This window comes from Paenarthrobacter sp. Z7-10, from assembly GCF_026932795.1.
Taxonomy (GTDB): domain Bacteria; phylum Actinomycetota; class Actinomycetes; order Actinomycetales; family Micrococcaceae; genus Arthrobacter_M.
The window spans coordinates 1-57,087 of the sequence record NZ_JADPVH010000003.1; the positions used below are offsets into that span (position 1 = coordinate 1).

Annotated in this window: 52 protein-coding genes and 2 pseudogenes (1 of these 54 only partly in view); 24 read left to right on the forward strand and 30 right to left on the reverse strand. The window is 64.0% G+C overall.

Translation table 11 applies throughout. The features are described from left to right. Window positions 1–149: 149 nt before the first annotated feature. Window positions 150–1,073: pseudogene (locus IV498_RS01435) on the reverse strand (alpha-amylase family glycosyl hydrolase); the annotation flags it as partial. A 408-nt stretch (window positions 1,074–1,481) separates the two neighbouring features. Beyond that, window positions 1,482–1,724 (reverse strand): hypothetical protein, encoded by a 243-nt coding sequence (locus IV498_RS01440; RefSeq protein ID WP_269044779.1) that lies wholly within the window; start codon window positions 1,722–1,724, stop codon window positions 1,482–1,484. Between IV498_RS01440 and IV498_RS01445 the strand changes: the two genes are divergently transcribed. Beyond that, window positions 1,723–2,277, forward strand: coding sequence for a hypothetical protein (locus tag IV498_RS01445; protein WP_269044780.1), 555 nt, complete (start codon window positions 1,723–1,725; stop codon window positions 2,275–2,277). The genes IV498_RS01440 and IV498_RS01445 overlap by 2 nt on opposite strands. Window positions 2,278–2,712: 435 nt before the next feature. Here the strand turns inward: IV498_RS01445 and IV498_RS01450 are convergent, their stop codons facing one another. From IV498_RS01450 to IV498_RS01460, 3 genes are all read right to left on the reverse strand, one after another. Beyond that, the gene (locus tag IV498_RS01450) at window positions 2,713–3,441 is read right to left on the reverse strand and encodes a hypothetical protein (RefSeq protein ID WP_269044781.1); all 729 of its coding nucleotides are present in this window, start codon (window positions 3,439–3,441) and stop codon (window positions 2,713–2,715) included. After that, on the reverse strand, window positions 3,438–4,172 hold the full coding sequence (locus IV498_RS01455) for a hypothetical protein (RefSeq protein WP_269044782.1): 735 nt from the start codon (window positions 4,170–4,172) through the stop codon (window positions 3,438–3,440). Before IV498_RS01455 ends, IV498_RS01450 begins: the two co-directional genes overlap by 4 nt. Before the next feature lie 143 nt (window positions 4,173–4,315). Further along, on the reverse strand, window positions 4,316–5,041 hold the full coding sequence (locus IV498_RS01460; RefSeq protein WP_269044783.1) for a YoaK family protein: 726 nt from the start codon (window positions 5,039–5,041) through the stop codon (window positions 4,316–4,318). Window positions 5,042–5,158: 117 nt separating this feature from the next. Here IV498_RS01460 and IV498_RS01465 point away from each other — a divergent pair, with 117 nt between their 5' ends. The 6 genes from IV498_RS01465 to IV498_RS01490 all read left to right on the forward strand — a co-directional run bounded on the left by IV498_RS01465 (window position 5,159) and on the right by IV498_RS01490 (window position 13,164). Then, a complete protein-coding gene (locus IV498_RS01465; protein ID WP_269044784.1) occupies window positions 5,159–6,829 on the forward strand; it encodes an ABC transporter substrate-binding protein in 1,671 nt (556 codons plus the stop codon). A gap of 8 nt (window positions 6,830–6,837) precedes the next feature. Continuing rightward, window positions 6,838–7,791 (forward strand): ABC transporter permease, encoded by a 954-nt coding sequence (locus tag IV498_RS01470; RefSeq protein WP_269044785.1) that lies wholly within the window; start codon window positions 6,838–6,840, stop codon window positions 7,789–7,791. Then, window positions 7,791–8,687 (forward strand): ABC transporter permease, encoded by an 897-nt coding sequence (locus tag IV498_RS01475; protein ID WP_269044786.1) that lies wholly within the window; start codon window positions 7,791–7,793, stop codon window positions 8,685–8,687. Before IV498_RS01470 ends, IV498_RS01475 begins: the two co-directional genes overlap by 1 nt. A 65-nt stretch (window positions 8,688–8,752) precedes the next feature. Beyond that, entirely contained in the window at window positions 8,753–10,621 is a 1,869-nt protein-coding gene (locus IV498_RS01480; protein ID WP_442951258.1) for a gamma-glutamyltransferase family protein, read from the forward strand. 43 nt (window positions 10,622–10,664) lie between these two features. Continuing rightward, window positions 10,665–12,494 (forward strand): dipeptide ABC transporter ATP-binding protein, encoded by a 1,830-nt coding sequence (locus IV498_RS01485; protein ID WP_269044788.1) that lies wholly within the window; start codon window positions 10,665–10,667, stop codon window positions 12,492–12,494. Beyond that, window positions 12,475–13,164 carry a GntR family transcriptional regulator gene (locus IV498_RS01490; protein ID WP_269044789.1) on the forward strand — a complete coding sequence of 230 codons (690 nt, stop codon included), beginning with the start codon at window positions 12,475–12,477 and terminating at the stop codon, window positions 13,162–13,164. The genes IV498_RS01485 and IV498_RS01490 overlap by 20 nt, the downstream gene beginning before the upstream one ends. Before the next feature lie 340 nt (window positions 13,165–13,504). On the opposite strand, the gene IV498_RS01495 is transcribed toward IV498_RS01490, so the two are convergent. Beyond that, a complete protein-coding gene (locus IV498_RS01495) occupies window positions 13,505–14,764 on the reverse strand; it encodes a GmrSD restriction endonuclease domain-containing protein (protein WP_269044790.1) in 1,260 nt (419 codons plus the stop codon). Window positions 14,765–15,112: 348 nt separating this feature from the next. On the opposite strand from IV498_RS01495, the gene IV498_RS01500 reads away from it, so the two are divergent. Continuing rightward, window positions 15,113–15,511: a TraR/DksA family transcriptional regulator gene (locus IV498_RS01500; protein ID WP_269044791.1), complete on the forward strand. Its 399-nt coding sequence runs from the start codon at window positions 15,113–15,115 to the stop codon at window positions 15,509–15,511. Between the two features lie 39 nt (window positions 15,512–15,550). Here the strand turns inward: IV498_RS01500 and IV498_RS01505 are convergent, their stop codons facing one another. Next, window positions 15,551–15,862 carry a hypothetical protein gene (locus IV498_RS01505; RefSeq protein ID WP_269044792.1) on the reverse strand — a complete coding sequence of 104 codons (312 nt, stop codon included), beginning with the start codon at window positions 15,860–15,862 and terminating at the stop codon, window positions 15,551–15,553. 427 nt (window positions 15,863–16,289) lie between these two features. Between IV498_RS01505 and IV498_RS01510 the strand changes: the two genes are divergently transcribed. From IV498_RS01510 to IV498_RS01555, 10 genes are all read left to right on the forward strand, one after another. Then, entirely contained in the window at window positions 16,290–17,309 is a 1,020-nt protein-coding gene (locus tag IV498_RS01510; protein ID WP_269044793.1) for an NAD(P)-dependent oxidoreductase, read from the forward strand. 195 nt (window positions 17,310–17,504) lie between these two features. Continuing rightward, complete coding sequence (locus IV498_RS01515; protein WP_269044794.1) at window positions 17,505–19,070, forward strand: Na+/H+ antiporter; 1,566 nt, start codon at window positions 17,505–17,507, stop codon at window positions 19,068–19,070. A gap of 388 nt (window positions 19,071–19,458) precedes the next feature. Then, window positions 19,459–20,316: an ABC transporter ATP-binding protein gene (locus tag IV498_RS01520; protein WP_269044795.1), complete on the forward strand. Its 858-nt coding sequence runs from the start codon at window positions 19,459–19,461 to the stop codon at window positions 20,314–20,316. Further along, entirely contained in the window at window positions 20,313–21,191 is an 879-nt protein-coding gene (locus IV498_RS01525; protein ID WP_269044796.1) for an ABC transporter permease, read from the forward strand. Before IV498_RS01520 ends, IV498_RS01525 begins: the two co-directional genes overlap by 4 nt. Before the next feature lie 70 nt (window positions 21,192–21,261). Beyond that, window positions 21,262–22,347: an ABC transporter substrate-binding protein gene (locus IV498_RS01530; RefSeq protein ID WP_269044797.1), complete on the forward strand. Its 1,086-nt coding sequence runs from the start codon at window positions 21,262–21,264 to the stop codon at window positions 22,345–22,347. A 72-nt stretch (window positions 22,348–22,419) separates the two neighbouring features. Further along, complete coding sequence (locus tag IV498_RS01535) at window positions 22,420–23,295, forward strand: IclR family transcriptional regulator (protein WP_269044798.1); 876 nt, start codon at window positions 22,420–22,422, stop codon at window positions 23,293–23,295. Between the two features lie 93 nt (window positions 23,296–23,388). Continuing rightward, a complete protein-coding gene (locus tag IV498_RS01540; protein WP_269044799.1) occupies window positions 23,389–24,642 on the forward strand; it encodes a CaiB/BaiF CoA transferase family protein in 1,254 nt (417 codons plus the stop codon). Next, window positions 24,639–25,589: a hydroxymethylglutaryl-CoA lyase gene (locus IV498_RS01545; protein ID WP_269044800.1), complete on the forward strand. Its 951-nt coding sequence runs from the start codon at window positions 24,639–24,641 to the stop codon at window positions 25,587–25,589. The genes IV498_RS01540 and IV498_RS01545 overlap by 4 nt, the downstream gene beginning before the upstream one ends. A gap of 49 nt (window positions 25,590–25,638) precedes the next feature. Beyond that, window positions 25,639–27,009 carry an MFS transporter gene (locus IV498_RS01550; protein WP_269044801.1) on the forward strand — a complete coding sequence of 457 codons (1,371 nt, stop codon included), beginning with the start codon at window positions 25,639–25,641 and terminating at the stop codon, window positions 27,007–27,009. A 222-nt stretch (window positions 27,010–27,231) separates the two neighbouring features. Continuing rightward, window positions 27,232–28,173 carry a phosphodiesterase gene (locus IV498_RS01555; RefSeq protein WP_269044802.1) on the forward strand — a complete coding sequence of 314 codons (942 nt, stop codon included), beginning with the start codon at window positions 27,232–27,234 and terminating at the stop codon, window positions 28,171–28,173. A 26-nt stretch (window positions 28,174–28,199) separates the two neighbouring features. Here the strand turns inward: IV498_RS01555 and IV498_RS01560 are convergent, their stop codons facing one another. Together IV498_RS01560 and IV498_RS01565 are read right to left on the reverse strand one after the other, a co-directional pair. Further along, window positions 28,200–29,054: an MSMEG_6728 family protein gene (locus tag IV498_RS01560; RefSeq protein WP_269044803.1), complete on the reverse strand. Its 855-nt coding sequence runs from the start codon at window positions 29,052–29,054 to the stop codon at window positions 28,200–28,202. Continuing rightward, entirely contained in the window at window positions 29,055–30,656 is a 1,602-nt protein-coding gene (locus IV498_RS01565; protein WP_269044888.1) for a stealth family protein, read from the reverse strand. It abuts the gene before it with no gap. Between the two features lie 117 nt (window positions 30,657–30,773). Here IV498_RS01565 and IV498_RS01570 point away from each other — a divergent pair, with 117 nt between their 5' ends. Next, window positions 30,774–31,295: a mycothiol transferase gene (locus IV498_RS01570; RefSeq protein ID WP_330059137.1), complete on the forward strand. Its 522-nt coding sequence runs from the start codon at window positions 30,774–30,776 to the stop codon at window positions 31,293–31,295. On the opposite strand, the gene IV498_RS01575 is transcribed toward IV498_RS01570, so the two are convergent. From IV498_RS01575 to IV498_RS01640, 14 genes are all read right to left on the reverse strand, one after another. After that, window positions 31,262–32,743: a DUF2254 domain-containing protein gene (locus tag IV498_RS01575; protein ID WP_269044804.1), complete on the reverse strand. Its 1,482-nt coding sequence runs from the start codon at window positions 32,741–32,743 to the stop codon at window positions 31,262–31,264. The genes IV498_RS01570 and IV498_RS01575 overlap by 34 nt on opposite strands. Further along, a complete protein-coding gene (locus IV498_RS01580) occupies window positions 32,740–33,174 on the reverse strand; it encodes a hypothetical protein (protein ID WP_269044805.1) in 435 nt (144 codons plus the stop codon). Before IV498_RS01580 ends, IV498_RS01575 begins: the two co-directional genes overlap by 4 nt. A gap of 67 nt (window positions 33,175–33,241) precedes the next feature. After that, on the reverse strand, window positions 33,242–34,093 hold the full coding sequence (locus IV498_RS01585; RefSeq protein ID WP_269044806.1) for an HAD family hydrolase: 852 nt from the start codon (window positions 34,091–34,093) through the stop codon (window positions 33,242–33,244). A 51-nt stretch (window positions 34,094–34,144) separates the two neighbouring features. Continuing rightward, window positions 34,145–37,123: a phosphoribosyltransferase domain-containing protein gene (locus IV498_RS01590; RefSeq protein WP_269044807.1), complete on the reverse strand. Its 2,979-nt coding sequence runs from the start codon at window positions 37,121–37,123 to the stop codon at window positions 34,145–34,147. Continuing rightward, window positions 37,120–38,331: an HpcH/HpaI aldolase/citrate lyase family protein gene (locus IV498_RS01595; RefSeq protein WP_269044808.1), complete on the reverse strand. Its 1,212-nt coding sequence runs from the start codon at window positions 38,329–38,331 to the stop codon at window positions 37,120–37,122. Before IV498_RS01595 ends, IV498_RS01590 begins: the two co-directional genes overlap by 4 nt. Before the next feature lie 8 nt (window positions 38,332–38,339). Next, window positions 38,340–39,338 carry a hypothetical protein gene (locus IV498_RS01600; RefSeq protein ID WP_269044809.1) on the reverse strand — a complete coding sequence of 333 codons (999 nt, stop codon included), beginning with the start codon at window positions 39,336–39,338 and terminating at the stop codon, window positions 38,340–38,342. 3 nt (window positions 39,339–39,341) lie between these two features. Next, window positions 39,342–39,893, reverse strand: a complete 552-nt coding sequence (locus IV498_RS01605; protein ID WP_269044810.1) for a TerD family protein — start codon at window positions 39,891–39,893, stop codon at window positions 39,342–39,344. Further along, window positions 39,893–40,399 carry a hypothetical protein gene (locus tag IV498_RS01610; protein WP_269044811.1) on the reverse strand — a complete coding sequence of 169 codons (507 nt, stop codon included), beginning with the start codon at window positions 40,397–40,399 and terminating at the stop codon, window positions 39,893–39,895. The genes IV498_RS01605 and IV498_RS01610 overlap by 1 nt, the downstream gene beginning before the upstream one ends. 32 nt (window positions 40,400–40,431) lie before the next feature. Then, window positions 40,432–41,625 carry a toxic anion resistance protein gene (locus IV498_RS01615; RefSeq protein WP_269044812.1) on the reverse strand — a complete coding sequence of 398 codons (1,194 nt, stop codon included), beginning with the start codon at window positions 41,623–41,625 and terminating at the stop codon, window positions 40,432–40,434. A gap of 86 nt (window positions 41,626–41,711) precedes the next feature. Further along, on the reverse strand, window positions 41,712–42,293 hold the full coding sequence (locus IV498_RS01620; protein ID WP_269044813.1) for a TerD family protein: 582 nt from the start codon (window positions 42,291–42,293) through the stop codon (window positions 41,712–41,714). Between the two features lie 39 nt (window positions 42,294–42,332). Next, window positions 42,333–42,914 (reverse strand): TerD family protein, encoded by a 582-nt coding sequence (locus IV498_RS01625; protein ID WP_269044814.1) that lies wholly within the window; start codon window positions 42,912–42,914, stop codon window positions 42,333–42,335. A 58-nt stretch (window positions 42,915–42,972) separates the two neighbouring features. Further along, window positions 42,973–43,563 carry a TerD family protein gene (locus IV498_RS01630; protein WP_269044815.1) on the reverse strand — a complete coding sequence of 197 codons (591 nt, stop codon included), beginning with the start codon at window positions 43,561–43,563 and terminating at the stop codon, window positions 42,973–42,975. A 35-nt stretch (window positions 43,564–43,598) separates the two neighbouring features. Next, window positions 43,599–44,714 carry a DUF475 domain-containing protein gene (locus IV498_RS01635; RefSeq protein WP_269044816.1) on the reverse strand — a complete coding sequence of 372 codons (1,116 nt, stop codon included), beginning with the start codon at window positions 44,712–44,714 and terminating at the stop codon, window positions 43,599–43,601. Between the two features lie 186 nt (window positions 44,715–44,900). Next, a complete protein-coding gene (locus IV498_RS01640; protein WP_269044890.1) occupies window positions 44,901–45,584 on the reverse strand; it encodes a TetR/AcrR family transcriptional regulator in 684 nt (227 codons plus the stop codon). 266 nt (window positions 45,585–45,850) lie between these two features. Between IV498_RS01640 and IV498_RS01645 the strand changes: the two genes are divergently transcribed. Beyond that, entirely contained in the window at window positions 45,851–47,359 is a 1,509-nt protein-coding gene (locus IV498_RS01645; protein ID WP_269044817.1) for a flavin monoamine oxidase family protein, read from the forward strand. Window positions 47,360–47,519: 160 nt separating this feature from the next. Here the strand turns inward: IV498_RS01645 and IV498_RS01650 are convergent, their stop codons facing one another. Next, window positions 47,520–47,882: a DUF5997 family protein gene (locus IV498_RS01650; RefSeq protein WP_269044891.1), complete on the reverse strand. Its 363-nt coding sequence runs from the start codon at window positions 47,880–47,882 to the stop codon at window positions 47,520–47,522. A gap of 227 nt (window positions 47,883–48,109) precedes the next feature. Between IV498_RS01650 and IV498_RS01655 the strand changes: the two genes are divergently transcribed. Continuing rightward, window positions 48,110–48,898: a LysR family substrate-binding domain-containing protein gene (locus tag IV498_RS01655; protein ID WP_442951259.1), complete on the forward strand. Its 789-nt coding sequence runs from the start codon at window positions 48,110–48,112 to the stop codon at window positions 48,896–48,898. Window positions 48,899–48,953: 55 nt separating this feature from the next. On the opposite strand, the gene IV498_RS01660 is transcribed toward IV498_RS01655, so the two are convergent. After that, the gene (locus tag IV498_RS01660; RefSeq protein ID WP_269044819.1) at window positions 48,954–49,490 is read right to left on the reverse strand and encodes a MarR family winged helix-turn-helix transcriptional regulator; all 537 of its coding nucleotides are present in this window, start codon (window positions 49,488–49,490) and stop codon (window positions 48,954–48,956) included. Window positions 49,491–49,587: 97 nt separating this feature from the next. On the opposite strand from IV498_RS01660, the gene IV498_RS01665 reads away from it, so the two are divergent. Then, on the forward strand, window positions 49,588–51,879 hold the full coding sequence (locus tag IV498_RS01665; RefSeq protein WP_269044892.1) for an MMPL family transporter: 2,292 nt from the start codon (window positions 49,588–49,590) through the stop codon (window positions 51,877–51,879). Between the two features lie 92 nt (window positions 51,880–51,971). Here the strand turns inward: IV498_RS01665 and IV498_RS01670 are convergent, their stop codons facing one another. Continuing rightward, a complete protein-coding gene (locus IV498_RS01670) occupies window positions 51,972–52,550 on the reverse strand; it encodes a hypothetical protein (protein WP_269044820.1) in 579 nt (192 codons plus the stop codon). 168 nt (window positions 52,551–52,718) lie between these two features. After that, window positions 52,719–53,129: a hypothetical protein gene (locus tag IV498_RS01675; RefSeq protein WP_269044821.1), complete on the reverse strand. Its 411-nt coding sequence runs from the start codon at window positions 53,127–53,129 to the stop codon at window positions 52,719–52,721. A 127-nt stretch (window positions 53,130–53,256) separates the two neighbouring features. On the opposite strand from IV498_RS01675, the gene IV498_RS01680 reads away from it, so the two are divergent. Next, window positions 53,257–53,613, forward strand: a complete 357-nt coding sequence (locus IV498_RS01680; RefSeq protein WP_269044822.1) for a hypothetical protein — start codon at window positions 53,257–53,259, stop codon at window positions 53,611–53,613. Here the strand turns inward: IV498_RS01680 and IV498_RS01685 are convergent. From IV498_RS01685 to IV498_RS01695, 3 genes and pseudogenes are all read right to left on the reverse strand, one after another. Further along, window positions 53,610–54,131 (reverse strand): hypothetical protein, encoded by a 522-nt coding sequence (locus IV498_RS01685; protein WP_269044823.1) that lies wholly within the window; start codon window positions 54,129–54,131, stop codon window positions 53,610–53,612. The genes IV498_RS01680 and IV498_RS01685 overlap by 4 nt on opposite strands. A gap of 147 nt (window positions 54,132–54,278) precedes the next feature. Next, window positions 54,279–55,261: pseudogene (locus IV498_RS01690) on the reverse strand (bile acid:sodium symporter family protein). Between the two features lie 77 nt (window positions 55,262–55,338). Further along, the gene (locus IV498_RS01695; protein WP_269044824.1) at window positions 55,339–56,457 is read right to left on the reverse strand and encodes a GTP pyrophosphokinase; all 1,119 of its coding nucleotides are present in this window, start codon (window positions 56,455–56,457) and stop codon (window positions 55,339–55,341) included. Between the two features lie 80 nt (window positions 56,458–56,537). On the opposite strand from IV498_RS01695, the gene IV498_RS01700 reads away from it, so the two are divergent. Next, a protein-coding gene (locus IV498_RS01700) for a glutamine amidotransferase (protein ID WP_269044825.1) crosses the window boundary here: on the forward strand, window positions 56,538–57,087 show its 5' portion. The gene runs 185 nt beyond the window's last position; only the first 550 of its 735 coding nucleotides appear in the window; it begins with the start codon at window positions 56,538–56,540; its stop codon lies beyond the right edge, outside the window.

The window sequence follows — 57,087 nt, forward strand, 5'->3', positions numbered from 1 at the left end:
TACCGGACGTGACCTGACCGGGAAACCCGACCCTTGCGTAAAAGACGAACCCTTCCCCAAAAACGATGAACTACTTACTGCTGCTGATTCCATGGGTGCTGCAACTCCCGATTAGTCGGGGGTGTTGCAACGTTCGCTAGAACTCGCCTGGCCCATTGGCTGTCGTGATCAGTGGGCGGACGGCTTTTGAGCGCCGCCACCAGCGGCCGGGCGTCCTGGCGGGCCAGTGCGAGATACATCCGCTGCATCACATTAAAGTCGAACATCATGCTCAGTTCGTCCGCGTCCTTACCGCCGAAAAATTTTTGCTGCTCGGGGTAAGGCAAATTGACCTCGCCAAGCAGGACGCCGTCGCCAACGCGTCTGCCGACGAAGCGCCGCAGCGCCTTCAGATACTGGTGTGGATTGGGGAACTCTTCGCTGCGTTCGCCCAGTGTCTCCAGGAAGAAGGACACGGCGTCCACCCTGAACCCGTCCAGACCCAGATGCAGCCAGAATCCGATCACTTTGGCGATCTCATCCCGGACCTTGGGGTTTTCCACATTCAGGTCCGGCTGGTACTTGTAGAACCGGTGCAGGTACCACTCACCTGTCGCATCGTCCTGCGTCCAGATCGATTGTTCCTGATCGGGAAAGACAACTTGAGCCGAGGTGTCAGGCGGCGGATCGGAACGCCACACGTAGAAGTCGCGGTGCGGGCTATCCGTGCTCTTCCGCGACGATACGAACCACGGATGGTGGTTTGAGGTGTGGTTGACCACCAGATCGGCGATCACCCGCAGCCCGCGGTCCTGTGCGGTGCGCACGAACTCGACCAAATCCCCGAAGCTGCCCAGACGCGGGTCGACGCCGTAGAAGTCGGTGATGTCATAACCGTCGTCGCGGTCCTGGGTGGGGTAAAACGGCATCAGCCAGATGCAGGTGACGCCGAGCTCGGCGAGGTAATCCACGCGTTGCGCAAGACCAGCGAAATCACCGCAGCCATCGCCGTCGGAGTCAAAAAAGGTCTCCACGTCCAGGCAATAGATAACGGCGTTCTTCCACCAGACGTCGGACGTGTCGGTGATCTTCACGATGTGTCCTCACTCTCGTCGTGCATGCGGCACGCTCTAGGTCTACCCGCCGGGGGCCCGTTCTGTCGAGGGACAGCGGCTGTCCGGACCGGTCGGGATTGGCTCGGGACCGGTCGGCGCTGGCTGGGATTGGCTCGAACTGGCTGGGATTGGCTCGGGACCGGTCGGCGCTGGTTGGGATTGGCTCGGGACCGGTCGGCGCTGGTTGGGATTGGCTCGCACTGGCTCGAACGAGTTCACCGGTGTGTGCTACTTGTTTTCCGGGCACCGACACCTGTAGACGGCGAGCCGGCCAGAACACAGGATGATGGCACAGGGCCCGACGGCGGCCCGGCACTGCGTCTTTTCGCAGCGCGGATCACGGGTGATTGGGGACCGGCATGAATAACAGGACTGCTCCACGCGGGATTATTTTGGCCGCGGCAGCGGCCTTAGCCCTTGCAGGTTGCGGCGGAGGCTCCGGCGCTGCCGGGACGCCGCCGCACCGGCCACCACTCCGTCGGTCAGCTCAGCTCCGTCTGCCAGTTCCGCTCCGTCGGCCTCTCCTGAAGCGAAGTCCTCGGACGCAGCGTCGGCCACCACGGGCAGCACGGCCCCCGTTTCCGCACCGACGGCTGCAAAGCCGTATTCCAACGAGCAGCTGGCGGCCATGGTGACGAAGCTAAAGGATGCCAAGGGGCGGGCGTTTGCGGTGATTCCGGCCGCGCAATTGGACCAGGCGTTGGTGCTGGCCCGAAAGGTGCTCAAAACGGCCGATATCACGCCGAAGGCCTGTGCGGTGCTGGCGACCAATAATGCCCAGGTGCCGGAGGGCAGTACGTACGCGGCCGGGGCGAGCCTGTCCGCGTCGGACAAGACTGTCACCACGGTGACGGTTTTCGCCGTGAAGGATGTCGCCTCTATGGCGAGCCAGATGTCGGCGTCGAAGAAGGCCGTGTCACAGTGTTCCGTAGTCACCATCAGCATTGCCGGAAAAAAAGTTACGAGCAGGATCGTTCCGGTCGACGTCAGCACCAGTGGGGACGTTTCACTGGGCGCGCTAACCACCGAAACCTCAGCCGCTGGCGCGAAGGCAACGACGCTCAGCGTCAGTGGCATCAAGGGAAATTTGGCGGCCACGGCAGTTAAAACCGGTACTGCTGTTTCGAGTTCGGCCAGTGCGGAACTGGTCAAGCTCGTCAACTCGATTCTCGCCAACGGCTGACCAGGAGCCGACGGCTTCGGAACCGGGAGAGTCCCGGCTCCGCCTGACCTCGTCTCCCTCCCGGTGCGGCGACCGGCATACCCGTTTTCACTTGGTCCGGCCTTCGGGTGGTGACGCTTGCGCCTGGTCGGGCCTTCGGGTGGTGACGCTTGCGCCTGGTCGGGCCTTCGGGTGGTGACGCTTGCGCCTGGTCGGGCCTTCGGGTGGTGACGCTTGCGCCTGGTTTTTCACCTTCTGTGGTTCGCAACGACGCGGTCGGAGGATCCGGTGCTTAAACGGCTGAGTGGTGGAGGCCCCCGCCAACCACCACTCACCCCCCAAGAAACGTGTATCCCGGCTGACGTCAGCGGCAGCAGGTTCACATATTCATGATTATTGCACGAACTAATGAAAATGTGGGCGGCGTGGCCACCGATACGACCGCCCGAGCAGGCGTTAGAAGTGCTGTCCGCCGATGGAACGGGGACGGACAGCCTTCCGCCGGTCCGTCCGCAGCGCGATCCAGACCAGGGTGAGGCCTCCAGCCAAGGCGATGACGGAACCGTAGCTGAGGAAGTGACCGAGCGTCGTGACGGGCAGTGAGGGCAGCTCCAGCGCCGTTGCCGCCACGACCATACACAGGCCGGCGCAGATGAGGGCAGCCGCGGTGCGCCGCATTCCGGTGGCACCAGTCCTCGCACCCCGTCCCGTCGGCACAATCAGGCACGCCGCAGCGTAAACGGGGTAAAGCTTGCCGAGCAGGGCGTAGTCCGCCACTGTGCGCTGCCCCGTGTAGGCGGCCAAGCCGGTGCTGGAAACCGGCAGGTCGCTGAGCAGGAACAGAACGAGGGTGCCGGCAGAGATCACAATCAGGATGCACAGACCGAGTGAGCCGCGGATGAGACGTTGGCTGCGGAGCGATCCATAGGCCACTGCCAGCTTTGACGCCAGCACGAAAAAAATCGCATAAAGGGCGAATCGCAGCACTAGATTGGCTAGATTATGGCCACCGAGCACGGCATCCACCGGAAGATAAATAACGCGAAGGCTCAGCCCGACGGCGACGGCCGCGAGCACGAAGGCCCAGAACAGGCCCACATTTTTGCCGTTGACGGCAGCTGGCAGCCGCGACACCGCGCAGATCAGGCAGGCCGCCAGGGCCACCCATTGAAGTGCTGCGATCATCCGAGATTCTCCCAAAGTGCCATGGTTTGTTCGTTGTCTTGATCAATGCGCCGCAGCGTTTTACCTAACGCTTCCAGCCGGATCACGGACAGCGTCACCAATTCGGCATCCGGCAGCCTGCACAGCGCGTCCGCGCGGGCACCCGGAGGCCAGCCGGCTTCCTCCGGTGTCAGCAGTCCGGTGACCACCAGCCCGTTCGCGAGGCCGACGCCGGACAGGCGGGCGGCTGCCAAGGCGATGTCGGGCCGCAGCCGGTTGGCGCTCAGCTGCGCGGAGAAGTTCTGTGCCGCCATCCGAAGATCCGTCAGTATTCTTGGCCGCAGGTCCACCGTGTCGATGGCTGCGATCCAGTTGCGGACGGACGTCGCGTGCGGCAACGGTCCCAGTGGCTGGGCTGGTGCCGAAGTTTGGAATTGGGCCGCGGCATTGCGGAGAAGAATCTGCTGAAGCAGGTCGATGTCGGAAATCTGGCTGATCAGCTCCGCGTCGGTGGGCGGCCGGGAACCGGCGGAAAGTTCCCGGTATCGGTCAAATCCGGCAAGCGACTGAAGGACATCCAGCTTAAGCGCCCGGCTGATGCTGATAACCGTGCTGACGGCGACCTTGCCCCGAACCAGCTGTTGCGCCAGGGTGGAGCGCTTGATGCCGGCCATGGAAGAAACCGCTGTCATGGTGGTCCCGGGCGTCACGACGTTCAGCCACTGCTGGAAAGCCTTGGCGGGCACGGACATGGGTGTTTTCCTCGGCGGTTGGGAGATTGCTGCCCTCTGATTTTACCCAGAGAAGTATCCCGTTTATGCTTGCAGGATTGGTCCCCCATTTTGCACACCCCCCAAGTGCGAAAAGGGGGACCATCTTTTTTGTGTCCTGGAGGTCAGCCTCTTGCGGGTTCTTCAGCCGGGTCCGCTGTCAGTTCCCGGTTTTCGTGCCGCCAGCGGAGGTGTCCGAAACAGGTCACGACCGCGGTCAGTAGAGCAGAAATTGCCAGCCCCAGCCAAAGATGGACATGGAGCGCCGCCGCTCCAGCGAGGGCGCCGAGCAGGATAAGCGCGATGGCCAGAGCACGACGGAGCCAGAACTGTGAATTCCCACCGGCAAGCCGGGAATTGGAGGCCAAAGCGGTAATGGTGGAGGTGACCACCACCGTCGTCACATCCGTGACCTTGAGGTGCCTTGCGGTTGCCGCCTGGACCCCCATCATCAGTGCCAGCACCGAAGTGGTGATGCTCTCCCGGAGCAGGTTCCCAGGCACGGCCACGACGCCCACAAACACGGCCAGTGCCGTGATGCCGCAGGTCACGGTCAGCAGTGCGGCCGAGGTGCGGTGCGACCAGCCGTCCGGCGCCCTGCGCAGCACCCGTCCGGCGCCTGCCGCGCCAAGCATGAAGCAAACCAACGCCAGGGCCGGACGCAGGATCGGCAGGTTGGTGCCGCCGGCAAAGGCCATGCCCAGCAGCACCACGTTCCCCGTCATGTTTCCGGTGAAGACCCGATCCAATCCCAAATAGCCGACGGCATCCACAGCCCCGGTGGAGAAGGTCAGGATGAGCATCAGCACCAGGTGCAGCCGCCCGGTGGAGATGGAATATTTTGATTTCATGGGAAATTCCTCCTTCACACTCTTGTAATAAAGGTATACAAAGCTTAGGTTACTACTTGGGATTGTATGCAATACGTTCCCGGCACCGCACAGTTGTCACCTAACCATAGGAATTGCATGCCGTCCTTACGCCGTCATCATCCAGGCCGCCGCCGGAGCGCCCGGTGCCTCGCCGTGCTGACCGCCACCGCCGCTCTGGCTGTCGGAGCCAGCGGCTGCCAGGCCATCCAACCGCTGCAGGCTGCTCCGGAGCGGGCCGACATCACCTCCGTCCCTTCGGATGGGCACAAGGTCGTCAACGGAGGGGACCTTGTTATGGCCCTTTCCGCCGAGCCGGACCGTCTCGATCCCACCACCTCCTCCTCGCTGTACACCCGCTACGTCATGCAGACCATGTGCCAGAAGCTCTATGACATAGACGCCAAAGGCACCTTGGTTCCGCAGTTGGCCACCGCCCTTCCGTCGATCTCCAAGGATGGGCTGACTGTCACCATCCCGATACGCAGCGACGCCACCTTCGCGGACGGAACCAAATTCAATGCCGAAGCCGTCCGCATCACCCTGGACCGCGGACTGCACCTCAAGGGATCGGGGCGCAAGAGCGAACTGGGCCCGATCAGCACCATCAGGGCCGCCGATCCGACGCATGTCCAGATAACCTACAAAAAGCCCTTCGCTCCGCTTACCGCGGCGCTTGCGGATAGGGCAGGCATGATTCTTTCGCCTAAGGCCCTCGCCGACGAGGGGGCCAAGTTCGGTGACCATCCCGTCTGCGTTGGGCCGTTCAAGTTTGTGAACCGAGTCCCGCAGACTTCCATTTCGGTGCAGCGGGACCCGTTGTATTACGATGCCGAAAAAGTGCATCTGGACACCATCACTTACCGGATCATGACCGACTCCAACATCCGTGCCGCGAACCTGCGCTCGGGGGACGTCCAGGTGGCCGACTCGGTGTCTCCGCAGGACGTCGACGCTTTGATGCAGCAAGAAGACATCGGCGTGCTGCAGGTTGGGTCGCTGGGTTACCAGGGTCTGACCGTTAACATTGGCAACACCGACGGTGTCGGGATGCCTTACGGCAGCATCGATACGCCGCTGGCCAAGAGCGCCCCGGTGCGGCGGGCATTGTCCATGTCAATTGACCGCAAAGCCTTGGTGAATACGGTTTTCAACAACTGGTACCAGGCCGCCTGCTCGCCCATAGCGCCGTCCAGTCCCTTTGCCTCGGCGGCGAGCAAGGCCTGCCCGGAGTTCAATCCGGCCAAGGCCAAGGAGTTATTGAAGCAGGCAGGGGTAAGCACGCCCTACCCACTCAAGATGCTGGTCAGCAATACTCCCGACACCCTCCGGTTTGCCCAGGCCCTGCAGGCGGCCGTCGCGGAGGGAGGATTCAAGCTGACCGTCCAGCCGGTTGAATATTCCACCCTGTTGGACCTGCAGAACCGTGGCGAGTTCTCGCTGCTGCAGCTGGGCTGGTCGGGCCGGGTTGATCCGCACGGGAACATGTTCAACTTCCTCTCCACCGGCGGTGGCAACAACGTGGCCGGTTACAGCAGTCCGGAGACGGACAAGCTGTTAAAGGCCGCGGCGCAGACGAACGACGACGGCGAACGGGCCGCGCTTTACGGACAGGTGGTGAAGAAGGTTGCCCAGGACAATCCGATCATCTACCTGTACCGGGTTCGCAGCCTCACCGCCTACAGCAAGAAGGTGGCCGGTATTGAAACCTATGCCGACGGCGTGGTGCACCTCAGAGACGCCGCTTTCGTGCAGCAGCAGAAGGGCTGACGCCGACCATGATCCGATACATCTTCACCAAACTTTGGCAGTCGGCCCTGACCCTGGTCCTGGCCTCCGTCGTGGTCTTCATCGGTGTGCGGGCCTTGCCCGGCGATCCGGCGCTGGCGATGGCGGGGGAGGAGGCCAGCCCGGAGCAGCTGGCCGCCATCCGATCCCAGCTGGGATTGGATCAGTCCATTCCCGCCCAGTACTTCGCCTTCGTCGGCAAAATGCTGCATGGGGACCTGGGCAACTCCACCCGCACCGGGACTGCCGTGAGGGACCTGATCGGCACCACACTGCCGGTGACGCTGTGGCTCTCCGTCTACGCGATCGTGGTGGCCGTCCTCGTCGGCATCCTCTTTGGCGTGATCGCGGAACGCTTCCGCGGCCGATGGCCGGAATGGCTGACGAACGGCTTCGCACTGATTGGGCTGTCCGTGCCGAACTTCTGGCTCGGCATTCTTGCCATCCTGTACCTCGCCGTCACTCTGGGCTGGTTCCCGGCCTCGGGCTATGTTGACGTCATCGCCAACCCATTGCGCGGGCTGTATTACCTGACCCTGCCGGCCCTGATCCTGGGTACCTCGCTGGCGGCGGTGATCATGCGCCAGACCCGGGCGTCGATGATTGAAACCATGAGCACCGACTATGTCCGCACGGCCAAGGCCAAGGGTCTGGGCGGCGGGCGGGTGCTGTTCCGCTACGGACTGCGCAACTCGCTGATTGTGGTGGTGACGATTGTAGGGCTTCAGCTGGGTGGGCTGATCTCCGGAGCCGTGGTGACCGAACGTATTTTTGCGCTGCCGGGCTTCGGTAAGCTCACCTTGGACGCCGTCTTCACCCGCGATTATCCGGTGATCCAAGCCGTGGTGCTGATCATTACCCTCAGTTACATCGTGATCAATCTAGCGGTGGACGTGCTTTACTCCGTCGTCAATCCCCGCATCCGAGTCGGAGGAAACAACTAATGGCCATTACTGTAGTTGATCCGCGCATCAACGTGGACGGGGCCGGTCTGGGATCGGGCCGGGGAAGAATCTGGAAATCACTGCGCGGCAATCCGCTCGGTATGGCCGGCGGAATTATGCTGGCGGTGGTGGTGCTGGTGGCCGTCTTTGCGCCGCTGATTGCCCCCTACGGACCCGCCGAGGTGCACTTTGCCACGCCGTTCCAGAAGCCCGGAACGGTGGGTTTCCTGTTGGGCACCGATGACCTGGGCCGGGACATCTTCTCCCGAATGGTCTTTGGGGTGCGTGCCTCGCTGGAGGTTGGGGCGTTGTGCGTGCTGCTGTCGGTACTGATCGGCACCCCGCTGGGGCTGCTGGCCGGTTACTGGAAGTGGCTGGATGCCATCGTCTCCCGGCTCACCGACGTCACTCTCGCCTTCCCGTTCCTGATCATCGCCGTCGGCCTGGCCGCGATCAGCGGGCCCAGCCTGACCAACGCGGCCGTGGCCCTGGGGATCGCGCACATTCCCACCATGATCCGGGTAGTGCGCGGCGAAACACTGCGGATCAAGGAGAGCGATTTCGTCCTGGGCGCCAAGACGATGGACGCCTCCGGGGTGCGGATCATCTTCCAGCACGTGATGCCCAACGCGGCCAGCGCCATTATCGTCCAGGCCACGGTAATTATGCCGGTGGCCGTGATCGGTGAGGCACTGCTGTCCTTTTTGGGTCTCGGCATCCAGCCGCCTACGCCCAGCCTGGGCATCATGCTCTCCGACGCGCAGCAGTACATTTTCCGCTCACCCACCGCCGCCATCTTCCCGGGCATCGGCATCGCGCTGATCTGCCTGGCCTTCAACCTGTTCGGCGACGCCCTGCGCGACGCCTTCGATCCGACCAACACCAGCCGAAAGTAATCCCCGTGACGTATACAGTGCCCGATTCCTTCACCACCCGCCCGACATTGCAGGGCACTTTTGGCATGAGTGCCTCCACGCACTGGCTGGCCACCGCCTCGGCGCAAGCCGTGCTGGAGCGCGGCGGAAACGCGTTTGACGCAGCCGTGGCGACAGCCTTTGTGCTGCACGTCGTGGAGCCGCATCTCAATGGTCCAGGCGGGGACATGACAGGGGTCTTCACAACAGCGGAAAATCCGGGCGAACCGGTGGTGCTGATGGGGCAGGGACCGGCCCCGGCCGCCGCTACCCGCGAGCACTACCTGGCGGAGGGGCTGGAGCTGGTGCCCGGTGCCGGCGCGCTTGCCGCTGCAGTTCCGGGGGCGGTGGACGCCTGGCTGCTGCTGTTGCGCGACCACGGCAGTTGGGAGCTGGCCGACGTGCTCGCCTTCGCCATCGGCTACGCCCGCAACGGCCACCCGGTACTGGCGCGGGTGGGGACCACGATCGCGACGGTGGCGCAACTCTTCGCGGAACATTGGCCCACTTCCGCGGCGCTGTGGATGCCCGAGGGCCGTATTCCGGCCGAGGGCGAGATGGTGCGCAACGAAGCTTATGCACGCGTCCTGGACCGGTTGATTGCCGCCGGTGACAGCGGTGCTGCCGGGTCCGCCGCGGGTGTCCATGCGCCAGTACAAGCGGACGACGGCGGCACGACGGTGCAGACGACCGACGGCAATGGACCAGTGCAGGCAATCGACGGCGGCTCGTCGGCGGGCCGCGAAGCGCGCATCGATGCGGCACGCAGGGAGTGGCGCGAAGGGTTTGTCGCCAAGTCCGCCGTCGACTTCCTGAAGAAACCGCACCGGCACTCCTCCGGTGCCGACCACGTTGGCGTGATGACAGAAGCCGACTTCGCGGCATTCCAGGCAGGCTATGAACCGGCCACCACGCTGGAATTCCGAGGCTGCACCATCGCGAAGACCGGTCCGTGGGGCCAGGGCCCGGCGCTGCTGCAGACGCTGGCCATTCTGGACGGTTTCCCGGATGAATGCCTGGACCCCTCCACCGCGTTGGGCGCGCACACCATCCTGGAAGCGCAGAAGTTGGCCATCGCGGACCGTGACTCCTACTACGGTGACGCGGACGTGGCGATGGATTACCTGCTCAGCGCGGACTACGCGGCCGAGCGCCGGGCGCTCATCTCCGAGCAGGCCTCGCACGAGTACCGGCCGGGAACGGTGGCCGGTCAGCGTCCATTCGTTCCGCCGCTGCGCACCGAATACCTGCCCCCGGCGCTCGCCGGCCGCGGTGACACCACCTTCGCCGGCGTGGGTGAGCCAACCGTCATGGCTACCGGAGAGACCCGCGGGGACACCTGCCATATCGACGTGGTGGATCAGTGGGGCAATATGATTTCGGCCACCCCATCGGGCGGCTGGCTGCAGTCCTCGCCAACCATTCCCGAACTGGGCTTTTGCCTGGGCTCGCGCCTGCAGATGACCTGGCTGGAGGAGGGCGCACCCTCGACCCTGGCTCCGGGTAAGCGTCCGCGCACCACGCTGACGCCCACCCTGGTGCTCAAGGACGGGAAGGCTGTTGCCGCCGTCGGCTCCCCTGGCGGTGACCAACAGGATCAGTGGCAGCTGCTGTATCTGCTGCGCACCATTGTGGGTGGCTATACCCCGCAGCAGGCCGTAGACGCTCCGGCCCTGCACACCACCTCGGTGCCCGGATCCTTCTGGCCCCGGACCTGGACCCCCGGCGGTGCCGTGGTGGAGGACCGGCTGGGCGAAGAGGTCATTGCCGACCTGGAGCGTCGGGGCCATGTCATCACCCGTGCCGGCGATTGGGCGCTGGGCCGGCTCTCCTCCGTGGTCCGCGACCCGGAAACCGGGGTATTGAAAGCATCAGCGAATCCGAGAGGTGCGCAGGGATATGCAGCAGGACGCTAAGTCAGGAAACGCCCGAGACGGCGGAGATGGCGGAAGTATGGGGATGACAGGGCAGCCGGGAAACTTCGGCCAGAGTGCGGTTACTGTCGGCGCGCAGAAGCAAGCAGTCCCGGAGCAGGCGCCCCTGCTCCAGGTCCGTAATCTTCAGGTGCGCTTTGGCGAGACCGCGCCGGCTGTGCTGCACGGAGTCAGTTTCGACATGCAGCGCGGCGAACGGGTGGCCATCGTCGGTCAATCCGGTTCCGGTAAATCCACCACCATCGGCGCAATACTGGGGCTGCTGCCCGGAAATGGGCGCGTATCCGGCGGCGCCATTCTGCTCGACGGCCAGGACCTTGCCACCGCCACAGACGCCTCGCTGCGGGGAATCCGAGGCAAGCGCATGGGCCTGGTTCCGCAGGACCCGATGTCCAACCTGAATCCGGCCATGAAGGTGGGGGCTCAAATTGCGGATACCCTGGCCAGCAACGGTCTGAAGGGACGCGCGGCCGTAAAGCGCAGGGCCGTGGAACTGATGACCGAAGCTGGCATTCCGGACGCGGCACGCCGCTATGGACAGTACCCGCACGAATTCTCCGGCGGTATGCGCCAGCGCGTGCTGATCGCCATCTCGCTTGCCGGCGAGCCGGACCTGCTGATTGCCGATGAGCCCACCTCCGCCCTGGACGTGACGGTGCAGCGGCAGATCCTGAACCACCTGCAGACCCTAGTGGATGCCCGCGGAACCTCGCTGCTGTTCATCACACACGACCTGGGGCTCGCGGCGGATCGCACAGACCGGATCATTGTCATGGCGGACGGGCGCATCGTGGAGATGGGAACGCCGGCTCAGATCCTGCTCGACCCACAAGAGGATTACACCAAGCGCCTGGTCGCGGCGGCACCTTCGGTCACCGCGTCAGGAGCGCGTGAACCGGTCCTTCCGGACCTGGCATACGGAACCGGCTCCAGTGCGGAATCCGTTTCGCCTTCAGGGACGCCTTCAGGGACGCCTTCAGGGACGCTTTCAGGGACGGAACGGCGGACAGCGTCAGGGACAGCGACGCTGACGGGGAATGGGCCCGGGGTGCCGGCTGTTGCCACCGGGCCGGAACCGATCCTGGTGCTGAACCATCTGGTCAAAGAGTTCAATCTGCGTGGGCAGCGCGGCAGCACCGTCCGTGCCGTGGACGACGTGTCCTTTAGCGTCGCGCGCGGCACTACAACCGCCGTCGTCGGCGAATCCGGATCGGGCAAAACCACCGTGGCACGAATCATCCTGGGGCTGGAGGAGCCCACCAGCGGCGAAGCGCTGATCACCGGACGGAGCATCACGGCCAGCAGCGGGGCAAGCCGGCGCTCGCTGCGCCGCAAGGTCCAGCCCGTATTCCAGGACCCGTACGGCTCGCTGGATCCGACGTTCAGCATTGAACGGCTGATTGACGAACCACTGCGCGTCTTCAAGGTCGGCAGCCGGGTCAGCCGCCAGCACCGCGTCGCCCAACTTCTGGATCATGTGGCGCTGCCCCGCACGGTGGCCCAGCGCCGGCCAAACGAGCTGTCCGGCGGACAGCGCCAGCGCGTGGCCATCGCCCGCGCGCTGGCGCTGGAACCGGAGCTGCTGATCTGTGATGAGGCAGTGTCCGCCCTGGATGTGCTGGTGCAGGACCAGATCCTGACCCTGCTTGCGGACCTGCAGGAACGGTTGGGGCTGACCTACCTGTTCATTACCCACGACCTGGCCGTGGTGTGGCAGATCGCGCACCATGTGGTGGTGATGAAGTCCGGTAAGGTTCTCGAGGACGGTACTGCTGACCAGGTATTCCTGGCTCCGGAGGCCGACTACACGAAGGAACTACTTGGAGCCATCCCCGGTGCCGCATTCGCCAGCTAACCCGGACGCCGCCCCGAAGCAGCGGGTCCAGGACGCCATCCGGCATGACATCATCTTCGGCACGCTGCCCGCCGGAGCCCGGATCACGGAGGCAGCCCTGGCTACGAAATACGGGATCTCACGGGTGCCCGTCCGGGAGGCGCTGCACGCCCTGGAGGCGGAAGGATTCGTCGAATCGAAGCCGTATGCGGGATCAACCGTGTGTGCGATCCCGGTCGATGACGCCGACGATCTGTTCGCCGTCCGCGAGGCGCTGGAAGCGGCCACCGCCCGGCGGGCGGCGAAGCGTGCCGCCGGGCAGTTCAGCGCCGGAGCCCCGGATGGGCAGTGGTGGAAAACCCGAAAGGAACTGGCCGCAATCCTCGACGAGGGTGACGCTGCGATTGGCAATGGCCGCCCCGACCTGCTGCCCGAACTGAACATCCGCTTCCACCTGGGGATCGCCGAGCTCAGTGGCAGCCCCTCACTGACTGCTCTGTTGCGCCAGATTGCCGGAAAAATCGAGTGGCTGTACGCCTCTGACCTGAATTCGAGGGGAAAACAGTCTTGGGGTGAACACCGCACCGTGATGGCTGCCATTGACGCAGGGAACGTACCAGAGGCGGAGCAAGTCATGGGCGTGCATGTGCATCGCTCCCGGACCGGATACCTCAGCCGGTTCGCCGGGTAGGTGCCGGTTAGATCCGGGTCGCCACCGCGGGCCGACCTCCTGCCTTACTGGACTGTGACCGCAGCGGTCATACTAAAACTGACGCTGTAGGTCGATCGAGTGGTAGTCGTGACGTGATTCGGCGGCGGTAATCGTGTTTGTCCCGGTCCGCAGCAGGTGACCGGCACATTGACGGTCACCGAATGCGCATTGGACCAGGGGTATTATTTCGGAACTTCTTCCAATCGGTGTCAGGCCGGCGGCGAAAACCGCTAATCCCGGACGGACTTGAGTAGGACAATCGCCGCAGCGGTGTGGTTCCTGAGGGTGTGCGCCGACGGCCACTGCGGCTGGTGCCTGCCTATTCGCAGCCCACGCCGTCGCCGTCGCGGTCCAGCTTGGAACTGTAGCCGGGCTCGCCCACGTGGATCGGGGCGGCTCCGGCCGCTCGCACCGCGGTGCAATTCTTGTAGTAGACCGACGACGGTGCCGGTGCGGGCGCGGGGGCAGGCTGTGCGACCGGCGGTGCGGGAGCAGGCTGCGCGACCGGCGGCGCGGGAGCCGGTGCCGGGGCCGGTACCGCTTGGACGGGCGCAGCCGGTGCCGGCTGGGCCGGCTGGGCCGGCTGGGCGGGTGCGGGGATCGGTGCGACTACGACGGGCGCCGATTGATTCGTAGGCGCGAGGGTGTTTGCGCAGTTGGCCAGAATTCGGGCCATGGCATCATGCTCGGCTGCCGTGACCCACAATTTGTAGGTCGCCTTGACCGAAATCTGCCGCGCCACGTAGGGGCAACGGTAGGACTTGTTCGCTGGCAGCCAGCTGGCCGCGTCGCTGTCGCTCTTTTGCAGATTGGCCGGACCGTCCACGGCGAGCAGATTCAGCGGGTCGTTGCCCAGTGAGGTGCGCTGCCCCGGGGTCAGTTGCTGCGCGCCCGTCTGCCAGGCATCGCTCAGAGCAACGACGTGATCAATCTGTACGGCACTGCTGGTGGCAACGCCGCGCTGAAAGGGGATGATCGTTGCGGTGTAGGGATCATGCAGAGTGCCGGTCAAGATGACGCAGTTGTGCGTCCCGGGTTTAACGGTCAGCGACTTCAGGTCCCGCCGGAGGATGTCATTGCGCGTGTCGCATCCATTGTGATCCACATCGGCCCAGGCCTGGCCAAATTGATCCCGGGAGTAGCCGGTTTTGGGTGCGCGGCCCTTAACGGGCAGGGTGGCCAGCAGGTTCAGCGCGGTGGTGCTGTAGGCAGGCTGGTTTTTGACTGGTGCGGCACCGACCTGGGCGACCGCAACGGTATCGGAGTCCAGTGGCTCCGTGTCCGGCGGCTGTGTCTGGGCCGTCGCGAGCGACAGAGCGGACGGGGCGGACGACGACGAATCCTGGGCTGCCGGTGCCGCCGACGGATTGGCGGCGGTCTGGTGACCCTGTATGGTGGCCGGGCTGGCGGCGGCTGCGCCGGTATCGTGCGTTATCGCGGCCTCCCGCACGGCGGCGGCCCCGGACCCGCCGCATCCGGTCAGCAAAAGGAGCAGTCCGACGGACAACGAAGCGGATTTCCAACCGGAAAATGCCTGGTTGAAATTGGTGCGGCCAGATGGCAGGCGTAATTGATTCAACTTTCCCCCAATAAAGTGTGCTGCGATTAGCAACAGGATATAGGTCCGGAACCGATTCTGGGACACGAAACGGCTGCAGATTCTTAATCACGTGAAGCGTGCATGCGCCTGCCCTGTTCCCCGTGGTCTGTTCGTCCGGAATTAGGGCATTCCGGAAATCTCAGGCGCAGCAGGCGAAAAGGGGAACGGGCGAAATATCCGCCCCGGGATGGCATTGCCGGGAATCCAAACTGCTTGCCTTCCCCGGGCGCACAATCGGTGCTGGATTTTGCAGCGCAAATGATACTGACAGCACCCTACATCGGGGCTAGCATGTACTCCTGAACCAGAGAATAGGAAGTCCATCCCATGGGCGAAATGTTGGACAATGGAGTCGCTGCGTCCCCGAATGCGAAGAATGTTTTCGGCCAACTGCTGCTGCAGCGGCTAACCGACGCCCGGGCACATGTGGCACGCCTGAACGAAGAAATCCGGGAGGTGACGCTGGCCCGTCGGGACACTCCTGCGGACGATGAGCACGACCCGGAGGGGTCAACGGTAACCCTGGAGCGGGAGCACGATGTGGCACTTCTGCTCAGCGCCGAAGGCCAGGTTGCGGAGCTGATCGAGGCCCAGTCCCGATTGGCCAAGGGGACCTACGGCAGCTGCGAACGATGCGGGCAGCCCATCCCCCGTGAGCGGCTGGCCGTACGGCCAGAAGTGAGGTTCTGCGTGCCCTGTGCCAGCATACGGTCCAAGGAACGCTGACTCCGGCCGGCTGACCGCCGCGGCCGGCCGGCGGCCCACCTACCGTTTGGTTTCCCCGGTGATCGGTGCAGGCACGATGTCGCGCCCGCCCAGGGATCCGGGGAGCTGCAGATACCCCGTCCGGACCGTTACGTGCTGCGGGCAGAGTCCGCCGGCAGGAATAGCCGTGCCGGCGACGGTGATGACGATCGTGTCCGGTTCTTCCTCGAACCGGAACCGCACCGGCTCGTTGCAGGCCCGGATGGTGCTGGAAAGGTAAATTCGGTTGGTGTCCGGATCGACGTGCAACAGCCGCCACGGCAGGGACACCTCGTCAGGACGTAGTTCCGGGCCGGCTGCTTCCACTGGCAAGAGCTGGTATCTCGAAGGGTTAAAGGACTCCGCCCCCGACGGACCCGACGGCGGGATATTTGGGCTGGTAGGGCTCTCAGCCGGGGGACCTGAGTTGGTGCTGCCCACAACTGGACGAGAGCTGGTGATGCCCGGGCTGTTCCCCGGCCGGTCGGCGCACCCGCCCAGTGCCGCCCCCAACGTTGCTGCCACTCCGACCATGGCCATAGTGATCCAAAGCCGTTCGCCGAACTTTCCGAGCATGGGTTTGATCTTAGCGAGTCAAATGCTGTTCGATGTGGTCAATGCGGTCCGCTGTCACATCCCCTCCTGGCACACCGCTCCGATACGAAATTGGCGGCGGCTTCCCGGTCTATCCGGCGGGGTAGGGTGGAAGCGGAATTTTGTGGCCGCACCCACCTTGGGCGCCGAATGGAAAGGCAAACGGATGACACGCGCAGTGACCACTCCTGACCTTGCGATAGTTCCCGGACCCAACGAGAATCTGGCGCAGGCTGCCGCGGCGGGAGGTGGGAACCTGGGTCCGCTGTCGGAGGCGACAACGGGTCTGATTGTGGGAGGACGGATCAGTGCAGCGGAACTGTCGCGCCAGCTGACGGAACATCCGGGGATTGGATGGGTGCAGCTGCCGTCCGCGGGGATTGAGGCATATGCCGCGGCGATCGCGGACCACCCGGAACTGGCATGGACCAGTGCCAAGGGTACTTACGCGCGGCCGGTGGCAGAGCACGTGCTGGCCCTGACGCTGGCTTTGCTGCGCCGGCTGCCGGAAAGGGTCCGGGCGAGCAGTTGGGGCACGCAAGCGGGAGTGTCGCTGTTTGGCGCCCACGTGGTGGTCCTGGGAGCCGGCGGCATTGCCATCGAAATCATCCGTTTGTTCCGCATCTTCGGTGTCCGCATTACGGTGGTTCGGAATGGGCCAGAGCGGGTGGTTGAGGCGGACCGAACGATATCGATGGCTGCTCCGGCCGCCAATGCGGACTTGCCGGATGCGTCAGCAGGCGCGGAGCCGCCTAACTCCGGCATCGGCGCGGCGGAGCACGGCGTTCCACTGGGCGAGGTGCTGGCCGACGCCGATGTCGTTGTGGTGGCAGCGGCTCTTACGGCCGGGACCAGGGGCATGGTCGGTGCTGCGGAGCTGGGCCGGATGAAGCCGGGCAGCGTCCTGATCAATATCGCCCGCGGCGCGCTCGTCGATACCGACGCATTGGTTCAGGCGCTCGCGGCCGGCGCTTTGGCTGGGGCCGGCCTGGATGTGACAGATCCGGAACCCCTTCCGGATCGGCATCCGCTGTGGGCCGAGCCGAACGCGCTTATCACCCCGCACACGGCCAATACGCAGGAGATGGCGCGGCCGCTGATCGCCGCCCGGGTGCAGGAAAACGTCCGGCGATGGGCAGCGGGGGAGGAGCTTGAGGGGCTGGTGGACCCGGCAGCTGGTTACTAGTCCCTTGGTCCTCCGGCATCCTGGCTGGCCACCTGCGGCAAAGGACCTTTCTCAACTCCAGCGGCGTGCCCACCGCCACCAGCTGTATGGCGAAGTTCACCCGTCCCTTCCCCCAAAGCGCGGAACAATGCCTCGAGCGGATACGCTGGTGCTGGCTCGAGCGGCCGCAATACAAGCCGGAAGCGGACGGTGCGCATGGAGATTTTGACGGTGATCATTGGCCTGATGCTGGCCACTGTGCTAGCCGTAGGTCTGGGGGACCGTATCCGATTGCCGTATCCGGTGCTGATGATCATCCTTGCTGCGGGTGCCGCCTTCATTCCCGGTTTTCCCGAGGTGCGAATCGATCCCGAACTGATTCTGCCGCTGTTCCTGCCTCCGCTGCTTTTTGCCACCGCGCTGAAAACTTCGTGGTCGGTTTTCCGGGTACGCTGGCGCAGCATTGTGCTGCTGGCCATTGCGCTGGTGGTGCTGACGACGGCGGCGATCGCCGGTGCGGCCTGGTTGCTGATCCCGAGCATCGGGATTCCGGCAGCCATCGCCCTTGGTGCGATGGTGGCACCGCCTGATCCGGTTGCGGTGGCGTCCATAGCCGGCCGGGTCCGAATGCCGCGCGCGCTCAGCAGCGTGCTGCAAAGCGAAGGCCTCTTCAACGATGCCATGGCGATCGTAATTTTCCAGGCTGCGGTGGCGGCGTCACTCGCCGGCCAGGACCTCAATCTCCTTCTTTTGGGTTTGCTTTTGGCCGGTTCTGTCGGCGCCGTGCTGGTGGGACTGGTGGCGGGCTGGCTGACCAAGAAACTCATGCACTTCATCACCGCTCCGGTGGGCCGGAGCGCGGTGACTCTGGTCGTCCCGTTTGCCGTCTATATCACCGCCGACTCGGTACATGCCTCAGGCGTCGTCGCCGTCGTCGTCACGGCCCTCGAAATCCGCCGCAACGCCCACCCCGAAGCCGCCGAGGAAAGGGTGACAGGGAATGCCTTTTGGGATGTCGTGGAACTGCTGGTGACCGGCATTGCTTTCGGTCTGGTGGGGTTGGAGGTGCGCCAGGTGCTCCAGGACGAGAGCACGCGTTTGGGCACCCTGCTCGGCCCCGCCTTGCTTCTGTGCGCACTGACCTTCGCCGTCCGGGCTGCGTGGCTTGGCTTGCTGGTGCTGCCGAGCAGGCGGCGTGGAGCGCACGCGCCGCCATCCGATGCGAGGGACGTTGTGGTACTGACCTGGTGTGGGATGCGCGGTCTGGCCACGCTGGCGCTGGCGCTTGCATTGCCGGCGAACCTCTCCAACGGAACGCCATTCCCGGGACGCGGGGAGATCGTCGTACTGGCGGTTTCGGTCCTGCTGGCCACGCTCGTACTGCCCGGTTTGACGCTGCCATGGCTTATGCGGATCCTTCGGATTTCCGAAGGGCCGGAGGCGGCGCAGGACTCTGAGCGGGAACTGGCAAGCCGGGCCGAGAAGGCGGCGATGGATGCCATCGAGGACTCCGACTTACTGGACGATGTGCCGGAAAAACGGATTACCTGGATCAAATCCAGGCTGCTGCACCTGCATACGGAGCTGGTGGACATGCACAGCGAGCCGGTCAAGGAGGAGCAGGCCGAATTCCGCGACTGGGCCATCGCTGTGCAGACTTTGGCCCTGGATGCTGCCCGGAACGAAATGGTGCAGGCCCGCAGTGAAGCGGGAACTGACCCGGAAGCGGTGGACCGGGTGCTGCGGCGGCTGGATCTTCGCACCATGCTTGCCCCGGACTGATCCGTACCTAGGAACTATCCGTCCTTACCGCCCGATCCGCACCTCCAGCTCCGGCCAGGCCGCCCTTCCCCGCTTATGCGGTGCTGCCCGGCCCACCACCGCGTAAGCGGGGTAGGGCCGCCGGTACGGGTAGGTCCGCCGGTGCGGGCCGAACCGTTCCGATCCGGTCCTCGGCGCCCCAGCTGGCACCCAGAAACTTCAAAGAATCCATTGAACGTGACGCAGATTACTGTTAGCGTCGAGTTCATAAAGTGATGATGAACCCACGATGTGGGCATCAGGGACAGGTCCTCTCCCCAAGGGGAGTGCACGACCGCATCAAGTGGCCGCGATCCGGCCCCCGCAGTCCACGGTAGGTCTTCAGTCAAATGTGCTTGGGAGAGTACCAATGAAAGAGTCTGTGGCTTCAGGGCCGTCTGAGTACGCGGTGGATGAGTACGCGGTGGAACTGAGCGGATGCACCAAAGAGTTTGCCATGCCGGGTGGCGGAAGCTATTTCGCCGTGCGGGACATCAATCTCAGGGTCGAGCCGGGGCGCTTCGTGTCGATCGTGGGGCCCACCGGCTCCGGTAAATCCACGATTCTCAGTATGGCTGCAGGATTGCTGGAACCCACCGCGGGGAACGTTCGCAGCTACGGAACACCTGTCCAGGGTGTGAACAGGCGCGCGTCGTACATGTTCCAGCAGGATGCCCTGCTGCCGTGGAAGTCAGTGATCGACAACGTGAGCCTGGGCCTGACGATGGCCGGAGTATCCAAAACCGAGGCCTACTCCGAGGCCCGCCGGTGGCTCGAAAAGGTGGGATTGAAGAACTTTGCCGACCGGTATCCGCATCAGCTCAGTGGTGGCATGCGCAAGCGCACGGCCGTTGCCCAGGCCTGGATTGTCGATCCGGACATTCTGCTGATGGACGAGCCCTTCTCCGCACTCGACGTGCAGACCCGCCAGATCATGGAAAACGAGCTGCTGCAGCTGTGGCAGGAATCGGGTAAGGCGGTGGTTTTCATTACCCACGACCTGGATGAGGCCATTGCCCTCTCCGATGAGGTGGTGATCCTGGGCGCCGGCCCCGGCAGCACGGTGGTGGGGAGCTACGAAATTTCGATTCCGCGGCCGCGGGACCTGCTGGACATCCGCGACGATCCGCAATTCATCGAGCTGCACCGCGAGATCTGGGGCCGGCTGAAGATCGAGGTTTCCAAGACGTACGAGGCGGCACTGGCAGAAGACGGAGAAGTCGCATGACTATGACTGGATCGAAGGAAAGTCCCAAATCGGTGCACACCTCTCCGGACGGCGCCAGGGGCCAGCTGACACGTGGCCGCTCCGGCAAGAGCGCCGGGCGAAAGCCGGGGATGTCGGCGCTGACTATGCGGACAGCACAGCTGGTGCTCGCGCTGGTAGTATTGGGTGGCTGGGAGCTGTTGGGCCGTGCCGGCATAATTGACGAGTTCTTTTTCCCGCTTCCCTCCGACATCCTCGCCACCGTCTGGGTCTGGATCTCCACTGGTTACGTGTTTCCGCACCTGCTGATCACGATGGAGGAATCGATACTGGCATTCATCGTCGGTGCCGGCGTGGGTCTGTTCCTGGGATTCCTGCTGGCGCGGGTCCGTTTTCTGGAGCGGCTGCTCGATCCCTTCCTGCAGATGTTCAACGCACTGCCCCGGGTGGTCCTGGCTCCGATCTTCCTGCTCTGGTTTGGCTTGGGCATCTGGTCCAAGGTGGCCTTCGGATTCACCTTGGTCTTCTTCATCGTCTTCTTCAACACCCTCGAAGGCGTCAAGGGTGTGGATCGCGTACTCGTGGATAACGCCCGGATGCTTGGAGCCACCGAGAAGCAGCTGCTGCGCCATGTATTCATCCCCAGCGCCTTGACCTGGATTTTCTCCAGTCTGCACATCAGCGTGGGCTTCGCGATCACCGGCGCCGTGGTGGGGGAGTATCTTGGCGCTTCGGCCGGCGTCGGTTATGCCATTGCCCAGGCGCAGGGCGTTTTCGATACCCGTGGCGTGTTCGCCGGGATGTTCATCCTGATGTTTGCAGTGCTGGTCATCGATCTGTTGGTCAACCGCCTTGAGAAACACCTGCTCAAGTGGCGTCCAAGCCGTTCGGCCTGACCCAACGCCTGATCCACTTTTACTCAATATTCACCTGCTGGACCACTCACCTGCCTTGAAAGGGACCATCATGAAAAAATGCGACAACCGACGGGGACGCCTTGTCCGTTCGATCAAGCCGCTCGCGCTCATCGCGGGTCTGGCCCTGGCGCTGTCGGCCTGCGGCTCGCCGTCGGCCGCTCCGCCCGGGCAGGCTGGAGGTGGCAGCGCGGCCGCCGAAGGAAGCGGCGACAAGGTGGTCGTTGGCGTCGGTGGCCAGACGCTGCTGACCTATCTGCCCACCACGCTGGCCCAGCAGCTCGGTTATTACAAGGATGAGGGCGTGAACGTGGAACTGCAGGATCTGCAGGGCGGATCCAAGGCGCTGACGGCGATGATCGGGGGCAGCACGCAGGTCACCAGTGGTTACTACGAGCACACCATCCAGATGCAGGCGAAGAACCAGTCCATCAAAGCATTTGTGAATATGAACCTCTCCTCCGGCCTGGCCCTGGTGGTTGCGCCGAAGAATGAAGGAACCATCAAATCCATTGCGGATCTGAAGGGAAAGAACGTCGGTGTGACATCGCCGGGTTCCTCGACAGATATGTTCGTGAAATACGTGCTCGCGAAAAACGGCATGAAGACTACCGACGCGTCGGTTTCAGCCATTGGGGCGGGTTCCTCCGCCGTGGCCGCCGTCGAGCGCGGACAGGTGGATGCCGCCGTCATGCTGGAACCGGATCTGACCGTCCTGGCGACGCGGATCGGCAAGAAGCCGGTGGTGCTGCAGGATGTCCGTACCCTTGAAGGCCTGAAGGCAGTTTTCGGCACGGACGCATGGCCGTCGTCGAGCCTGTATGTCAAGACCGACTGGCTGGCGAAGAACGGTGACACGGCGGCCAAGATGGCCAAGGCCATCACCCGCACGCTGAAGTACATCGATGAGCACTCGGGCGCCGAAATTGCCGCCAAGATGCCCAAGGCGTTCGCGGGCGGAAACATGGAACAGTATGCCTCGGTCATTGAGGATCTCAAGAAGACGCTGAGCAAGGATGGCGTCTTCAGCGAAGCCGGCACGCAGGCCGTGCTGAAGACCCAGCGTGTGGCCAATCCTGAGGTGGGGGACAAGGACATCAAGCTGGCAGACACCTACACCAATGAGTTCACGCAGTAGCTTCTTCCCAGGGAACTGCCTGCGGGACGTTTTTTGCCTGACCAACCGATGCGGAATATAGGAGAACAGCTCATGACCGTGTTGGATGAGCCGCTGCCTGAGCTGGAGGCAATGCCAACGGCCGAAATGACACCCGGATGGTCGGCGGATAAGTCCGGGGAAAAGGGCGATGCGGGGCGCAAATTGTCCGCAGGCATTAAGCCGTTGCTGGTGCTGGGGAAAATCCGCGGCATCCTGGATGCCTTCAGCCTGACCCGGCCGGCGCTCACACTATCCGAAATCCGGACGGCCACCGGATATCCAACCTCCACCGTGCAGCGGCTGGTGGCGAATCTGGTGGCCGAGGAGTTCCTGGATCGGGAGGGCGACAAGTTCCGCATTGGCGTCAATTTTGCATATTGGGCCGCACCCGCCACCCGTGGGCTCGATGAGCTGGACGTGATTCGCCCGGTATTGAACGCGCTGCGCGATACGACCGGGGAAACGACGTCGATTTTCCGGTTGGAAGGCAACCGCCGGGTCTGCGTCGCGATGGCTGAAACCCGGCATTCGCTGCGCCGGGAGATGCATGTCGGAAAGATCATGGCTGCGCATGCGGGCTCGGCCGGGAAGGTGTTGCTGGCGTGGAACCCGGCAGTGGCGAACGCAGCCATGGCCGCCACGCTGGAGCGTCTGACCGAGCACACCATCACGGACCCGGCGCGGCTGCGGGCCGAGCTGGACCAAACCCGGCGGGAAGGATACTCGGTGACTTCCGATGAGCGGGACGAAGGAGCCACGGGAATCGCCGCGCCGATTTTCAATTCCATGGGTGATCTGATGGGGGCCCTGAGCGTGAGTGGTCCCTCGTTCCGGGTAACCGACGCAAAGTGGCACGAATGGATTGATCCGTTGGCGGCGGCTGCGGAGCAGGCAACGCGGCTCATTGGTGGCCGCCTGCCGAATTGAGCTTTACCCCCGGACGTTGCCGCCGCTGGACATGGCACCGTCCGACCCTCCGGAGGAGCCGGAATTAGACGTCAGATTCTGTAAAGGAGCAAGATGCGCGCTGAAAATGATATTGCGCCGTTGGCTGGTATCCGCGTGCTGGAACTGGGCAACTACATTGCCGCCCCGACGGCCGGCAGGATGCTTGCGGACTTCGGGGCCGAGGTCATCAAGGTGGAGCGGCCGGGAACTGGTGACGAGCTGCGGAACTGGCGGCTTTACTCCGGCACCACCTCAATGCTCTTCCGCACCATCAACCGCAACAAGAAGTCGATCGTGCTGGATTTGAAGACGGATGCCGGGCGCCGGCACGTGCTGGAACTGGTGAAACACTGCGACGTGCTGTTGGAAAACTTCCGACCGGGAACCCTGGAAAAGTGGGGGATTGGACCGGAGGTGCTCAGTGTGGCTAATCCGGACCTGATCATCACCCGTGTTTCGGCGTTTGGACAGACCGGTCCGCTGTCGCAGCGTCCGGGCTTCGCAGCCGTAGCCGAGGCATTGGGTGGCTTCCGGGAACTGGTGGGCGATCCGGACCGGCCACCGGTCCGGGTTGGAGTGTCCATTGGAGATTCCATCGCCGGTCTCTATGCGGCTTTTGGTTCGGTGATGGCACTGTTCCAGCGCGAAGTGCGCCGAGGGAACACCGAAGACGCCCTGGCGCTGCACGAGCGGGTCATTGACGTTGCGCTGAACGAATCGATGCTTTCGATGATGGAGTCGCTGATCCCCGACTTTGAGGCTTACGGCCGGACGCGGGAACGTACCGGAGGCCGGATGGAGGGCATCGCGCCGTCCAATGCCTACGTCTGCCGCGGTGGCGCCAGCATAGTCATTGCCGGCAACGGGGATTCGATCTTCCAGCGCTACATGGAAGTAATCGGCAGGCCGGACCTGGCCGCGGATCCCAGCCTGCGGTCCAACCGTGCCAGATGGGAACGACGGGACGAACTGGATGCAGCGATCGGTGAATGGACCGGCCGGCATACGGCGGCCGAGGCGTTGACAATCCTGGAGAGCGCCGGAGTTCCGGGTGGACCAATCTATACAGCGGAAGATATTTGTGCCGATCCACAGTATGCTGCCCGCAACATGATTCAGCGATTTCCCGTCTCCAGCGGAACGGAAATCTTTGAAAATGTCGGGTTCCCGGGCATTGTGCCGGTCATCGGCGGTAAGTCATTGCCGATCCGGAGCCTCGGCCCGGATTTAGGGCAACATACCCGGGAGGTATTTTCCGAACTGCTTGGCATGGACGAGGCGGAGATTGACGCCTTGGTGGCGGAAACGGAAGAGGTGCTGCTGTGACATTCAGCTATGAACCCATTGCCGCCCTGCGTGACGTCACACTGCGTGACGGGCTGCAACTCACCGGGAAGATGCTCTCCACAGGGCGCAAGCTCGAGATCATCCGCCGGCTTCTGGACGTGGGCGTACCCGCTCTGGAAATCGGGTCCATGGCCAGACCGGACCTGGTCCCGCCGATGGCTAACACCTTGGAGGTCATCGCCGAACTGACCGAGGCAGAACTGCAGCAGTGCTGGATCTGGGTTGCCACGCCGCGCCACGTCGAAAAGGCGGCGGCTGCGGGGGCAAAGAATTTCCAATACTGTTTTTCGGCCTCGGATTCACACAACTTGGCCAATATCGGCCGGACCACCGAGCAGAGCCTGGCGGCGATGCCGGATTCCGTGGAGTTGAGCCGGCAGGCCGGAGGCAATATCCAGCTCTGCATCGCCACCTCATTCACCTGCCCTTTCGAGGGGGCGATTCCACCCGACAAGGTCATCCGGATCGCAAACGATGCCCGGGCGGCGGGTGCATCCGACGTCGTTATTTGCGACACGCTGGGACAGGCAGCACCAACACAGGTCAGCGAGCTGATCACCCGGGTTAAGGCCGAGACCCCGCAACGGGAGATAGTCTTCCACGGCCATGACACGTGGGGACAGGGGGTCGCTAACTCACTCGCGGCGATCTCCGCCGGAGCCACCATGGTGGACGGTGCGTTGGGCGGCCTGGGCGGCTGCCCCTTCGCGCCCGGCGCGAGCGGTAACAGCTCCAGTGAGGATTTGCTCTTCGCCACCCGCCCAACCTGGCTTAGCCCTGCGATCTTCGGCGATCTGGTGACGTTGTCCGAGCAGTTGCTGGCCGAACTCGATGAGCCGAACAGGTCCCGCGCACTGCAGGGTGCCCGATCAAACGCCGAGGCCTTCGAATGGTCCATGAAGTACAAGGCCCCGGTGCCGGACTGAGCGGACGGCCTCATTAGGACGCCCGGCCCCGGCCGGGAAGACTGATGCAATGACCACTTCACGGGCCACGGGACTCGCCACCACCGCCTTGAGCCTTGGCACGGCACTGAATCCACTGAACTCATCCATGATCGCCGTGGCCCTGGTGGTGCTGCGCGGCGATTTCCATTTGGATGTGGCCACAGTCACCTGGGTCATCACGGCTTTCTACCTGGCCTCCGCTGCCGCCCAGCCCCTGATGGGGCGGTTGGCGGACCGGTTTGGCCCCAGGCGTCTGTTCAGTTTCGGCATGGTGCTGGTGGGCGTGACCTGTGCGCTGGCTCCGTTCTCCGCCAATTTCACCCTGGTCTGCATAGCCCGGGTCTTCATGGCGGTGGGAACGGCGACTGCGTTCCCCAGTGCGGTGGTGATGGTCTCCGTCTTGTGCCGACAGGCCGGCATCAGCCCCGTCCGTCCGCTCGGACATATTCAAATGGCCAATACCGCCGGCGCTGCCATCGGCCCCGTCGTCGGCGGTCTGCTGGTGAGTCTGGTGGGCTGGCAAGCGCTGTTCTACATCAACGTTCCACTGGCCGCCGCCGCGCTGCTGGCCGTCCGCCGTTTCGCTCCGGCCGACGGCGAACGCGAACGAGGTCCGTTCCGCCAACTGCTGCGCGACTCGGACATACCCGGCATCCTGTCCTTCGTTGGGGCGCTCGTGTTGGTAATGATGTCGCTGCTGGATGTGTTGCCAGGACTCCGGTGGCTGCTGCTGGCGGCCGGAACCGCCGTCGCCGGTCTTTTTGCCTGGCGTGAACTGCGGACCCGCACACCCTTTCTGAACCTGCGGCTGTTGGGCCGGAACAGACCGCTGCTGCTGGTCTACGTCAGCTTTGCGGTTTTCAATGGCGTTTATTACTTCGCCTTCTTCGGATTGCCGCAACTTCTGCAACAGTCCGCCGGTTACAGCGCCGGTGTGGTGGGGGTACTGATGCTGCCGCTCGCCGCCGTTTCTGTGGTCGCCACGCCTTTCGCCGTGCGCGCCATTGACCGTTGGGGTGTGCGCAGGGTGATGATTGCCGGCGTCGTCGCCCTTGGAGTTGCCGCCGGGGTGCTCGGACTGCTGACACTATCCGCGGCCATTCCGCTGGTTTTGGGCCTGACCGCGCTGATGGGCATCCCCTACAGCGTGGTCAGCATCGCCTCCAATCAGGGGATGTTCGTGTCGGCACGACCGCAGGATCGGGGAGTGGCGGCTGGAATCTTCCAGACTTTCCGCTACCTGGGCGCCATCTCCGCAACAGTGATGATCGGAATCTTCTACGGCAGCGGCGTGAGCCCGGCCAATTGGGGGCGAATGGTGGTAGTGATGCTGCTGCTGAGCGTTGTCGCCCTGGGGCTGACGCTGCTGTGGCGCCCGGGCCGCGACACGACCGAGTAAGGCCGGATCGCCCGACCCCGCTTTCTTCGGATCGCCCGACCCCTTCGGATCCAGTGAGCGGTTCGTGCGCAATACAGCGCTGAGACGAGCATGAAGTGCTCACTGGATGATTTTCCAACATGCCGACCGGAGTTTCCCCTGCGTTCGGCTGTTGTCTGGTTGGATGGGTACTACTGAGAGGGACACTGGAGGCACCGCTTCCACCCAACCACAAAGGCTGTAATGGAATTCATCGAGGCCGAACACCCCCGGCCACGCCATTTCTTACTACATCTAAGCGATACCCATCTGGTGGGCGGTTCTGATCCGCTGCACGGAGTGGTTGACAGTGAGGCCCGGCTGCGGCAATTGCTGACAGAGGTCCAGGCCTCAGGAGCCAGACCGGAGGCGGTCATCCTGACGGGGGACCTGGCGGACAAAGGGGATCCGGCCGCCTATGCCAAGCTCCGGGCCATATTGGAACCGGCCTGCCGCGCCATGGGTGCGGAAATCATCTGGGCGATGGGTAACCACGATAATCGGGCGCACTTCCGCGCCGGCCTGCTGGACCAGCCGGCCGACACCACACCGGTGGACCGGACGTACTATCTCAATGGTCTGCGGATCATCACTCTGGATACCTCGGTGCCGGGCTTCCATCATGGCGAACTCAGCGACGCGCAGCTGGAATGGCTGGCCGGCGAACTGGCCACGCCGGCGCCGGACGGGACGATCCTGGCCCTGCACCATCCGCCGGTGCCCAGTGTGCTGGACCTGGCCGTACTGGTGGAGCTGCGGGGACAGCCCGCGCTGGCGAAGGTGCTGCGCGGATCAGATGTGCGCACCATCCTGGCCGGCCACCTGCATTATTCGACCACGGCAATGTTTGCCGGCATTTTGGTGTCCGTAGCTTCGGCGGCCTGCTACACCCAGGACCTCAACGTTCCGGTCGGTGGCACACGGGGTCAGGACGGCGCGCAGGCCTTCAATCTGGTGCATGTTTACGAGCACACCGTGGTCCATTCGGTAGTTCCATTGGGCAGTGCCCCGACCGTGGGAGAGCAGGTGAGCGCGGCGGAGACTCAGCGGCGGCTGACCGCGGCGGGCATCCACATACCCGAAAGCGTCGGGCGTACCGCTGGGGCCAAGACCGAGGCCCGGAATTCGATCGTGACCTCGCGCTGAACGGTGACCGCCGCGCTCATCTGGCCCTAAGACTTACGGATCGCGCCGAGTGCCGGAGCGGGGACGGGGAACAGGCTGCGCGGATCCTGCAGCAAGGCCGGAAAACGGAAGGCGGAGCGCTCCAGCAGGCCGCTGAAATCGACCGGGCGTGTCAGCAAGCCGGGACTGGTTTCCTCGGTGGGACCGGTGATGATGCCGGCCGCGAACCGCAGGCCTCCCTGCAGCGGAACCGCCACCGTATCGCCCGCCGCCATCGAGGAGATGAACGCTGACACCTGGCGCTGCCACTTCGGCGAGGAGCGTCCATTGGGTGCCAGCCGGGCCAGCGGAATGTGCTCCAACGTCTCGCCCTCGATGCCATCGGCAGGGTCCAGGTTGCCGGCGTCCCCGGCGTTCCCGGTCGCCATCCGCAGAACCCAGATCCGCTCCGCTTCGGGGTCTCGGGGCAGGATCACCGTGGGGGGTTCCGGCCAGACATAGTCCAGTACACCGGGATCGTCCGCAAACAGCGGGCCGTAAAATTCCGGCGCCTTCCGGATCAGGTTGGAGCGGTGGCTGCGATGCACGTCGGGATCGCCCAGCCAGGGCGGCATCACCGCGCCCGGTTCCGACGCCTGTGGTGCGAATTCGATGATGTTCCCCTTCGTGCTGTCCGCTCCGCCCCGGTCGGTCCATTCATCGGCCATCGCGACGCCATACAGCGTCAGTGCCGGGATGTGGCCCATCCACATCCGAACGGCCGGGTGGGAGCGCCAGCCGTAGTCGGGTATCACCAGGGCACGCAGGATCTGCAGCGTTTCCACCCGTTGCTTGCCCAACCGGCTCCGGTCCAGCGTCGCGGCTGAGCGGGCGAAATCCGGGTACGGAAGGAAGGTCTGCACCTACTGTTCCCAGGGCGCCTTCATCGGATAGTACTTCTCCAGGAAGTCCGTCACCAGCACGGCCCGTTCATCCGCGGCGACCTCCGGGAAGCTGCCATCGTTGAGGCAAAAGAAGTCAACATTCCGTTTGGCCAGCAGCCGGGGAAGATAGGTCAGGCCCGAGCGCATGGTGGTGTCGATGTAGCGGACCTTAGCATCGGTTTGGGTGACGGCCTGGCCGGTGAGCAGCGCGTAGTAGTGATACAGCGAGTTGGTTACCGATATATTGTCAGCGGCGCGGAAGGTGCTCGCGGCCGTGGCGGCAAATTCGGCTGGAAACTCCCGTTCCATCTCCAACATCACGCTGCGGCGCAGCGGCGCGGCGGCATGCTCCAGATGCCGGGTGGTGATCCGGCCAAACCTGTTCCACAGCAGTTTGCGGTTGACCCGCGCCGCATTTTCGAAGCCGCTTCGCTCTGCGGCGTTCTCACCCAGACCGATCCGGGTATCGGCTTGGATGAACTTGGTGATCCCGCCCGGGGTGTAGAACATATCGGGGCTGACCGGCCGGCCAAAAAACATGTCGTCATTGGAATACAGAAAGTGCTCGGCCAAGCCCTCAATGTGGTGCAGCTGGCACTCCACCGCCTGTGAATTATGGGTCGGCAGCACCGACGGGTCCGCGAAGAACTCCTCGCTGCGCACCACTGTCACGGTGGGGTGGTCGGCCAGCCAGGCCGGCACCGGGGAGTCGGTGGCGATAAAAATCCGCCGGATCCACGGGGCGTACATATAGATGGAGCGCAGCGCGTACTTGAGTTCGTCGATTTGGCGGAAACGGGCCTCGTTGTCGTCGCCTTCACCGAGCACGACGCCGGTCTGCCGGGCCAGGCGGGCGGCCTGGTATTCCGGCGAGCTGCCGTCAACCCAACTGAACACCAGATCGATGTCAAAGCGGATGTCCGTGGCATGGTCGGCGAACATGTTCTCGATGGTGGGCCATTGGTGGCCGTAACGTTCCACCGTACCGCGCACCGCCTCCGCGTTGGGCAGGATGCGCCGGGTCAGGGAATTCTCCATCGGCAGTACCAGGGTTTCGCCCTCAAAGCTCCACAGTTCCAGCTGGACACCCAGCGACGGACCGTATGCCAGCCCGCCTTCAGGTTCCACCCGGGGACGGTAAAGCCGCAGGATGCGCGCCTTCCGGTTGCGTGCCAGTTCGCCGTCCGCCACCAGCAGCGAGGACTTTTTCTTTGCGTCGACCGTAATCGCGTAGAACGGCTCGTTCACGCAGGCCGCGGCCAACGCCCGGCGCAGTTTTTTGCGCGACTTCCAGTCCACCGCAATCACCGGGCGTTCGTTATTGCCGCGCACCAGCAGGTAGGTGATCCCCGCATCCTCCAGCGCAGCGCGGATAAACAGCAGATCCTCCACGATGGCCTGGTACGGGGTGCGGTCCAAGTTCCGAAGTGCATAGCGGCCCTGATACTGAATGACGTCCGGCCGGTTGGTCAGCCGCACGACGGCGGCAGGGGAGGTCTCTTCAACCAGGTCGCGGTCGTCGCCGAGGGCAGGGCTGCCGAAATATACGTCGTGCTGGGCGGTTTCGTCCGTAATGGGAATCTCCGTGGCTCTTGTCGATGCAGATAAAGATGCGCGTGTTAGGCGCGGGTGTTAACTGCATGATAGCCCGGGCACCCCCTGCCTGGTGTCTTCCCCGTGTCCGAATGGCGTGAGAGCATGGCAGACATGTTGCCTTCCGAGTTGCTCAGCGATGCCTTTCGCCGGATTTCTGATTCCGTTGTCTCCGTGCTGGACACGTTGGGCCCGGATGACCTCAACCGCAGACCCGGGGGAAGCGGCAATTCAATCAGCTGGCTGATCTGGCACCTAACCCGTGTGCAGGATGACCACGTGGCGGAAGTTTCCGGACAGGAGCAGGTTTGGACCGCCGGCGGTTTCGTGGACCGTTTCGGATTTAGGCTCAGCGTGGCGGATACCGGCTACGGGCACAGTGCCAGCCAGGTTTCCGCCGTCACCGTTGACTCCGGAACATTGCTGCTGGACTACCACCGGGCGGTGGCGGACCAGACGCTGGGATTTGTGCGCAGTCTCGGCGCCGCTGATCTGGACCGGATAGTGGATGAGCGGTGGGATCCTCCCGTGACATTGGGAGTGCGGCTGATCAGCGTCGTGGGCGATTGCCTGAAACACGCCGGACAGGCTGCCTATATCCGCGGCTTGCCTTCCCCTCCGGTCTGAGCGGGGAGCGGACTGCCTGGCAGCGCACTGGCTGGCAGCGGATTGCCTGGCAGCGCACTATTCGGAGCGAGCGGCGTGGCTCCCTGCGTCGTTTCCGCACCGATGGTGCGTGCCCAACGGCGGACGACGTCGAGGTGAACCGGCAGTGCAGAATGGTTCAGGTCGGCCAGCAGCGAAACCAGCCGGGCCGGCACCTGCGCGGCGTCAGATCCATAGTGCCAAACTTCCCCTACGGCCAGGTCGAGGAAGTCCGCGTAACTGTACTGCGGGACGGTCAGACGCAGAACGCCGTCGTCGTCCAGCCAGCGCCCAGTCGGCAGGTGGCGGCTGCCCAGCTGTCGGAGCAGGTCGTGCAGCACGTCCAGCCCCTGGCAGGCGGTGGTGGGATCGTTCACAGCTGGTGACAGTGCCCGTTCAATGATGTCCACCAACTGCCGGAAGCTGAAGGCCAGATCCTGTTCGGTAGTGCGTTCATGGTCTTGCGCGAGGTGCGCGAGGATCTCCGCTTGAAGTTCGCGCCGCCGGTCCGGATCGGGCCGTTGTGAACCGGGTGCAGGACTGACCGCGAACAAGGTTGCGTTGGCGGGGAGGAAGTCGCCGACCCGCAGCGTGAGCTTCAGTTCCAAGCTGGCCTCTGCGGCCAGCCGAACGAGCGCTGACTCGTTGACCGACACCACCACTCCGGCCCTGGGCGCGGCAACAGTCCACGCAGGCCCGGGAGCCGGCTCCGGCTCCGTTTCTTCCGCGACGGTCTCCGGGAGGGCCGGCTCCGTTTCTTCCGCGGTGGCCTGCGGGATGGCCCGCTCCCGCCCCGTTTCGGGCGCGGCAGTCTGTCCGTTGGCCGGCTCTGAGTCCGTTTCGGCCGGATAGCGCCGGTCCAGCGTCGAACGCGCCTCGGCGCCGATTTCGGCCAGAATCGTGGAAACCCGGATCATGTTGGAGATCCTGGCAAGGTAGCCGATGAAGAGGCCTACACTGGCGAGTACAAATCCGAAGGCCACGCTCACCGCGATCCGCGGGACGAATCCTTCATGCGCGCTGGTCCCCAGCACTGCCCGCTGGACCACCATGGCGAAGACGAAGGTGGCAATGAAGATACCAAGGGCATAACGGACGGTTCGGTCACGGAGGAAAATGCGCAGCACACGTGGTGAGAACTGGCCGCTGGTCAGCTGGAGCACCACGATGGTGATGGAGAAAACCAGCCCGGTGAACGAGATCATGGCACCAGTAATGGCGGAAAGGAATGCCCTGGCGGCCTCGGGCGGTCCGGGAAAAAGGAACGACCCCCCGCCCCGGCCTGCAAGTGAATGATCGAGTGCGGTCAGGCCAATGGCCAGCGCAATGGAGATAACGACGCACGCGGCCGGAACGAGCCAGAATGTTGACTGGACGGTATCCCGGAGCCGCGACCACGAGGCGTAGCCGATGCGCCCCGGACCGCTCACGCGGGGGTGGAAACGGAAGTGGTCTTGTGTTTACGATCCAGAATCAGGGCTGCGGCGATGCCGAGCATCCAGACGTCCTTGCTGACCGGGGTGCCCGCCTGTGAGGGGCGGATGCCGTCCGCTTCGGTCAGGGCAGGGGTCTTGAAGTACATCCGCAACAGCGAGGCGGAGAACCCGGCCAATACCAGTCCCGCGAGCCGGCTGGGGATAAAAGGGGTGAGCAGCGCTGCGCCGACTGAAATTTCGCCCAGGCTCAGGAGCTTGCCGAACTGGTCGGCTTCCATGTTCTTTAGTGCCGGGAAGGCATTCGCCGCCATCGACTTCAGGCCCTCGGCGTTGTCGTGGTCCAGATGCAATTTGCCGATGCCCGAATTCAGGATAAAGGCTCCGGTGGCCAGGCGCATGGCGGCGTGGCTGAGGTTGATTGGCATGGGTGCTCCTTGCGTGATGGATTCCGGGCGGCTGAATTACCTGCGCGCTTATTCCACCCTACAAAGGTTAGCCGCCCAGCACACTGCTTTTCAGTGCGGAACCCGATTCGGAAACCTGCTCTGCTATCCACTGCAGGATTTCGGCTCCGGCCAGGACCCCGCCGAGGGCGGTGACATGCAAATTCGCTCCGCGATAGTCAAGTTCCGCCAGTTCCCCGTGCGCCGGCCGGATGGCAAGGTCGGCGTCATCGAGCATCTGCTGATCCAGCAGCGAGTCACCAGCCGCGATCACCAAAGCCGCGCCGGTCCGCCGTCGTACTTCCGCCACTGCCGCCTGCTTGCTCACCGGTTCCGGCACGCAATACAGCTTCCGCCCCTGCAGCGACACCCGCCAGCCGACCGTGCGGCAACGCTGTTCCAGCGCAGGAACAAATTCCGCGGGCAGTGTTTCGCGATCCACTATGGCGTAGACGAAACGGTCTTCGGCGATGCGCAGGTTGAGAATCCAGGCGCCGAAGGCAGGGTCGGACAGGAAACCGTGCACCACCGGCAGTGGCGCGCAGTCAGCGGCGGTGCGGCGCGCGATCCGCGACTGCCAGGAAGCATCCGGTTCACCGCGGTACAGCAGTACGCCTCCGTTGCTCGTGACGGCATACTCCGGCGGTGGTCCCGGCAGCTGCACGCGCCGGTACTGCGCCATGGTTCGGGTGGTCACTGGCACGAAGGTCGCCTCAGTCGCCAGACTGCGCAGCAGCTGCTGCGCAGTCAGGGTCATAAACGATATCGGAAGGCCTTGGTACAGCTCCACCACCACGAGGGAAGGGGCCAGCTCGTCCGGGGTCTGCAGCCAGAACGCTTTGGGTGAATAGATCAGGGTACGGTCCAGATCGCAGGCGACGACGACGTGGCCGGCCGTCATGGCGCGCTCCTGACGGCGCGACAGCGCGGCGCGAATCTCACGGTGTGCTCCTCACAGTGCGGCCACCACGGCCTTGCCATCCACGCCAGTAGCTCCCTTCGTGAGCACGGGGTGGATCAGTCCCACGCAGCTGTAGGGCAGCCCCGGCACCGGCACGATGTCCACACCGCGTTGCCCGGCAAGCAGCAAAACATGGGCAATATCCGTGCCCGCGTCCGGGTTCACCAGCACTTTCCACGGCACCCGGCGCAGCAGCACCCGGGTGGTTTCCCCGACGCCGGGCTTGACCAGATTCACATTGTTGATGCCGTACTCCTGGCTCAGCCGCTGCACCGTGTCCCATCCGGTCCAGCTGGGCGAGCGGTCCTCGGACGCAGCCCGCCGCAGGCCGCGCTCGACGGCGGACACGGCATCGGGAAAATGCCTGCTTACCGCGTCCAGGAAATCCGTTGAAACGTCGCTGTCGGCAAGTTCCCGGTAGAACTTTGCGCCATGGAAATCGTCCCGGGCAATGAAATCGCGGTTATAGACCGTGCGCGACACCAGACCGGAGACGGTGGAATTCAGGCAGGCGGACGGGATCAGGAAATCCTCCCGTGTACCGTAGATGCCCGCGCAGTGCCCCGGATCGGCCAGCACCGCCAAATCGGCACCGAAGCTGATGCCGTCCGTCTGCGCAAATGACTGCAGCGCGGCGGAGAGCTCACGCGCAATAGCGCCCTTCCCCGTCCAGCCGTCCACAAAAATCACCTGCGCCGGGTCATGCCGGAGCGCCAGGTATCGCAGTGCAGTCTGATCCAGGCCAACACCGCGGACAATGCTCATGGTGTAGTGCGGAATGTCGAGGCCGTGGACCGTCCGGGCCCAGCGCCGCATCAGTATGCCGACGGGTGTCCCGGCCCGCGCCAGCGACACAAAAACAGGGCGCTGGCGCCGTGCGGCCAGAGCGAGTTCCGTGACGACGCCCACCGCCTCCGCAATCCGGGCGGAGGAGCGGGCCAGCGCTTCGCGGTACAGCTCCTGATACTCAGCGGACGGGGTGTACTCCACCGGCAGGGACTCGGCGTAATTGGCCGCCCCGGTCTGGATTGCGTGTTCGCGCTGGGCCGTCGGCGCCTCCAAGGCCAGATCGCCCAAGTCCTTCAGCAGCCAGCTTACGTCCTCGGGCGGGTAGGAGCCGAACTGCGGGCCCGTCAGGGGTTGGGGGAGGCCTGGAACCGGAGTGGCCGCCGTGGCTCGGGGCGTCCGGGCGGATGCGGCCAGCGGAAGCAGGACGACGACGACCTGGCGGCAGAGGGTGCTGAGGGCATCGGTGATGCTGCCCGGCCCGGTCAGGGCCGTACGGTCGGTTCCCGGTTCGGGCAGCAGCACGATGGTTGTGAAATGGCTGCCGGACCGGCTGAGGTTGTAGGCAAACCGTGTCCCGGCTCCGTCCTCGGTGGCGTCGAGACTGGAAAAATTTATGGCGGTGGCTACGGCATAGTCGGGCCGGTCCATCGGCACTATGGGCGACCGCGTGCTGGTGGAGAAGCGCACCCGCGCATTTCGCAGTTCCGCACTGAGCTGCTGTGCCACCAGCAGGGGCAGATGGATGAACTCTTCGGTTCCCAGCACCAGAATGGACGGATCCACGGGTTCGGTGCCGGAATCCGGCAGAACCGCAGGGTGGGCACCGAGGTGTGCCGCGATTTGCCCCGCCAGGGCCGCCGCGGCTGGCTCGGCATCCCCTGCCGAGGATGCCGCGTTGCCGAACCGGTCGCTGCGCAGCAGGGTGACAGAGCTCGTTGCAGGCTGCAGGAAACGGATCCGACCACGTTGTTGCCTAGCCTCGGAAGTGGGCGCGGCGGACGGCGGCGGGGCAACGGATCCGACCGGGTGCAGGTCGTCCAGCAGGCTCTGTGTCCGGGCGAGAATGTCCGCCTCAAGCTGGATGCGTCCCGTCCCCAGCGCGACAACCCGGACATCTATGCCCAGCTCGGCGGCCAGTCCGTCCAGCCGGAATCGATCCTCGTCACTGCGGAGATCCACCAGGGCCGCGACGACGTACGCCGGATGCGGGTCCGCCGCATGCAACTCCCGGATGGTATTCATGACGGTGGAACCCGTGCTGAGCTCGTCATCGACCAAGACCACCGCTCCGCCCCGTCTCAGCGGAACGGTGTCCATGGGCAGTAGCCGGTGTGCAGTGGCGTGCGAATGCCCTTCCTCAAAGCCGGCGTACGCTTCGGCGTCTTCGGCGAGGTGTCGGGTGGAATGCAGATAATAGGAGCCGATGGACTCCGCGACGAGGCGGCCCAGCCCGGTGGCGGTCTCGGCATAGCCAATGGTCACAATCTCAGGGCAACTGCGCCGCAGTCCCGCCAGGGTCTGCCGGAGCGCGGTCAGCCTATCCCGGATCGTTCGGCCGGTGACTCGATTCCAGCCGGCGGTGTCAGGGTTGCCCGGTCCGCCCCCGCCTGCGCCAGCGGCATTCGGGTGGCCCTGGCCGCCCCCGTTCGCGACTCTCCCATTGCCGCCCCCGCCTGCGCCAGCGGCATTCGGGTGGCCCTGGCCGCCCCCGTTCGCGACTCTCCCATTGCCGCCCCCGCTCGCGCCGCCGCCCCCGCTCGCGCCGCCGCCACCGCTCGCGCCGCCGTTCGCGCCGCCGTCCAGGCCGCTCCCGTTCGCGCCGCCGTCGTCCGCGAAGCCAGGATTGGCGTCGTCGACCTGACGCAGAATGGACGAAAGCTCCGCGGCAGAATTCCGGGCCTGCAGGATGCGGGCAGCATCGGCGGGCACATCCGCGACGGCGTCGAGCTGTTCGGCGACGAGGACACCGAGCAGTTCGCCAGCTGCCAGAGCCAGCGCGGGTTCGGTGGGGACGTGCTTGGCAAGGACGCGCGAGACCAGCAGATGCGCGCGCTTGGGGTTCCGGCGCAATGCCAGGCCGACCAGCTCCTGCACCGGAATCAGACTTGCGGCGGCGTCCGTTTCGATGGCCACCCCCAGCTCCCGGTGCACGAAGTCCCCGGTCCAGCTGCGCCCACTCATGACATCCCCGCTTCCAGCAGGTCAACGTACGTAATGTTCTCGGCGGCCACCCCGAACACGGCGGCCCGCCGCGCAGTGGCCGCTGCCCAGCCCTGGTGCGGCTTCATTTCATTCATCTTGTTCCGGTATGGCGAGGCCTTCGCCCCGCCGTCGCCCTGGCCCAGGATTTCTCCGGCGTCGAGGTATTCCTCATGGCTGATGACGGACATGGCGTGCACCAGCGGCACGTGCGAGGGGTGAATGACGGTCTTGCCCAACAGGCCGTTCGCCTGGTCAAGAGCAATCTCGCGCATCAGCGAGTCGAGGTTCCCCAGCAGCAGGCGCTGTCGCAGTTCCACGTCCTCGGCCGCGGCGAAGGGAGTGGCACGCAGCAGGGGACGAAGCAGTCGCTCGGTGTTGGCGTAGTGCTCCCAGACGGGACCTGAAATCACGAATCCGTCCTCAGGCCGTCCCAGCAGATTGACGATGTCGCCGATCATCGACGCCACCACTGACACGTCGTAGACGGTCAGATCCCGGGTGCGGCGAAGGCCGAAGGCGCTGCACATATCCGTGGCACCGAGCCGAACTGCCAGGATGTCCTCCCGGTTGGCCTGCAAAACCCGACGGATGTTGGCCAGCGCAGCGGATCGGGTTTCAGCATGGATCATTACGGGGGATTCCAGGATGGGCATCAGCCGAAGCCGGCGGCGGGAGCTTGTTCGGCCTTGGCCGTGCTCGTTGTGGATCCGGTGCAGAGCATCCATGTACTGCTGGGCGATGCCTGACTCATTTTCAAACTTTGGCGCCACGAACCCGGCCAGGACGTTCAAGGATTCGCCGCAGCGCTGCGCCAGTCGCACCATCTGCTCCGGTGTGCGGACCCGGATGAAGAGCAGCGGCGTCTGGGCTGAATCCGGGGTGCTGTCCGACGCTGCTGTCAACATGCGGCGATGCAGCTGGGACAGGGTCTGAACCACGTTGGTTTCGGCATCGTCAACGGCACTGTCCGCGATGGAATCCTCCAGGCACAGGACCATGCTCATGCAGCCGCGCAGCGCCTGTTTGCGAATGTCCGCCGCCAGCTGCGGACGGTCCGCGGGGCAGTACAGGGTGGCGCCCAAAGCGGTGGCCAACAATGCCGGGTCGGATTCCGGGCTCAAGGTCCGTGGGCGGATGTGGAACAGCCGGCTGGTCTGTTCCTCGGACAGGAAGGCGAAATGCCGCATGGAAATCCTCAGCTCCGGTTCCGCTGCCGGGCAGCTCGGGCCGTCATGGTGTAACCGAACTCCTGCCAGAGCGCGGCGTCGGGCGAATCTGCCGGGACCGCCTCGGCACGCAGTTCAAGCAAGCCGCCAACCTGCAGCAGCGCCAGCACAAACATCCCGTCGTGGTTGGGCGCCGCCACGCTGGCCGTGGCGCCGTCGAACAACTGCACTCCCAGCGGCTGCGGCCCGCGGCCGATGAAAAGGGCCCGCCGCAGATCGCGGACATGCCGCAGGGCCACCACCGCATCCGCCTCGACATATCCCACCAGGGGCCGGTGGCCGGAAGTGTCAATCGGGGTGCCGGCAAAACTGCCATCGACGGTGAGCGCGCCGGTGGTGAAATCGCTGCCTTCCCAGACCAGGGCCGACGTTCCGGTGATGATCAAACTGCCGACGGCGGACTGCCGGGCGTTAAGCCGGATCACGGGATGGGCGCCGTCCAACTGCTTCACTTCAGCGATGCCGGGCGCTGGGAAAAGCCGCCCAGCCGAAGTGTCCGCGCGGCCATTGAGGACGGTGTCGGAGGCCGCGGCTGGATTCATCCCGGAGTTAGAAGCTGGGGCGTGCGGCCGTGTGCCCGGTGAAGTGGCGCCGGGCGGAGTCCGGCTCAGGCTGAGTCCGGCGCCGGTGGATCTGCCGGTGTCCGCCGCGGGGGAGCTGTTCTGAGGGCGGCTCAGGCTGAGTCCGGCGCCGGTGGATGTGCCGGTGTCCGCCGCGGGCGAGCTGTTCTGAGGGCGGCTTAGGCTGAGTCCGGCGCCGGTGGATGTGCCGGTGTCCGCCGCGGGCGAGCTGTTCTGAGGGCGGCTTAGGCTGAGTCCGGCGCCCGGGGACTTAGCGGAGGGTTCGGCGACGGGCCGCGTCTGGTCCGGCTGGGACGCAGCGGACGGTTGGGGCGACGACGGGACGGACTTCACCCGTCGCCGCAGGTAGCGAAGGTCCGCACGGGTGCCGGACCGGTTCAGCGGCACCGGCTACAGGCCGATCCGGAAGTCGGCGGCCACACCGCGGAGTCCGGTGGTGTAGCCCTGACCGAGGGCCCGGAATTTCCAGTCCTGGCGGTGGCGGTACAGTTCGCCGAACATCATGGCGGTGATGTTCCCACCTGGATTGAGGGGAACATCGAAGCGTACGAGCTCACGGTTATCTCCGGTGGCTACCCGGATGTAGGCCTGCCGCACGGCCGAAAACGTCCCTGGTCCCCGGATCTCCGGATCAACGTAAACGATGAATGCAATCTTGGCGACCTCCTCCGGCACAAGTCCCAGGTCCACGTCGATCTGCTCCTGGTCTTCATTCCCAGCGAACATCACAGACCCGTCCGGGCTGGCCAATTGGTTGAAAAAGACCAGATGGTCGTCCGAAACGGCGAGCCCGGCCGCGTTGCACATTACCGCCAGCGGCACCAGTTCCGCCTGCGGGCCCCTGCCGTGGACGCTGGTCCACCCCAGTCCGACCAAGAGTGTCTTCAGTCCGGGATTTTCAGCCGTCAGCGCCGCATTGGCCCCGGCCACCAGGTTCCCCATCAGCGGCCGTCCAGGGTCAGCGATGAGGGCGCGAATTTGTCATTAAGGAAGCGTCCATGCGTGGAGAGCTCGGCAATGGCACCGACCCGGACCTGGTTCAGCAGGTCCCGTGAAATTGCTTCCAAAGTAGTCAGCTGTTCGGCCAAAAGCTGCGTCCCGCGGGAATCGGCGCCGCGTTCCTTATCGCTGAGCGCCAGGAACGCATGCAGCGGCGTGGGGATATAGCTGCAGATGATCGCGCTGAGCAGTACCCGCTGCTCGGTGGACGCGCCCTGATCCGCGACGGCGGCGACGACGGTGCGCAGAACGTCGTCGACCTGCCGCAGCTGTGAGGAAATCAGCGCGGGCAGCTGCGCACCGGCCCGCCGGACCTCGGACCGGAGTGCGTCGAGGGCACGCGCCGTCTGCGCGTCCTCCGACTCCACCTCTGCTTCATGGCTCGCCGCCACGACGCCCGGCGGTGCCGGGGCGTTCTTAAACAGGGAACCAACAATCTTGCCAATCACCGTTGACCGCCTACTAGTGGATACGGGAAATTTTAGCCGGTCTGATTCTGCTGGGCACGGTCCAGGTACGGCTTGGCTTTCTGCAGCCCCGACTCCAGCGCGAGGACAGTCCCTTCCATGTTCTGCGCCGCCTTGGACCGGAATGTATCGATCGCATCCATGGTGGCAAAGACGTTGTCGAAAGCCTTTTGCAGGGTTTCGACGCTGACGCCGGAGCTGGACGCCTGTTCGTGGATGCGCACAGTCTGGTCCTTGAGCATCTCACTGGTGCTCAGGATCATGTTGTTCGTGGTGGTGTTGATGGCGTCGATCTGGTCCAATACCATCTTCTGGTTCGCCAGCGCCTGGGCCACGATAACGGCGGTCCGCAGCGCCGAGATCGTGGTGGTCCGGGCCCGCTCCACACCCTTGATCAGTTCCAGGTTGTTCTTGCGGATCAGGTCCATGGCCAGATAGCCCTGGACCGAGACCGCCAGTTGGGTCAGGATGTCCTGGTGGCGCTGGCGGATCGGAAACAGCACGTCCGCCTCCAGCTTCTGTGCCTCATCGATGCGCCCGGCCGCCCGGGTCTGGTCAATGCGCTCCACGCAGGCGGCGTCGAGGGCCTTGGCGAAGACCGCATACTCACTGAGGCCCTGCATGGTCTCCCACAACTGGACCTTCTCGCCCGCCAGCGAAGCGTTGTCCTTGAGCAGTTCGTCCTGCCCGGTCATCAGCGACTTAATGATCTTGTCCAGCTGGGTCTGCGCGGATTCGTACTTCTGGAAGTACTTGGCCAGTTTGTTTCCACCTGGTATGAAGCCCAGGATCTTGCGGCCAACGCCGAGGTCCGCCTGGTTCGGCGTCAGGTCCTCCACTGTGGACCGAAGCTCGCCAAGGGTGTTGGCGACGGACATCTGCGCATTATTCTTGGTTTTTTTGGCCCCGGCCACGGACGTCGAGGAGCGTTCCAACAGGCGGCTGGAGTAGCCACTTGACGCGGTAATCTCCGAACCGCCCAGCTTGGAGATGCCGTCCACTTTGGATGTGAACTCCGGGCTGCGCGGATCGATTTTGGCGATGTCGGCAACGAAATCGCGGGCCTGGCGGGCAATTTCCGCCTGCCGCTCGGCTGGAACCGGAACCATTCCCGGGGCGTCGTCGGGCTCCACAATGGCCGGCGCGTCGGGGGCCCGCAGCACCAGGGCAGCGTCATTGGTGTCCGGAGGAGTCAGCGGTGAAGTCATGATTTACAAGCCTGTTCTACTGGTAGCGGCGGCCGCCCTCTGCCGCATGGGCCACGGGCAGCCGCATGGTTACTGCGGGCGGCTGGTCAGCCCAGGACCACGCCAAAGTCGTTGGCGATTCCTGCCAGCCCGGTGGCGTAACCCTGGCCGACGGCCTTGAATTTCCAGTCGGCGCCGTTGCGGTAGATTTCCGCGAACACCATCGACGTTTCCGGTGCGGCGTCCTCGCTGAGGTCGAACCGGACGATTTCATCGTCCGTGGTTTCGTTGACCACCCGACAGTAGGCGCCACGGACCTGGCCGAAGTTCTGCCGCCGGGCATCGGCTTTGTCGATGGAGACAACAATGACAACGCGTTCGACGTCGGCAGCCACCTTGGTCAAATCGATCAGGATCTGTTCGTCGTCACCGGCGCCCTCGCCGGAACGGTTGTCTCCCTTGTGCACCACGGAGCCGTCCGCTGCCTGCGGCTGGTTGTAGAAAATGAAATCCGCCGACGAGCGAACCTTCCCATCGGCCGCGACCAGCAGGGCGGAAGCGTCAAGGTCAAAGGCCTCACCGCTGGTGGTGCGCGGATCCCAGCCAAGACCAACCAGCGCCTGCGCCAAACCAGGGTCGGCCTTGGTCAGGGAGAGATTGTTCCCTTTTTCGAGTGTCAGTCCTGCCATTGAAACCACTCCTTCACATTAGGTCTGGAAACGGGCAAATCAGCTTAAGGTAATGCCGAAATCGGTGGCGATGCCATGCAGACCGGTGGCGTAGCCCTGGCCCACGGCCCTGAACTTCCATTCTGCGCCGTTGCGGTAGATCTCAGCGAAGATCATCGAGGTTTCGGCCGCGGCGTCCTCGCTGAGGTCATAACGGACCACTTCCTGCTCGGAGTCCTGGTTGACGACCCGGCAGAAAGCATCGCGCACCTGGCCGAAGTTCTGGTTCCGGGCGTCCGCCTGGTCGATCGAGACTACGATGACAACGCGTTCCACATCGGGCGCCAGCAGGCTCAGGTCGATCAGGATCTGCTCGTCGTCGCCCTCCCCCTCGCCGGTGCGGTTATCGCCCTGGTGAACCACCGAACCGTCCTTGGTCTGAAGCTGGTTGTAAAAGATGAAGTCGTCCTGGGACCGGACTTTTCCATTGGATCCCACCAGCAGCGCGGAGGCATCCAGGTCGAAGGGCTCTCCGCTGGTGGTGCGGGGGTCCCAGCCGAGACCCACCATCGCACGCCGGAGACCGGGATCGGCCTTCGTGAGAGACAGGTTGTTGCCTTTGGTCAGGGTAAGACTTACCACTGGAGGGGTTCCTTTACATCCGGGAGTTGAGGGGACCGTGAGTTGGAGACCATTGAGGCTAAAGGGCTTTGGCTGCCGGGCCGATGAGGTCCATGGCGGTGCGGCCGTTGGCCCGCTCCCCGATGGCCTTGAATGACCAGCCGGAACCTTCGCGGGAAACCTTGGCCATGATCATCGCGGTGTGGCTGCCGGAATCCGTCAGCTGATAACGTGCCACTTCCGGAGTTCCGGCGGAAGAGTCATCCACCAGCCGGCAGAAGGCGTTTTCCACCTGGTCAAAGGTCTGCTGGCTGTAACTGCTGATGACAAACACTATTTGTGTCACGGCCTGCGATACCGCCGAAAGGTCCACCAGAATCGTTTCGTCGTCACCCTCACCAGCTCCCGTGAGGTTATCTCCGGTATGCGTGGCGGAGCGGTCTTTGCTGGCAAGCTGTTGAAACCAGACCACGTCCACGGCCTTGGCGGTTGCGTCAAAGAAGATAGCGGAAGCATCCAAATCAACTTCAGCCGTCTTGGCGCGGCCGAAGAGCCCGCGCTTAACGGGAGCGGCCGAGTCCCAACCCAGCCCCATCCGCACTTTCGTCAGGGCACCGCCGTCGTTCTTGGTCAACGATAAAGACTGGCCTTTTTGCAAACTCAATGCCATGGTTTCCGCCTCTTCTGTCGGTGTGGAACGGTCTTTCAGGATGAAACTCTAACGTCCGGGGATTCCTTCTCCCCGGTCAGGCGCCTATTGCGGGCAATCGATGAAAGCAAGGCCGCGAGAATGAAGACGACACCGATCAGCCCGGTGATGACCTCGCTGATTTCAATGCTGATCGTGAGCAAAAGAATAACCGCCAAAGCCCCGATCGCCCAGTGCGCTCCATGGTCCAGGAAAACATACTCGTCCAAGGTGCCCTGCCGGACCAGGTAAACGGTCAGTGAGCGGACAAAGATTGCGCCGATCAGACCAAGACCCAAGGCAATAATGATCGGATCGGAAGTGATGGCAAAGGCGCCGATAACGCCGTCGAAGGAGAATGAAGCATCAATAACTTCAAGGTAGAGGAAAAGGGCGAAAGCGGCCTTTCCCACTGCCTTCACCGCACCCTTGTTGCCGGCGATCTTGGCCGCGGCGGCCTCCACTTCTTCGGGCTCAATCTCCCGGTCGCCGTCGTCCTCGACGTTGAACAGCGAATCCAGCCCCGTGACAAGGAAGTAGGCGACCATCCCGAGTATTCCGGAGACCAGCACCTGCCCCTGCTTCGCGCCACCAAGCTGAGCGAATACAACCAAGGCAACCAGCCCCACGACCAGCGCCGCGCTGTTGAATTTGCCCACCTTTGCCAGCGGCTTTTCCAGGAATCCGAGCCAGCGGATGTCCCGTTCCTCGAACATGAAATCCAGGAAAATCATCAACAGGAAGATACCGCCGAAAGCCGCGATCTGCGGATGCGCTTCGTGCAGCAGGTAGCCGTAAGATCCCGGGGTGTGGACATCACCCTTTTCAAGCGCAAGGTTCACGGCCTCAACGGGATTCAGTTTGGCCGTCACGCCGACGATGAGAAGCGGGAACAGGACACGCATGCCCAGCACGGCTATAACAATGCCGACGGTCAGGAAGATCTTTTGCCAGAAATCGCTCATTTTTTCGAGGATGCGGGCATTGACCACCGCGTTATCGAAGCTGAGACTGACTTCCAGGACGCCGAGAATGGCGCAAAGAATCAGGGCGTTAGGGCCACCGTAAAGGAAAGCAATAACCAGCGCGACGACGGAGATCGCCATCGACCAGCCAAAAGTCTTGACAAACACGCTTCGTCGGGCTCCTTCGGGTGCTGTCTCCGCGGTTGACCGCGGGAAGACAGGTAGGGCGTCCCAGGGTCGTTTCCCCCGAGACCTAGCTACATTATCTATGCTGCCCTGCCCGCTTCCTAATCGTTTTACCCCTTTCGGGAGAAAAATAAGCTGCCGGCGAAAGCGCCTGGATGCCGTGGCAGCTCAACTTCGAGTGCGTGGCCAACTGCCGGCCAGACCACTGATGAGCGCGTCGAGGCCGAGCGAGAATGCGCTGTCGCTGGGTCCCAGGACTCGATTCCCTTTTTCGTCCCCGGCTCCATTCGCGCTTGCCGTGCGCCGGCCGACGGCGGTGCTGAACAGTGGGGCGGTGGTGGCCAAAGCGCCGGTGTCGAAGATGCCCTCGGGTGCGGTGACATCGTAGGCGGAGCCAAAAATAAAGGATTCCAGCGCCACGATTGCATCCACTATCCGTTCCTGCGGCCATCCCTCGGCCACGAACCCCGCCGTGACGGCCTCGTACATGGTGACGGTGCGCGGCGCGTTCGTCACAGGCAGGACGGCGATCACAGGGATCAGCGGGGTATGCCGGGCAAAAACATCGCGGTAAGACCAGGCCCAGCGACGCACGGCCGATTCCCATGATTGAGTGGCGAACCCGCTGACATCCACTCCCGCCATCAGATGGTCCTCCACCAAAACCAGGACATCCGCTTTGGCCGCTACGTGGTTGTACAGCGCCGAGGGAGCGACGCCCAGCCGGCGTGCAAGCGCGGACATGGTGAGCCCTTTATACCCCTGCAATTCGATGAGCTTCAGGGCGGCCCGGGTGATCTGTTCCGTATCCAGGACGGCCTTGGACGGCCGGCCCGCGCGCCGCCGTGGCATCACCGGCGGAACAGGCGGTTCTTGTCGGCGCGACCGGGCCGGGGGAGAGTCCGCGCCGTCATGCTGCGTCGCTGCCGGGAAAGCTGCGGTCATCAATGGTCTCCTGCTGGCTGGTGGCCGAACGTGCACGTGCGGGAATCTGCCGCTGGCAGACATTATTCCACCGGGGCACTTCCGCAATTGCCACTTTGGCGCTAGAGTCGACAAGAAATGAACGAAATTCATTTAGGCACTCCGGTCAAGGACCGATCAACGGGAAGGACATCATGCGCACCTTGGAACGCGACGTCGTCGTCATTGGAGCCGGCCCTTCTGGCCTTACCGCGGCCTGGCAGCTGCGGAAGGCCGGCCTGAGCGTGGCAGTACTGGAAGCACGCGACAGGGTCGGCGGGCGTACTTGGACCAACGTCATCGACGGCGCCACGCTGGAAATCGGCGGACAATGGGTTTCCCCGGACCAGGAGGGCCTGATCGGCCTGCTGGACGAACTGGGGCTGCAGACGTTCGAGCGGTACCGAACCGGGGATTCGGTCTACATCGCCGCGGACGGCACGCGGACCCGCTTTACCGGTGACATGTTTCCGGTTGGGGCCCGGACGGCAGGGGAAATGGAGTCCCTGATCGCCAAACTGGACGCGCTGGCCGCGGAGATCGGCGCGGAAGAGCCGTGGGCGCATCCCAAAGCCCGTGAGCTGGATACTGTCTCGTTCCACGCTTGGCTCCGGCAGTATTCCAATGATGAGGAGGCGTGCAACAACATCGGCCTGTTTATTGCCGGCGGCATGCTCACCAAACCCGCCCACGCGTTTTCAGCACTGCAGGCGGTGTTGATGGCCGCTTCCGCTGGCTCTTTCTCCAACCTCGTCGACGAGGATTTCATCCTGGACAAACGGGTGGTGGGCGGCATGCAGCAGGTCTCCCAACTGATGGCTGCGCAAATAGGTGAGGACGTGGTGCTCAATTCCCCAGTCCGCACCCTTCGCTGGGCGCCTGCGCAGACGGCCGACGACGGCGGTACGGCCGGAAGCAGCAGCGGAACCTCGGGCGCTGTCAGCGTACCCGGTAGCGGTGTCACCGCCGTGTCCGACGCCGCCACGGTGCACGCCCGCTACGCCATCATGGCGGTGCCGCCGAACCTGTACTCGCGCGTATCTTTCGAGCCCCCACTGCCACGCCGCCAGCATCAGATGCACCAGCATCAGTCACTGGGTCTGGTGATCAAGGTCCACGCCGTCTACAGCACGCCATTCTGGCGCTCGGATGGACTTTCCGGAACCGGGTTCAGTGCCTCCTCGCTGGTTCAGGAGGTTTATGACAACACGAACCACCAGGACGTCCGCGGGACGCTGGTGGGATTCATCTCCGACGAAAAGGCTGACTATGCCTTCTCGCTTTCCCCGGACGAGCGCCGCGCGGAAATCCTGCACTCACTGGCTGGATTCCTCGGGGATGCGGCCCTGACGCCGGAGGTCTACTACGAGTCCGACTGGGGCTCCGAGGAATGGACCCGGGGCGCCTACGCCTCCAGCTACGACCTCGGCGGCCTGCATCGTTATGGCGCGGACCAGCGCAAACCCGTGGGTCCGATCTACTGGTCCAGTTCGGATCTCGCCGCGGAGGGATACCAGCACGTGGACGGAGCGGTGCGGATGGGGCAGATCACGGCCGCACGCATCGTGGCGGCCGAGTCAGCCCGCAGTTCCGACGTTCACGCCGTCGAAGATACCCAATGTGTGGAAGCCGACGATCGGCGCTCCTATCCGGTCGGGAACTGAGCATCGGCAACTGACCATCGGCGTAGGGCGTAGGGCGTAGGGCGTAGGGCGTAGGGCGTAGGGCGTAGGGCGTAGGGCCGCAGGGTCCGGCAGGCAGGGCGCCCGCAACAACGCCGGGTGCGCTGTTCCGCTGGGACTTCGTGATACAGATCCGTGACCGTCAGCTTTGGGGTCGGCGTGCGGAGTCACGATTCCGGGCCAACTTGGCCTCCTCGCGCGCCTTCGCATGCACGGCACGCTCGGTGACCAACCACGGTGGCGGAGCTTGCAGCAGCGCTGTGATGTCCGCCGTCGTGAGCGGTTCCGTGACACCGCCACGGGTCAAGCCACCGATCGAGACGTTCAGCTTCTGCGCCACGACCGGACGGGGATGCGGACCGTTTCGCCGCAATTCTTCAAGCCACTCGGGCGGGGAAGACTGCAGGGCCTGAAAGTCTTCGCGGCTGATGTCTTTGTCCCGGAATTCCGTGGGGGCTGCGGGGAGGTAAATTCCCAGTTTCTTGGCGGCTGTGGCCGGCTTCATGGCCTGCGGCGAGGTTTCGGGACTCATAAATCAAGAGTAGCCGCTGGCACAGGATTGCTGATTCCCTGATGCACTGATGCACTTGATGCCCTCATGCCCTCATGCCCTCATGCCTGATGGCGGCTGTTGCCGGGGTGCCGGTTCCGTCCGCCCGTGCCGGGTCGCGGCCCACGCCGGTGCGCTACTGTAAGCACGTGCCTGAATCCCGTGTATTGACCGTGTCCTTTGTGCCGGGGGTCACACCCGGAAAATGGGTCCGCCGATGGGAAGAACGGATGCCTCAGGTTCCCCTCGTGGCCGTACCCGTCAGCGAGGCCGAGCAGGTGCGGGTGCTGCACACCGGCAGGGCAGACATGGGTTTTGTCCGGCTCCCGGTGGATCGCGAGGGACTGAGCCTGATTCCGTTGTATGCCGAAATTCCCGTCGTCGTTGCACCGAAGGACCACGAGGTAGCCGTTTTTGATGAGGTGCCTGTCACGGAGCTGGCCGCCGAGTATTTGCTGCAGGACCCGGAACTGTTTCCCGAATGGCGCGACATCTCGGACGAAATCCACTCGGGAACCCGCCTTCCATTACCGCCGATTGGCTCGTTGGACGAAGCCCTGGACCTGGTGGAAGCCGGAACCGGCATCCTGATCCTGCCAATGTCTGTCGCCCGGCAGTTCAGCCGCAAGACCCTGCGCTATCGGCCGGTAACCGGTATTGCACCGTCGCAGGTCGGCCTGGCGTGGCCGGCCGGGGAGCCCGATCCGGTGCTCGAAGAGTTTATTGGCGTGGTTCGCGGACGGTCGGCACTGAGCTCGCGCCAACCCTCGGTGCAGGCTGCCCAAGATGCTGCCCCCAAAAAGGTTCGAGGCGACAAAGCGGGAACTGGCGGAAAGTCCGCAGTCCAGCGTGGCGCCGGCGGTGGCAAATCCGGGACGAGGTCCTCTGGTGCGAAGTCGACCGGTGCGAAGTCTGGCGGTGCAAAGTCCGGGAATTCAAGATCTGGTCAGGGCAAGCGCGGCCGCCGCTAACCCACTTCCCGAAACCGCATCTAGGCCGCTAAACCCCAGCAACTCTGCTCGGGTTTCACGGGGCTGGTGGGGTTTCGGCGGAGCGTGGGTCCGAAGTTGGTGGGGTTTCGGCGGAGGGGAAAGGGCCCGGGTCTGGAATCTCGCTCCGGGCCTGAACGGTTGCGCGCACCATGTCGCGCATAAAGCGCTCCGCCAATTGCCGCTCCTGCGGGCTGTAGTCCGTCAGCGCCGCGTCCAGACGGGCGGCCAGCGGACTGAACAGGGCGCTGCCCACCTCTCGGGCATGACTTGTCATGCTGAGCTGTACCTGCCGCCTGTCCGTTTCGCTGCGCCGCCGGGTCAGATGGCCCGCACGGTCCAACCGATCCACCAGTGCCGTCGTCGCTGGAGAACTCAGATTCAGTGCTTCACCCAACCGTCCGGGAGTCACGGGGCCCTCTGATCGGGACGCCTGCACCAGAAAGGCCAGGGCATTTAAATCCGTGCGGTGCAGTGCGTGTGTGCTGCTGACCTGCTCCACGTAGCGCTCCGTTTCCACGGTGAACTCCTGAAGCAAGGTTAGAAGTTCAAGGTTGGGCCTTGCCTTTGTCATGTATCCATCTTCCTACGGTTGGACTTTGATCAGCATCCTTGTAGTATCTCCATGATAAAGATGTTCTATATCTTAGCTAAAGGGAACGGTGGACCCGATGAATGGCAAGGACTGGATGCCCAAACGCTGGCTGCGGATCCTGCTGCCTCTGGTGTTGATCATCGCCTGGCTCGGCGCCGCAAGCTTCGGTGGGCCCACCTTCGGCAAACTTTCGGCAGTTTCCAGCAACGACCAGGCGAGTTTCCTGCCAGCCAGTGCCGAGTCCACCGAGGCCCGCGAGTGGCAGCAAAGATTCCTCGATTCCAGTGCCATACCCGCCATTGTCCTGGTGACCTCGGATAGTGAAATGTCCCGTGACACATTGGCCGGATATGCCGGGTTGGAAAAGAAGCTGGGTGCCGTAGCGGGCGTTGAGAAACCGGTGGCTCCCGCTGCCACTGTCGTTGCGGGCCCTATTCCCTCCACGGATCGGAAGGCTGTCGAATTCCTTGTTCCCGTGGCGGATACGAACAACATCAAAACCGTCGTGGCGGATCTGCGGGCAGTGGTTGCGGACAACCTGAGGGCCGGCGACACCGCATATGTGACAGGTCCGGCGGGGCTCACCGCCGACTTGGTTAGTTCGTTTAGCGGGATCGACGGCGTGCTGCTGCTGGTGGCACTGGTGGCTGTCTTCGTGATTTTGCTGGCGGTCTACCGATCACTGGTGCTGCCGATACTGGTCCTGCTGACCTCGGTCTTCGCGCTGAGCGCGGCGATTCTATTGGTCTACGCCTTTGCCAGCTGGGACTGGATCAAACTCAGTGGCCAGAGTCAGGGCATCCTGAGCATCCTGGTCATCGGTGCAGCGACGGATTACTCACTGCTGCTGGTTTCCCGCTACCGGGAGGCACTGCATCAGGTGCAGTCAAGATGGGCGGCATTGGGCCGGGCAATGCGGGCGGCCTGGGAGCCGATTCTGGCCTCCGGGACCACTGTCATTCTTGCCCTGTTGTGCCTGCTGGTCTCCGATCTGAATTCAAACCGGAGTCTGGGCCCGATTGCAGCCATCGGCATCGTCTTTTCCCTGCTTTCCTCACTGACCTTCCTTCCCGCTCTCCTCGTGGTTTTTGGACGGGTGGCATTCTGGCCGTTCCGCCCACTTCCCGGTCAGGCGAATGGGCAGGTCGGCTCGGCACGCCCTGGCAGCAAACACCGGGCCGGCGCATCTGAGTTGGACACCCCGCGCGGACTGCAGGGGATCAGCGGTCTTTGGAGGGGAGTCGGTACACTGATTTCCCGCCGACCCCGAGCGACCTGGATTGTGGCCCTGGTGATCCTGTTGGCCGCAAGTGCCGGGGTTTTGCAGCTGCACGCCAACGGCGTCCCCCAGTCCGATGTCATCCTGGCGAAGAGCGACGCGGTGGACGGACAGAAGGCCCTGGCACAGCATTTCGATGCCGGCAGCGGCAGTCCCGTGGTCATTATTGCCGACCAGGCCAAGGCGACCCAAGTTTTGGCCGCGGCCAAGGGCCAGGACGGCATTACTTCGGCGGCCCTCTATTCCTCCGGTGGACGACCTGCGCCCGCCCCAGACGCGGCCGGGTCCAAATCTGCGAAACCGGCAGTGGTCAGGGATGGCAAGGTCCTGATCAACGCCACGCTCAGCGCCCAGGCGGACTCCGCGGCAGCGGAACAAGTGGTGACGGACCTGCGTCAGTCCCTGCCGTCGTCGGACCCCTCAGTACTGGTGGGCGGCGTGACCGCCATAGCGCTGGACACCAACACGACGGCGCAAAGCGATTTGCTGAAGATCATCCCGCTGGTGCTGGCGGTGATCTTGGTGATTCTGATGCTGCTGCTGCGCTCCGTGGTTGCGCCCGTGCTGCTGATTCTCAGTGTGGTGCTTTCCTACGCGGCCTCGCTGGGCGTCTCCGCCCTGGTCTTCAATCACCTTTTCCACTTCCCCGGAGCCGACGCAGCCGTTCCCTTGTTCGGGTTCGTTTTCCTCGTGGCACTGGGTGTGGACTACAACATTTTCCTGATGACCCGGGTGCGGGAGGAATCCATCGGGCGAGGTACCCGGCCCGGAATCCTGCACGGGCTGGGAGTGACTGGAGGCGTGATTACCTCAGCGGGTGTCGTGCTGGCAGCCACCTTCGCCGCGCTGGGTATAATCCCCATCCTCTTCCTGGTTCAGATCGCTTTCATCGTGGCATTCGGCGTGCTGCTGGATACCATCCTCGTGCGCTCGCTGCTGGTTCCGGCGCTGGCCTACGATCTGGGTCCGGTCATTTGGTGGCCATCCCGACTGGGTCGTCCGGCGCATGCCGTGGCCGCCGCCGAAACCACTGCCGTTAGCTGGCCGTCGCCAACCCGGACCGGCGGGCCGAAGAGCGAGCGGCCTTAAGCTGGCTCGCAGCCGCAGCCGCAGCCGCAGCCGCAGCCGCAGCCGCAGCCGCAGCCGCAGCCGCAGCCACTGCCCCAGCCGCAGTCGCCGGCTTAGGGGTGGGCCGGTGCCTTGGCTATCCGAGCCAGTATGGCCTTTGCCCGTTTCTGGATCTTGTCACCGTAGCCGCCATTCAGGGCGGTGTCCTTAATCTTTTGTGCGGCTGAATCCCGATCGGGTGCGGCTGCTGCCTCGAGTGCCTTGAGATCCGCTTGCAGGTTCTGGGGCAATTTGGCGAATGCCTGCGGGTGCGAGATGAGAGCGAAGGCCAGAACATGGGCGCGATCACCGAAATTGTCCTTAGCTTGAACCTCAACCCGGAGCTCACGTGCCAAATGCCGGAGGTAGCCGTTTTTGGCGTGTTTTCCCGCCGCCTTGGCGGAGGACTTGGCTGCCGCGGACCCTGCCCCTGCCCCGGCCCCTGCCTTTGCAGCTGCCGCAGCCCCGATTCCGGCGGCGGCCGACGACGGCGTCCCCGACGCGGGTGCCGAGGGTCCCCGTGTAGCAGCGGATGCGGACGTCACGCCAAAAATTGCGGCGCCGATAAGGGCGGCTCCCGTGCCGGTGGCGATGATTCGTGCGGGCCAGCGTTTGGAAGCGCTTGGCGCTTTATGTGTTTCCGAGGTGATCATGACGTCTCCTATTCGGTGGTTCAGTAATACACCTTGCACCTTGAATACACCATGGACCTGCGAAAACGCCTGGGCCGTTTGGCGGATTGCGGTCAACGTATGTTGGGGCTGTCCTCGCGGGGGGCCCGACACTTTTGTCCAGGCGGTCCATTGGACGACGGTGCACGGTCAGCTGTTGTCCGGTTTAACGATGCTGGCCTCGTCTTCCTCTAAAGCAGGTTCCTGCTGCCGGTCCGCCTCAATTCCGGCGGAGCCGTTGCCGGCTTCGTCGCTTTGCACCGCGGTTCCGCCCTTCTGTGCGGGGGAAGCGGCCTCTTCGTTGAGTTGGCGGTCCACGGTTCGCGCGAATGCCTTTCCGCTGTCTGCCGGTGCGGCATCGCCATGCCATTCGGCGCCGCCCGAGCCTGACTCCCCGGTGGCTCGCTCCTGTGTCCGCTCACTCCCGGGTCCGGGCTTGGAAGGCGCGGAATTTGCCTCTTCGCGGCCATCTTCTTCAGCATCCATGAGGCAAGAGTAGTCCTGCGCGGCGGGACATAGCGAGACCGTGACTGCAGTGCCGGGAAACGGCTGCTCATGCATCCGGCGTTCCATCTTTTCCAGTCCGCTGGTACGTTGGCGGGAATGGACGGCCGGCGACGACGACGGGACAGTGGATCGGTCCCAGGCAAGTGACGGCATGGCGCAGGGAGAAGGAGAAACTGAACCGATGGACAGCACGAACAACATGGACAGCACGAAAAACATGGAAGATGCAGGAAACGAGTCGGATGAGCAGGGCGACACGTCCGGTCAGCAGGCCAGCGGCGGTCCGGAAGGGCAGGCCGGCGCCGGGCCCGAGGAAGAGAATCCACTGGCCCACCTGGATCCGGACCAGGTCGCCGCGGGACCAGATGGAGCCAAGGACAAGGTGCTGTTCAACGATCCCAGCGCCGATCCACTGTGGAATCCTTCATTGGAGCCCGACCCCGCCGCCGATCCATTGTCCGGCCGGACAGATTCCGGCGCGGACTCCGAGTCGGGACAGGAGGACACCGCCGGAGGCGATCAGCGTACCGCGGATTAGCGTCCCTGTTCCCGAAATCGTTCGGGGACAGTGCTGAGCAGGATTTTATGGATCTCGCTGATCTGTTCTTTCGCGCGTCCGTCCAGCCTTTCCAGCTCACTGGCATCCAGCCTGCTGTCCGCAGCGGCCAGCAGGAGCAGCGTTTCCCAGAGCAGGCGTTTGCCCTGCACCGCTGTCTCCAACGTTTCAAGTTCGAGTTGACCGCTAAAGCTCCCCCGGGAGCGAAGCGGATTGAGCGGATTGACCTTGGAGAGCTGCGCGCCGATCCAAGCAAGCGGCTGCTTTCCGGCCGGCATCGCCAAACCCAGCCGGGCGGCCAAAGACTCGAGGTCGGTCTTGTCCGCATCCACCTCCTGGGTCAGTCGAGCCAGCGTACTTGCGTGCGAAGAGTGTTTCCACACCTTGGTGGCCTGCTCAAACAACCGCACACCCGATGCCGCGGCCACAATGTGGCTGTGAAGGTAATTACCCAGGACACCTTCGTCGGAGCCGTTCCTGGATTGCTGCCTGTCGTTCATGGATTCCTCCTGTAGTGCTGCCGGCCGGATGGAACGAAGCGGACGGCAACGCTCCCGCAACCCATGTTCCGGCAAACGCCCGCTGATGGCTACAGTGCGGCATCGGTGCTCCCAGCTGACAGAACCGGTTTTCCTGCACTGGCGTGCTTACTTCTCTGCAAGCGGCCGACGTGCCAACCAGGCCGCGACGGCAGCTCCGGAGATGTTGTGCCAGACGGAGAAGACGGCCAAAGGGAGGGCGGCCAGCGGCGAAAAATGTGCCGTGGCCAGGGTGGCAGCCAAACCCGAGTTCTGCATTCCCACCTCAAACGCGAGGGCACGCCGGGCCCGGGCATCCAAGCGTCCCAGCTTGCCCGCTAGGTAACCCAGGCCCAGTCCGAATCCGTTGTGCAGGACCACGGCCAGGAAGACGATGCCGCCGGCTGCGAGGATTTTCGATGCGCTTCCAGCCACCACAATGGCCACAATCACGGAGATCACGACGGCGGATATCCACGGCAAGGCGGGCAGTACAGCGCGGACCCACCGCTGCAGGAAGAGCCGCGCCAGCAATCCGGCCACAACCGGCACCAGGACGGTCTTGACAATGTCCAGCACCATGGCGCCGGCGTCGACGTGCAGAAATGACCCGGCCAGGAACAGGGTCGGCGCCGGGGTGACCAGCGGAGCTATCAGCGTGGACACCGTGGACACGGCGACCGAGAGCGCAACGTCGCCCTTGGCCAGGAACGCCATCACGTTCGACGCGGTGCCACTCGGTGCGCAGCCCACCAGAATGACGCCGGCGGCCAGGCGGGTTCCAGATGCAGAACAACGGCAATCAGCCAGCCGGCGCCCGGCATGATGACGTAGTGCGCCACCAGCCCCAAGCCGACGGCCCACGGGCGCTTCGCCACCGATGAGAAGTCCGGCAGGGTCAGCGCCAGGCCCATGCAGAACATGATGATGCCCAACAGATAGGGGACCGCCGGCGCCGCAGGCTTAAAGGCGCCCGGCAGCAAAAAACCCAGGACGCCTGCCACAATGACCAGGATGGGGAAGACGGTGACGGCCCAGCGTGCCGTGCGGGTTTGGGCGTCCGCGTCAGGTCTCAGTGGAGATTCAGGGGATGTTTTAGTTGCCTCAAGCATGCATCAATAGTGGCATCGGCGCCCGTCGGCCGGGCAAAAGGTGACCGGCGGGAGGGCAAATATGTCGCCCGTTTCCGTCAGCCCTGCGCCTCCGCCCGCCCAGCTTGGCGGTACCGGTTGATCTGCTGGAAGCGCCGCTGCAGGCTCTCCCGGCGGGGTTTGCTGTCCGCGGAGAGCGGTTCCGCCGTCAGCTCGATGTGTTCGGTGCCAAAGCGCCACAGCAGCAGGTCATCGAGCAGCCGGTCCGGCCCTGGCGAATAGCGGTGATCGAGGGCCCTGCGGACGGCGCTGATGGTCTGTGACTGGAGCAGATCCACCAGTTCAATGGTCCGGGTGAGGCCATGGGCGGCCAGCAGCTCCGCGGCCCAGCCCCAATCGTCGTCGGACTTGCGGTCCACGTGTGGCAGCAGAGTCTGCCAGACCTGCTTGATCCGGTTCGGCGTCAGTGGCACTGCCCCCTCGCCGTCGTTGTCCCAGAAGCTGGTGACTGTCTCATAGCGGTCGTGCAGCTCGGAAAACGCCGATTCCACCGTCTCCAGCATTGCTGCGGTGGCCGTGAACTGGCGGTCAAAATACGGGCTCCAGGCGCGCCGGTCCTGTGCCTTGAAGCGGATATCATGCTCGATTTCGCTCCAGGCGTGTGCAAAAACGGTGCGGATCTGGCATTCGAAGAAGTAGCTGCCGTTGGGCTTTCCCGCCGGATCCACCATCTTCTGGAAGGCCTTGACCACGTCGTTCTGGATGGTGCGCAGGATCAGGTGCCGGCTGGAGTAGCCGTAGGTGCCGGACTCGATGGAACCGATGTCCTTTTCCCGATCACCGCGGCAATCGAAGATCGTGCGCTGGCGCTTGATCAGGTTCGCCACCTGCGCATTGTCTCCGGGCAGGGTGGTAATGACGCGCACGCCGACCATGTCAGTGAGGTTGCGCAACGGTTCCGGAAACTGCAGCGCAGGCAGCGCACCCGGGACGGCCTTGACCATCCGGGAGGCCTTTTCGCGGAACGATTCGACGGACTTCGTGCGGCTGGTGACAAAGAGCGGATGGGTTCCCGAATCAGTAAAAATATCCCGGATGCTGGATTCCACCTCACGGGTGACAAATTCCAGATGCGGCCGGAGGCGATCGTATTCGGCGCTGCTTGCGGCCACGGCAGGGCGGAGCTGCTCGTCCAGCCTTTCCCAATGACTGCTCATGCTGCCTTTCCGGATCTGTGCTCTGCGGTGTACCTACGCTAACACCGCAGCTGAAGGCTTCGACTGGATAGGCTCTAAGGATGAAACCGTTCCTGCTGCTGGCCACTCGTGCAGAAGAGGCCGCGGCCGACGACGAATACCTGGCTTTTCTGCGGGCCGGTGCCCTGACGGCGGGGGAGCTGGTGCGGATCCGGCTTGAAGCGGGTTCCCTGCCCGAACTGGACCTTGCCGAATTCTCCGGTGTTATCGTCGGCGGGAGCCCCTTCAACTCAAGCGATCCCGCCGACGGGAAGAGCGCCGTGCAGCTGCGGGTGGAAGCGTATCTAACGGGCCTGCTGGATGAGATTGTGCGGCAGGATTTTCCGTTCCTCGGAGCCTGCTATGGCGTTGGAACGCTGGGAACGCACCAGGGTGCCCGGGTGGATCGGCTGTTCGGCGAACCCATCGGCCCGGTTCAGATCACACTGACGGAGGACGGCGTCCGGGACCCGATGCTGCATGGGCTGCCCAGAGCATTCCAGGCTTTCGTTGGGCATAAGGAGGCCTGCTCGGCGCTGCCAGCGCACGCCACCCTGCTGGCCTCTTCAGCCACCTGCCCGGTACAGATGTTCCGGATCAAACACAATCTCT

Excerpts from the sequence above, each read along its gene's own strand:
- IV498_RS01445 (WP_269044780.1), top strand. The coding sequence starts at position 1,723 with ATGGTGACGAAGCTAAAGGATGCCAAGGGGCGGGCGTTTGCGGTGATT.
- IV498_RS01440 (WP_269044779.1), bottom strand. The coding sequence starts at position 1,724 with ATGGCCGCCAGCTGCTCGTTGGAATACGGCTTTGCAGCCGTCGGTGCG.
- IV498_RS01450 (WP_269044781.1), bottom strand. The coding sequence starts at position 3,441 with ATGATCGCAGCACTTCAATGGGTGGCCCTGGCGGCCTGCCTGATCTGC.
- IV498_RS01455 (WP_269044782.1), bottom strand. The coding sequence starts at position 4,172 with ATGTCCGTGCCCGCCAAGGCTTTCCAGCAGTGGCTGAACGTCGTGACG.
- IV498_RS01460 (WP_269044783.1), bottom strand. The coding sequence starts at position 5,041 with ATGAAATCAAAATATTCCATCTCCACCGGGCGGCTGCACCTGGTGCTG.
- IV498_RS01465 (WP_269044784.1), top strand. The coding sequence starts at position 5,159 with ATGCCGTCCTTACGCCGTCATCATCCAGGCCGCCGCCGGAGCGCCCGG.
- IV498_RS01470 (WP_269044785.1), top strand. The coding sequence starts at position 6,838 with ATGATCCGATACATCTTCACCAAACTTTGGCAGTCGGCCCTGACCCTG.
- IV498_RS01475 (WP_269044786.1), top strand. The coding sequence starts at position 7,791 with ATGGCCATTACTGTAGTTGATCCGCGCATCAACGTGGACGGGGCCGGT.
- IV498_RS01480 (WP_442951258.1), top strand. The coding sequence starts at position 8,753 with ATGAGTGCCTCCACGCACTGGCTGGCCACCGCCTCGGCGCAAGCCGTG.
- IV498_RS01485 (WP_269044788.1), top strand. The coding sequence starts at position 10,665 with ATGACAGGGCAGCCGGGAAACTTCGGCCAGAGTGCGGTTACTGTCGGC.
- IV498_RS01500 (WP_269044791.1), top strand. The coding sequence starts at position 15,113 with ATGGGCGAAATGTTGGACAATGGAGTCGCTGCGTCCCCGAATGCGAAG.
- IV498_RS01510 (WP_269044793.1), top strand. The coding sequence starts at position 16,290 with ATGACACGCGCAGTGACCACTCCTGACCTTGCGATAGTTCCCGGACCC.
- IV498_RS01515 (WP_269044794.1), top strand. The coding sequence starts at position 17,505 with ATGGAGATTTTGACGGTGATCATTGGCCTGATGCTGGCCACTGTGCTA.
- IV498_RS01520 (WP_269044795.1), top strand. The coding sequence starts at position 19,459 with ATGAAAGAGTCTGTGGCTTCAGGGCCGTCTGAGTACGCGGTGGATGAG.
- IV498_RS01525 (WP_269044796.1), top strand. The coding sequence starts at position 20,313 with ATGACTATGACTGGATCGAAGGAAAGTCCCAAATCGGTGCACACCTCT.
- IV498_RS01530 (WP_269044797.1), top strand. The coding sequence starts at position 21,262 with ATGAAAAAATGCGACAACCGACGGGGACGCCTTGTCCGTTCGATCAAG.
- IV498_RS01535 (WP_269044798.1), top strand. The coding sequence starts at position 22,420 with ATGACCGTGTTGGATGAGCCGCTGCCTGAGCTGGAGGCAATGCCAACG.
- IV498_RS01540 (WP_269044799.1), top strand. The coding sequence starts at position 23,389 with ATGCGCGCTGAAAATGATATTGCGCCGTTGGCTGGTATCCGCGTGCTG.
- IV498_RS01550 (WP_269044801.1), top strand. The coding sequence starts at position 25,639 with ATGACCACTTCACGGGCCACGGGACTCGCCACCACCGCCTTGAGCCTT.
- IV498_RS01555 (WP_269044802.1), top strand. The coding sequence starts at position 27,232 with ATGGAATTCATCGAGGCCGAACACCCCCGGCCACGCCATTTCTTACTA.
- IV498_RS01570 (WP_330059137.1), top strand. The coding sequence starts at position 30,774 with ATGGCAGACATGTTGCCTTCCGAGTTGCTCAGCGATGCCTTTCGCCGG.
- IV498_RS01580 (WP_269044805.1), bottom strand. The coding sequence starts at position 33,174 with ATGCCAATCAACCTCAGCCACGCCGCCATGCGCCTGGCCACCGGAGCC.
- IV498_RS01585 (WP_269044806.1), bottom strand. The coding sequence starts at position 34,093 with ATGACGGCCGGCCACGTCGTCGTCGCCTGCGATCTGGACCGTACCCTG.
- IV498_RS01590 (WP_269044807.1), bottom strand. The coding sequence starts at position 37,123 with ATGAGTGGGCGCAGCTGGACCGGGGACTTCGTGCACCGGGAGCTGGGG.
- IV498_RS01595 (WP_269044808.1), bottom strand. The coding sequence starts at position 38,331 with ATGCGGCATTTCGCCTTCCTGTCCGAGGAACAGACCAGCCGGCTGTTC.
- IV498_RS01605 (WP_269044810.1), bottom strand. The coding sequence starts at position 39,893 with ATGGGGAACCTGGTGGCCGGGGCCAATGCGGCGCTGACGGCTGAAAAT.
- IV498_RS01615 (WP_269044812.1), bottom strand. The coding sequence starts at position 41,625 with ATGACTTCACCGCTGACTCCTCCGGACACCAATGACGCTGCCCTGGTG.
- IV498_RS01620 (WP_269044813.1), bottom strand. The coding sequence starts at position 42,293 with ATGGCAGGACTGACACTCGAAAAAGGGAACAATCTCTCCCTGACCAAG.
- IV498_RS01630 (WP_269044815.1), bottom strand. The coding sequence starts at position 43,563 with ATGGCATTGAGTTTGCAAAAAGGCCAGTCTTTATCGTTGACCAAGAAC.
- IV498_RS01640 (WP_269044890.1), bottom strand. The coding sequence starts at position 45,584 with ATGCCACGGCGGCGCGCGGGCCGGCCGTCCAAGGCCGTCCTGGATACG.
- IV498_RS01645 (WP_269044817.1), top strand. The coding sequence starts at position 45,851 with ATGCGCACCTTGGAACGCGACGTCGTCGTCATTGGAGCCGGCCCTTCT.
- IV498_RS01650 (WP_269044891.1), bottom strand. The coding sequence starts at position 47,882 with ATGAAGCCGGCCACAGCCGCCAAGAAACTGGGAATTTACCTCCCCGCA.
- IV498_RS01660 (WP_269044819.1), bottom strand. The coding sequence starts at position 49,490 with ATGACAAAGGCAAGGCCCAACCTTGAACTTCTAACCTTGCTTCAGGAG.
- IV498_RS01665 (WP_269044892.1), top strand. The coding sequence starts at position 49,588 with ATGAATGGCAAGGACTGGATGCCCAAACGCTGGCTGCGGATCCTGCTG.
- IV498_RS01670 (WP_269044820.1), bottom strand. The coding sequence starts at position 52,550 with ATGATCACCTCGGAAACACATAAAGCGCCAAGCGCTTCCAAACGCTGG.
- IV498_RS01675 (WP_269044821.1), bottom strand. The coding sequence starts at position 53,129 with ATGCATGAGCAGCCGTTTCCCGGCACTGCAGTCACGGTCTCGCTATGT.
- IV498_RS01680 (WP_269044822.1), top strand. The coding sequence starts at position 53,257 with ATGGACAGCACGAACAACATGGACAGCACGAAAAACATGGAAGATGCA.
- IV498_RS01685 (WP_269044823.1), bottom strand. The coding sequence starts at position 54,131 with ATGAACGACAGGCAGCAATCCAGGAACGGCTCCGACGAAGGTGTCCTG.
- IV498_RS01695 (WP_269044824.1), bottom strand. The coding sequence starts at position 56,457 with ATGAGCAGTCATTGGGAAAGGCTGGACGAGCAGCTCCGCCCTGCCGTG.